The sequence below is a fragment of the Bacteroides pyogenes genome, from assembly GCF_014196225.1.
In the GTDB taxonomy this organism is placed as follows: domain Bacteria; phylum Bacteroidota; class Bacteroidia; order Bacteroidales; family Bacteroidaceae; genus Bacteroides; species Bacteroides pyogenes_A.
Genome location: NZ_JACIDI010000013.1, coordinates 1 through 57,671, shown reverse-complemented (window position 1 = coordinate 57,671; position 57,671 = coordinate 1). Strand labels below are relative to the sequence as shown.

Sequence of the window (57,671 nt, the reverse complement as noted above, 5' to 3'; positions counted from 1 at the left end):
GCTGCCTATCTCCGTTTACTTCCCCCAGAAGCATGGCAAATGCACCTATCTGGGCTTGGCTGTTGGTGATGCTTATTACTTGCAATTCAATCTTGTTCTCCATTTTCTATTTGTTTATTGACTGTTTTCCGGTTGATGTTTGTATCTGAATATGATTGCAAACAGGATAGCCACTGCCAATGCGTATCCGGCAAAAACGAACCATGCAGACGCCCAGCCTTCCGTTTGGGGAGCCGTGCTGTTAAAGTCGACAAAACGGTTTACAACAACTTGAGCTCCCAAAGTCCCGATTGTGGCTCCGAAACCGTTGGTCATGATGACAAATAGGCCTTGTGCGCTGGAACGGATGCTGATGTCTGTTTCTCTATCAACAAATAGGGAGCCTGAAATGTTGAAAAAATCAAACGCTACTCCGTATACAAGCATGGAAAGAATAAACATCCATACTCCACTTCCGGGGTTGCCGAAGCCGAATAAGGCGAACCGCAATACCCACGCCAGCATGGCTATCAGCATTACTCTCTTGATTCCGAATTTACTCAGAAAGAAAGGAATGAGCAGAATACACAATGTCTCGGACACTTGCGAGAGCGAAATAAGAATATTGGCGTGCTGTACTCCGAATGTGTCTGCATATTCGGGGATGGAACCGAAACTGCTGATGTATGGGTTGGCAAATCCGTTGGTAATCTGCAGCGATACTCCCAAAAGCATGGAGAAAATAAAGAAAATAGCCATCTTCTTGCTTTTGAACAAAGTGAAGGCACGTAAGCCCAAGGCTTCGACCAGCGATTTGCTTTGATTGTCGTGGCTGACAGGGCAATGAGGCAATGTCAATGCATATATGCCATAAATCAAACCGATGACGGCGCATGCATAAAACTGTCCGTAACTGGTTTGTAAGCCGAGAAGGTCGATAGCCCACATAGAGCAGATGAAGCCGATGGTTCCGAATATGCGGATTGGCGGAAAGTGCTTGATGGTATCCAGCCCAGCCTGATCGAGCGCCGTATAGGCCACCGAATTCGAGAGTGCGAGAGTAGGCATATAAAAAGCGACACTTAATGAATATAAGCTAAATAAAACCGGGAAACTGACTTGGGGTTCGGCGGTCATACCATAATACCCTGCAAATGCCATGAAGAGTGCTGCCAGAAAATGACTGATGCTTAGCAGCTTTTGTGCGGGTATCCATCGGTCGGCAATGATTCCTAATATGGCGGGCATGAATAAAGATACAATTCCCTGCATAGCATAGAAGAGACCGATGTTTTCTCCCATTCCGATGTTTGCCAGATAGCTTCCCATGGAAGTCAGATAAGAACCCCATACCGCAAATTGCAGGAAGTTCATAATGATCAAACGAACTTTGATACTCATAGTTTTCTTATTTGTGTTTCTCTATTTAGTGAATTAATGAGATGCAAATATAATATATTCATTCATTGGGTAGGCAAATAATCGGGAAAAAGCTTGTAAAGAGGTGCTCTTCTTTATGCTTTTTCTGATAAATCCGTATTATATTTAAGAATAAAATCATGTCGGGCTTGTCGGCAATGGAGATTTATGATGAAAGAGCTTTGTATTTTGTAGTAACTGCGTTTGTTAAAATTGAGATAATATTGGGCATCTCCGGTTTTCGTCTTCCGAAGAATTACTCTGAGCGGGGAATGGGTCTGAAAAGAGTTGTATCGGCAAAAGCTGTTTGCCTGAGAATAAAAAATGCGCTTGCCTAAAAAATATCTGCTTTTTCTAAACGCGAAAGTTTTTTAGGTAAGAGATATAATATATAGGAGGTTATATATAAGAATAGGTATATAAAAAAAGAAGGCTATCTATCCCAGACAGCCAATCTTTATTAACCTTAAATCTAATACCATGAAAAACACAGTGCAAATATAAGCGTTTTATGTTTTACAACATGAATAATTGCGTAAAAAGCACTATTTATTAACTTTAAATAACAATTTAATACTATTATTCCACATATAATACCAGTCCTTTCAAGTATTCTCCTTCAGGATGGTATATGTTTACCGGGTGGTCGGCAGGCTGTGTCAGCTGGTGCAGAATGCGGACACTGCGGCCCGACATGGCTGCCGCAGTAAATACGGCTGTGCGGAAATTGTCTTTCGTGACCACCTGCGAGCAGGAAAACGTAAACAAGATGCCGCCCGGCTTGATTTTCTCGAAAGCTTTGGCGTTTAATTTGCGATAGCCTTGCAGTGCGTTGCGCAAAGCGTCTTTATGTTTGGCGAAAGCGGGAGGGTCGAGTACGATCAAATCATATTGGTCGCCTATCCGGTCGAGGAACTTGAACGCGTCTTCTGCAAAAGACGCATGGCGAGAATCGCCGGGAAAATTCAATTCCACATTCTTGTTCGTCAAATCGATTGCTTTGGCCGAGCTGTCCACCGAGTGCACCAGTTTGGCGCCTCCCCGCATGGCATAGAATGAGAATCCGCCGGTATAGCAGAACATGTTCAATACCGAACGGTTCTTGGCATAGCGTTCCAACAGCGAGCGGTTCTCCCGTTGGTCGACAAAGAATCCCGTTTTTTGCCCCTTCAGCCAGTCTACATGAAACCTGAGTCCGTATTCTTGCGCGATATTGTCGTGGCTTCCTCCTTTCAGGAATCCGTTTTCGGGGAAAAGGTCGGCTTTGAAAGGCAACGTCGTTTCCGATTTGTAATAGATGTTCTCGATTTTATCGCCCATTACTTCCGAAAGAGCTTCGGCAATAGCCATGCGGTCTGCATGCATTCCTGCGGAGTGAGCCTGCATGACGGCGGTTTTTGCGTAGATATCGATTATCAATCCCGGCAGATTGTCGCCTTCGCCATGCACGAGCCGATATGTGTCGTTCTCCGGATTGGTGGCTATGCCGATACTGCAGCGCATGTTGTAAGCTATTTCCAGCTTCCGTCTCCAGAATTCCCGGTTCACCGGCTCTTGCCGGAACGAAAGCACACGTACGGCAATGCTGCCGATCTGGAAGTGACCTTCGGCTATAAATTCCTTTTTCGAAGTATATACTTCTACTAATTCGCCTTCTTCGGGTTCTCCGTCGATGCGGGAGATCGCGCCGGAGAATATCCAAGGGTGAAACCTTTTGAGCGACTCTTCTTTACCTGGCTTGAGGTATATTTTATACATGCTGGCTTATTTTTCGGTTTTTATGAGACGTTCTTTTTCTTCTTTCTCTTCTTTTTTTTCTTCGGGCTCAAGGGGTATCTTGTAGTTTCCGGTTTGCTTCAACTTTTGCAGCAAATTGTAGATGTTAAGACATGCCCAGGCGTCGACGGCAGCGTATTGTTTCTGACTGTCGCTCAACACGTCGGCTTCCCAGTTCGACAGCCGTTGTGATTTGGATATCTTTTCTTTGAATAAAATAGCGTAGATTTTTTGCAGACTTTTATCCTGTATTCCGAATGAACGCACATAATCCTGCAGATCTATGCAGCTTTGCTGGCAAAACGGCGCCCGCTTGTGCAACATCATAAAGTCGTCTTTGAGCGAAAGGCCTACTTTAATGATTTCCGGATTCTCCAGCAAGTCGATCAGGGGTTGAGACAAACCGATCATGTTGAGGCGAAACAGAAAGCAACACTCCTCGGAGGAGACTTGAAGAAGGGCCACTTTGTGCGACTGCCCCTTTTTAAAGCATGGGCGTGTTTCGCTGTCGATGCCCAGAACCGGTTTTGTCTGCAGAAAATTTACTGCCTTTTCGAGTTCCGCTTCCGACTGAATAACATGGATTCGTCCCGGAAAAACAGCTTTCGGCAGTTCTTTAACCTTATCTTTATTGATTGTTTTCTCTACTATCATGTATACTTTACTCTTCAATCTTGACAGTGGCAGTCACCGTCGTAACAATGATCTTCTTCTGTCTGACCGTACTTTGCGTCGTGAAGCGCCCGCAACGTGTTGACAAGCTTCTGTCCCCACAACATGCCGAAGTTTTCTTGGCAAATGGCCAAAGAATCGTTCATTGTTTCATTTAACCCTAATTGAAATACAAAAATGAAATCTTTGATGTCCTGATAGATGTCCGCCAAATCTTCCGATACGGATTTTTTGATAGGCTGATCGCTGTATACCATGTCTTCAACAAAAACATCGAGATAATCGTCCTTTTCTCCCATCAGTTCCGCCAAGTTCAGGCGGAGCACTTCGTATATTTCTTCCGTCACATACGATTCGGGAGTTTCATCACCTATTGCCTCGACTGTTGGAAGCATGGAAGCCTTAAGATAGAGCAGAGGCAGAATTTTAAGTGACGTGTCGATAAAAGTGCTTTGCTTCATTTCGCCGACACGCTCGAGGAATGCGCAAAATTCTGCGGCTACGGTAACGAATTCAATCACATTCTTGTCAAATATCGTTTGGCTCTCTTTTTCCATAATCAGCTTTGTTTTGAATTGCAAAGGTAACAAAAAAGGATTGAATGAGCGCAGCGCTCCGTATTTTTTTATTATTTTTGCTGCTTAATTAGATAGCAAAGTGCATTAAAGATAAAACAGAATATACTCATGGCAAAAAAGAAATCAGATAAAGAGGTGGACAAGAACGCCTCTTACTCCGGTAATAAAGTAGGGAATGCGTTGAAGAATGAAACCGCGCATTTTGTCATCGGACTGCTACTGGTCATTTTTTCGGTCTATCTGCTATTGGCGTTTTCTTCTTTCTTCTTTACCGGCGCCGCCGACCAAAGCATTATCGACAGCGAAAATCCTGCCGACCTGTCGGTGGTCGACAATCATGTGAAGAATTATGCGGGTTCGCGGGGAGCACAGCTGGCAAGCTATCTCATTAATGGCTGCTTCGGCATCTCTTCCTTTTTTATTCTTGTGTTTTTGGCAGTGGCCGGACTAAAACTTATGAAAGTGCGTAACGTACGTTTGTGGAAATGGTTTGTCGGGTGTTCGCTTTTATTAATCTGGTTTTCCGTTTTCTTCGGATTCGCTTTTATGGATCATTATCAGGACTCTTTCATTTATCTCGGTGGAATGCATGGATATAATGTAAGCCGGTGGCTGATTTCGCAGGTGGGAGTTCCCGGTGTGTGGATGCTTTTGCTGGTGACAGCCATTTGTTTCTTTATTTATCTCAGCAGGCGAACGATCATCTGGCTTCGCAAATTGTTCGGGTTGAGTTTCCTCAGGCGGAAACGGAAAGAACATCCTGTTCCGGAGCATGAAGAGACTCATGAGTTTACAACCTCTCAGCCGAAAGAAGTGGAATTTGATTTGAAGCACAATGCGGCGAAACCGTCTGCTCCTGCAATTGATATGCAAGTGGTTGGCGAAAACGATAAGCATACGAATACCGATAATCTCCGGTTGAAAGGAGATATTCCGGAACCTTCGAATGGAAACGGTATTCCCATGACTATCGGACAAGTGCCGACCGAAGCAGATTTCGCAGCAGCTCAGGAAGAACGGTTCGACGAAGCCGAACCCGGATTTGAGGTTGAAAGCGCCGCTGAAGAAGAAGAGTATCGCGGACCGGAACAGGAACCTTATAATCCGACCAAAGATTTGGAAAACTATCGTTTCCCGACTGTCGACTTGATGAAGCATTTTGATAATGACGAACCAACCATTGACATGGAAGAGCAAAATGCGAATAAGGACAGAATCATCAATACGTTGCGGAGCTTCGGCATCGAGATCAGTACCATTAAAGCAACCGTAGGGCCTACGGTGACCTTATATGAGATAACTCCGGAGCAGGGAGTGCGTATTTCTAAAATCAGGGGACTCGAAGATGATATCGCATTGAGTCTTTCGGCGGACGGAATCCGCATCATCGCTCCCATACCGGGAAAAGGAACAATCGGTATCGAGGTGCCGAACAAAAATCCGAAGATCGTTTCGGGACAAAGCGTGATTGGCAGCAAGAAGTTTCAGGAATCCAAGTTTGAACTGCCGGTTGTTCTCGGAAAAACAATCACGAACGAGGTTTTCATGTTCGATCTCTGTAAAATGCCTCACGTGCTGGTGGCGGGAGCGACGGGACAAGGTAAATCCGTGGGGCTGAATGCCATTATCACTTCTCTGCTTTACAAGAAGCATCCTGCCGAGCTGAAGTTTGTGCTGGTCGACCCCAAGAAGGTAGAGTTCAGCATCTATTCGGTGATTGAGAATCATTTCCTTGCCAAACTGCCCGATGAGGGAGAACCTATCATTACGGATGTGACCAAAGTGGTGCAGACGTTGAATTCGGTTTGTGTGGAAATGGATACCCGCTATGACCTGCTGAAAATGGCTCATGTACGTAATATCAGAGAATACAACGAGAAGTTCATCAATCGCCGTCTGAATCCGGAAAAAGGACATAAATTCATGCCGTACATCGTTGTCGTAATCGATGAGTTCGGCGACTTGATCATGACTGCCGGCAAGGAGGTGGAACTTCCGATTGCGCGCATCGCTCAATTGGCCCGTGCGGTGGGTATTCACATGATTATTGCCACCCAGCGTCCGACCACGAATATCATTACAGGAACCATTAAGGCGAATTTCCCCGCCCGTATTGCTTTCCGTGTATCCGCCATGATGGACTCCCGCACCATTCTCGACCGTCCCGGTGCCAACCGGCTGATAGGTAAAGGCGATATGCTTTTCTTGCAAGGAGCCGATCCGGTGCGTGTGCAATGTGCTTTTATCGATACGCCGGAAGTGGAGGAGATTACCAGATACATCGCTCGTCAGCAAGGATATCCCACTGCTTTCTTTCTGCCTGAATATGTGAATGAAGAGAGCGGAGGCGAACCGGGTGATGTCGATATGGGACGCCTCGATCCGTTGTTCGAAGATGCCGCCCGCTTGGTGGTTATTCACCAGCAAGGGTCTACCTCATTAATCCAGCGTAAATTCTCGATCGGGTACAACCGTGCAGGAAGAATTATGGACCAATTAGAGAGAGCCGGCATTGTCGGTCCGGCACAAGGCAGTAAAGCCCGTGATGTGATGTGCGTGGATGACAATGACTTGGAAATGCGTTTGAACAATTTACAATAACAGTCCGTTTATTCAAAAATGAGAAAATATATCTTTAGTATTATAGTAGCTTTATTGTCTTTACCTGTGGCTGCCCAGCAACGGCAGCCGCAGGCTAAAACTGTTTTGGACAATGCGGCGGAAGCCTTTCGCAAAGCGGGAGGAGTTCAGGCCGAATTTGCGGTTAAGACGTATAACAATGGGCAATTGGAGAGTTTTTCCGATGGCTTGATTCGGTTGAAAGGCGAGAAATTTCTGCTGAAAACTTCGGAAGCGACAACTTGGTTCGACGGAACAACGCAATGGAGCTATATGGACGGCAGCGATGAAGTGAATATCAGTAACCCTACGCAGGAAGAACTTCAGAGTATAAATCCGTACGCTTTATTATATAGTTACCGGAAAGGCTTCTCTTATGCTTTGGGGAAAGTTGCCGATTTTCATGGGAAGCCGGTTTTTGAAGTAATTCTGACGGCAACAGACCGGAAACAGAGTTTTTCGCGTATCGTTCTTTACGTAGCCCGGAATACTTATCAGCCGGTTTTTATTTCGCTTCAGCAGCCGGGAGCAAAAAACCGTTCCGAAATAACGGTTACCGCCTATCAAACCGGCAAGAAATATGCCGATACCGATTTCGTGTTCGACAAAAAGAAGTTTCCGAAAGCAGAAATCATTGATTTGAGATAGGGCCGTCCTGTTCGGGCTTTTGTGCTTGGATGGGCGTATGATGGAAAGTAAATATAAAAAAGAAATAACGTGATGGAAATAGAAAAAGTAAAGTGTTTGATTATCGGATCCGGACCGGCCGGTTACACTGCGGCGATTTATGCGGGACGCGCCAACCTGAATCCCGTGCTTTATGAAGGATTGCAACCGGGAGGCCAGTTGACAACGACCACAGATGTGGAGAATTTCCCCGGATATCCGGAAGGAATCAGCGGTCCGCAACTGATGGAAGACCTTCGCTCGCAGGCGGCTCGCTTCGGAGCGGATATCCGTTTCGGCGTAGCTACCGCTTCAGACTTGAGCAAGGCTCCTTATAAAGTAACCATCGATGAGGAGAAAGTGATCGAAACCGATACGCTTATCATCTCTACCGGCGCGACAGCCAAATATTTGGGCCTGGATGACGAGAAGAAATATGCGGGCATGGGTGTGAGCGCTTGTGCTACTTGCGACGGGTTCTTCTATCGTAAGAAAGTGGTTGCGGTAGTGGGCGGCGGTGATACGGCTTGCGAAGAAGCCATTTATCTGGCAGGTTTGGCCTCTAAAGTTTATCTGATTGTTCGCAAACCTTATTTGCGGGCTTCAAAGATTATGCAGGAACGTGTGATGGCTCATGAAAAGATCGAAATTCTTTTCGAACACAATGCCGTAGGTCTGTTCGGCGATGGAGGAGTGGAAGGCGTCAAGCTGGTGAAACGTTTGGGCGAGTCTGACGAAGAACGTTATGAATTGCCGATAGACGGCTTCTTCCTGGCAATAGGGCATAAGCCCAATTCGGATATATTCAAAGAATACCTCGATACCGACGAGGTGGGTTACATTCTTACGGAAGGAAACACACCGCGTACAAAGGTTCCGGGAGTTTTTGCGGCAGGCGATGTAGCCGACTCCCATTATCGTCAGGCAATTACTGCGGCAGGCAGCGGATGTAAGGCTGCGATTGAAGCCGAGCGCTATTTATCGGAAAAAGGGCTTCTTTAAGAAGAAACGCCGTAAGGCATAACGCCGATTGCTGTGAGTTACAGTTTGCTTGCTACAAACAGGCGATGTTTTAAGATTGAAGCAGTAAGCCTGCACCCGCTTGGTGAATGTATGATTGCAGTAAGCAGGGCGGTGTTTGGGATTGAAGCAGTAAGCCTGCACCCGCTTGGTGAATGTATGATTGCAGTAAGCAGGGCGGTGTTTAAGATTGAAGCAGTAAGCCTGCACCCGTTTGGTGAATGTATGATTGCAGTAAGCAGAGCGGTGTTTGGAATTGAAGCAGTAAGCCTGCACCTGTTTGGTGAATGTATGATGCAGTAAGCAAGGCGATGTTTGGAATTGAAGCATCAGGCCTGTGCCCGCTTGGTGGATGTATGATGCAGTAAGCAGGTCGGTGTTTGGATTTGAAGCAGTAAGCCTGTACCCGCTTGGTGAATGTATGATGCAGTAAGCAGGTCGATGTTTGGATTTGAAGCAGTAACCCCATGGCAATTCGATGAAGATAGAGTGTAATAAAGGCGGCGGTGCTTGAGAAAAAAGCCCGCCGCCTTTTTTTTCAAAGCCCGCCGTGTTTGGTTTCAAAGCCCGCCGCCTTTTTTTCAAAGCCCGCCGTGTTTGGTTTCAAAGCCCGCCGCCTTTTTTTTAAAGCCCGCGGGCTTTTTTTCAGAGGCGGCGGGCTTTTTTTCTCTTGCCCAACAGCTTGTTTTTTACGGACTCCCCGAAGCGTCCGAAACGCTTCTATGGCCGTTTTCCTACTGTGTGCCTCATTTAATATTCTGCCGTATCTTAGCCAGATATTTCTTCATACCTTCGGCATCTTTGTTGGTGATGATTTCCAATAGCCGCTTCAGCTCCAAACGAATATTCTCCACTTGTCCCGGTGTGCGGGGATTGAATAAAATCTCCTGCAGCAGATAATCGTCTTCGCTCATCAGCCCTTTGGCAATAGCCATGTGCTTTTTGAAAGTAGTTCCCGGCGCTTCCTGATGTTTCATCACGGCGGCAAACACCAAAGTGGAGACGAACGGGATGGAGAGCGAGTAGGCTACAGTCCGGTCGTGCTCGTCGAATGTGTATTCGAAGATGTTTAAGCGCAGGGTCTGATAGAGGTCTTTAAAGAAAATCTTGCCCAAGTGGTCGCCTTCGCTGATGATAATGGCGTTCTCATTGCCCAGATTGCTTAAGCTGGCGAAGGTGGGGCCGAACATGGGGTGAGTGGAAACATAACGAAAGCCGCTCTCTTCGTAAAACTTCTTCAGTCCGTTTTTCACGGAGGCGATGTCACTGATGATGCAGTCTTTGGGCAACACGGGAAGCACTGTGCGAAAGGCGTCCAGCGTGTACTTCACCGTGGCGGCGTTGATGACCAGCTCCGGCTCGAAATCCCTGATTTCTTCCAGTGTGGTGAACCGGTAGGTGTTGTAAACAAAGCGCAGTTGATGCGGATTGACGTCGAATACGGCCGTTTCGTGCCGGAAACTCAGTATGTCTGTAAAGAAGGAACCCATTTTCCCGGCTCCCAATATCAATATTCTCATATCTGTTGTTCAGTGTTTTACTAATGGATGCATCTGTTATTGGCCGTTGTTGATAATCTCCATCTGCTGGCGGACGGACTCCTCGTGAATGGCCTCGAATATACTCTTCATGAACTCGGCGTTCATTCCGCATTGTTCGCCCTGCGCTCCGCGCTTTTCGAGTATCTCGTTGTATCTTCCCGTTTGCAGCACGGTGATTCCGTGCTCCTTCTTGTATGTGCCTATCTCTCGTGCGATGCGCATTCTTTTGGCCAGCTCCTGAATGATGTTGTCGTCACATTCGTCTATCTGTTTGCGAAGTTCCGAGAGGTTTTCGGTAGACTGTGTTTCGGTGCGGATAACCAAGAGGTTGAGTATGTATTCGAGCACGTCGGGAGTCACCTGTTGTGCGGCATCGCTCCATGCTTCATCGGGGTTGCAGTGGCTTTCTACGATGAGCCCGTCGAAATTCAGGTCCATGGCTTGCTGGCAAAGCGGAGCTATTAGTTCGCGTTTCCCTCCGATATGGCTCGGATCGCAGAAGATGGGCAGCTCCGGAATGCGGCGGCGCAACTCGATAGGAATGTGCCATTGAGGCAGATTGCGGTATATCTTTTTATCGTAACTGCTGAATCCGCGGTGAATGGCTCCCAGACGTTTCAGCCCCGCGTTGTTGATTCGTTCCAATGCTCCGATCCAAAGTTCGAGATCAGGGTTTACGGGATTTTTTACGAATACGGGAATGTCGACGCCTTTTAAAGCGTCTGCTATTTCCTGAACGGCAAAGGGGTTGGCTGTGGTGCGCGCTCCCACCCAAAGCATATCTATTCCTGCTTTTAAACACTCGTATACGTGCTTGGCGGTCGCCACTTCGGTAGAGACATACATGCCTGTTTCTTTTTTGACCTCTTTCAACCAGACAAGTCCTTCGACTCCAATTCCCTCGAAACCACCCGGTTTGGTGCGAGGCTTCCATATTCCGGCGCGGAATATCTTTTGTCCTTTGGCAGCCAATTGCCTGGCTGTGTTCATCACTTGCTCTTCTGTCTCCGCACTGCACGGTCCGGCGATGACAATGGGCCTTTTTGCGTCGATGCCCGGTAATAGAATAGATTCCAGTTCCATATTTTTGTTTTTTTAGTTGACGAATGAATAAACCGACAAGCCGATACGCCTTCAGACCATGTAAGGCTGTAACCGAATCTTTGTCTCCAATATCTTACATCCGGCGGATTCGCCGGAGGGCTTCCTCCAGCTTCTCCTCCTTGCAGCAGAGTGAAATGCGTATATATCTGGCTCCGTTGCTTCCGAAGATGAACCCCGGAGTGATAAACACGCGGGCCTCGTGCAAAACCTTTTCGGTCAGTTCTTCCACATCGTGGCACGAGTCGGGGATTTTTCCCCATAGGAACATGCCGACTTGCTTTTCGTCGTACCTGCACCCCAATGCCTGCATAATTTCTCCGGCAAGGCGGCGGCGGTTGCGGTAACGGCTGTTGTTTCCTTCGTACCAGATGCGGTCGGACTCGAGGGCTGTCGCGGCAGCCAGTTGCATCGCACGGAACATTCCGCTGTCTATATTGCTTTTCACTTTCAGTATCCATTGCACAAAGGTTGCGTTCGATGCCAGCATACCGATGCGCCATCCGGGCATGTTGTGGCTTTTGCTCATGGAGTTGAACTCGATGCAGCACTCTTTGGCTCCCGGTACGCTGAGAATGCTGACGGGATTTTCGTTCAGGATAAAGCTGTATGGATTGTCGTTCACAATCACAATCCCCTTCCGGCGCGCGAAGCTTACCAAGCGTTCGTACAGCTCGGGCGTGGCATTCGTGCCGGTGGGCATGTTCGGATAGTTCGTCCACATCAGCTTCACACGGCTCAGATCCATTTGTTCCAGAGATTCGAAATCGGGCAACCACCCGTTCTCTTCTTTCAGGTCGTAATAAACCACTTCGGCGCCCAGCAGTTTGCTCAAGGAACTGTATGTGGGATAGCCGGGATTAGGTACCAATACCTGCTCGCCGGGGTTGACAAATGCCAGCGTGACGTGGAGGATACCTTCTTTCGAACCGATCAGCGGTTGAATCTCCGTAGCCGGATCTAAGTCTACTCCGTACCAGCGGCTGTACCAATCGGCAAAACCTTTGCGAAGTTCGGGAATGCCCGTGTAAGGCTGGTAGCCGTGCCCGGCAGGGTCGTGCGCATTTCTGCACAGCGTCTCTATCGCCCTCTCCGAAGGCGGCATGTCGGGGCTGCCGACGCCCAGGCTGATTACATCTTTCCCCTCCGCGTTCATTTGCGCCACTTCTTTCAGTTTTTTCGAGAAGTAGTATTCGCTCACGCCGTCCAACCGGCTCGCCGGAGCGATGTTATATGTTTGATTTTCCTTCTGCATATTCTCCTAAAATTTTAAGTTCTTTGGTTAATGGAGTAATTGCCGCAATGGCTTGTTTGTATCTCAGGTAATCGCCGAAAGCGATGTCCACATAAAATTGATATTCCCACTCCCGTCCGATGATGGGGAGAGACTGTATCTTGGTGAGGTTGATGTTGTAGAAAGAGAGGATGGAAAGAACCTGCGACAGGCTTCCTTCGGTGTGAGGCAGCATGAATACGATGCTTGCTTTGTCGGGCTTGGGGGTGCCATGCCCGCGAAGTTCGTCCGCCTGCCACGGGTCTGCCACGACAAGAAAGCGGGTGAAGTTGTGTTTGTTCGTTTCTATTCCCTCCTGAAGCACTTTCATTCCGTAGCGTTCCGCCGCTACTTTGGAGCAAATGGCCGCACGTCCTTTCAGGTTTTCGCGGCTGATGATTTCCGCGCTGCGGGCGGTGTCTTCACTCTCCACCACTTTCAGTTGCGGATGTCGGTTCAGAAACTCGCGGCATTGCATCAGAGCGATGGGGTGGGAGTTGACTTCCGTCAGGTCTTCCCAATCTTCATCGGGCAGGCAGACAAAGCTGTGCGAAATTCGCAGCTTATATTCGCCGATAATCTGCGTCCCGCTCTGTCGCAGCAACTCGTTGTTGTAGAGCAGGCTTCCGGCAATCGTGTTTTCGATGGCCAGCATCCCGATGGTCCGGCTGTCTTTGCGAACCGAAGCGAACACTTCTTCGAAAGTGGGACAACAGATAATTTCCAACTCTTCTCCTTCGAAGTAGTTGTGCGCCGCTATGTCGTGATAAGAACCGGTTGTTCCTTGAATGGCTATCTTTTTCATTGGTATACGATATGATATAAAAAAATCCCGCGTCCATAATCGGAGCGGGATTTATATGATTTATTCTTTCCTTTGGTCTTTAAGTATCACTGTCACTTGATACATACAAACTCCCGCTCTACTTTGTGATAAAAGTAAAAGTAAAAAAAGAAGTAATATGCATAAGTAAACGATTTCATCCGAATTTCAATTAGTGTTTCGATTTCTGAGGCAAAAGTAATAAAAAAACATTATATACAAGTAAAAAACAAAGTTTTTTTATTCTTTTCGGTTATTTAGAGTAAAAAAGGCAGATTGTGGAGGATTCGTAAGGGAAAGGAGCCTCGGAGCGCACCGGCGCTAGCTCCGTCATCGGTAAGGCGATGGTTCCGGGAACAGTGATGAGATAGCTTGAGATCGATGATGCCATGGCTCCGTGGCGGATGATGCGATGGTTCCGGGAACAGTGATGCGATAGCCTGAGATCGATGATACGATGGTTTTGTAATCGGGAAGAGATTGGATTCCGGTCTTGTTTTCAACATTCATGCTACTACCAAAGGTCTTTCGCCCGCTTCGGTGTTGTCGTCAGTCGGAACATCTTCACCTGCCGTAACGGTCGGTTCGTCTTTCGTCTGCTCCGGTGTTATCGTCAGTCGGGATCGGGTTTTGTATCCATTATTCTTTGGAGGTATCGTTCTCTTACTTTCGGATCTTCTGCGGGGTTGCCTATATCCACAATCTTATTCTCGCTGTTCACCAGAAAAGTTCGAAAAAGCGTGTCGGCAGGAAAACGGTTTAGCTTGTAGAACACATTGTCTTCATCTATGCAAACCGGAAAGTTGAATGCCGATTGCCGAAGTTTGGCAATCATTTGCTCCCTGTTTTCGGGATGGAGATAGAAAAGGCAAGTGATTCTTCCTTTCGCTGCCGGACGCAAAGCTTGCAGGAACGATTTCCATTCTTCGAGCCGTAACCGGTTTGAGGCGCATTGCAACGAGTCGATGTAGGTGACCACGGTATATTCGGTGCGCTTCAAGGAATATTTGCGTACGGAGTCGGCTTCGAACGATTCGAACACGCTGTCTGCCGGATAGTAGACGGTCTTCCCTGTCCATGCTTCCGTAAGCCGTGCTATCCGATGTTTGTCGGACTCCTTACATGAGAGCAGGAGTAGGGCGAAGATGAAGTAAAGAAGGCTTCTCATAAGGCACAGATTTATTTCTTGTTTCTTTGGATTACCAAGGTAGGGGAGACGTGTCTTCGCGTAAAGCGGGCAGGGCGCTTATTCAGAATATTCCCGGCAACGTTTCGGTGTTGGAGCCGATGTTTTTAAACTCTCCGCTCAACCGGGTCTCCTCCTTAGGACTCAGTTCCAATGATTTTTTCATATCTTCTACAGAACCTTCCTTGTCTCCGTTCAGCAGTTTGGCACGTCCGCGTTCTTTATACGCTTCGGCGGAGTCGGGATTCAGGTCGATGGCTTCGTCGAATACGCGGATGGCTTCGGCCGGATCCTTTCGGCTGATGAGCAACTGTCCGAGATAAAGGTATCCCTGTTCGTTGAAAGGATTCATTTCCGTAACCAGCCGGTAGTCCGCTTCGGCTTCCTGTTCCAATCCGGTCGCCTCTTTGAGTTTTCCGCGCAGGAGAATGGCCGATTCTTCTTCCGGATTTTGAGAAAGCACGGCATCGATATCTTCTTCCGCTTCTTTGTATTGATTCATTTGCAGCAATGATTCCGCGCGCATCAGCCGGGCTTCTGTAAAGTCGTCTTTTAAAACAATGGCTTTAGTCAGATGCCCGATAGCCATAAGGTCGTCGTTCTGACTTTTGCGGGCTTTCCCCAGAAGGAAGTGAGCGACTGCGTTCGCCTCTTCGATGCCGATTGCCCGGTTGGCTGCTTCTTCCATTCCCCGATAATCTTCCTGCATGTAGCAGACATTGGCGAGTGTAAGAAACGTATCCGCGAAATGAGGTTCCATTTTCCCCATCTTCTCGAGCAAAGTACGGGCTTTCTCCATTTCGCCCATCCCGATGTAAAGACGGCTGAGGTAACTCATCGTTTCGAACTCTTCTTCGATGGCAAGAGCTTCGGTAAAGCATTTCACTGCGTAATCGGGACGTCCCATGCGCTGAGCGCGCAAGCCGTCGAATTTGAATATCTCGAATTTCTTTCGGTCGTTCTTTTTCTTTTCACTTTCCGGAGTTTCCGACTTTCCGGAAAAGAAAGATTTAAAAAAGTTAGGCATGCTGTATCGTTTTTTAGGTTTCTCTGCAAAAATAGCAACTTATTTCGAAATATGTATCATTCCGTCTTGCATCTTCAGTTCTCCTTCTTCCAATAAGTAACGAACCACTTCGCTGATTCTCTCTTTTTCCGCTTCCATTGCATTGCTTATCTCTGCGGGAGTAAGAGGGTGTCGGGACAATTGATGAAGAATCCGGCGCTTCAGGTCTTCGAACGACGACTCTGTGAGCCGGTTTGTATTCCCCCTGTCGAGACAGACATCGCATTGTCCGCAATTGTGGTCGTTCTTCTCTCCGAAGTAACGCAGCAACATGCGGCTGCGGCATGCATGTTCGGAGACGACATACTCTTCCATCGCGCGGATCCGGGCTTCGTATCTTTCTTTCCGTTCTTCATATACGGAAGGAGGAATATGCATGTGCCTCAATTCCATCCGTTCGCGGGTGTATATTATATATGGTGTCTTTTTGCGGGGGATATAGTCTACGATACGTCGCCGGGTGAGCATGACCAATATGTTGTACACCTGTTGGCGGGTCAGCCCGGTACGTACCATGAGCGTTTCTTCGCTGATGTATGTGTAATCGGTGAAGACGCCGGTGTACGAACGGAGGATGGCCTGTATAAGTCCTTCTGTTTCCGCTCCTGTTTCCCGCAATTTGTACAGCTCGTCCCGTTGGATGGTGAAAAGAATGCGCGAAGCATTGTCTTGTTCGTCGGTGTATTCGAGATATCCTGCCTGTGTGAGAATCTTGAGCGCATTGTGTACCGGTACGGGGAAGTATTTGAACTTCCGGCAAAACTCTTCGAGGTTGAACTCGCGGACACATTGGAAACCGTCGCCCATTGCCATCTGATAGTAGTATTGCAGGTGTTCGTACACGTCGAGTATGTACTCTTTCGTCGGGAAACTGTCGGCTACTCGTTTGTGAAGCGTCGTTCTGTCCGCCGGGGTGTAGAGGATGACGGCATGGGCTTTCTCCCCGTCCCTTCCGGCGCGTCCCGCCTCCTGAAAGTAAGCTTCGGGAGAATCGGGCAAATCGAGGTGCAACACGATGCGTACATCGGGCTTGTCGATACCCATTCCGAAAGCGTTTGTAGCTACCATTACACGTACTTCCCCGTTTTGCCAGCGTTTCTGGCGGAGGTCTTTCACGGCATTGTCCAACCCCGCATGATAGAAATCGGCGGTAATGCCTTCGTTTACCAAAAGCCCGGTGATTTCTTTCGTCCGCCGTCTGTTGCGCACATAGATAATGGCGCTGCCTTGTATCTTTCGCAGAATGCGCAGCATCTCTCCGGTCTTATCATCTGTTTTCCGCACCGAATAAGCCAGATTTTTGCGTTCGAAGCTCATGCGGAACACATTCGTCGCGGCAAACTTCAACCGTGTTTGAATATCTTTCACCACTTCGGGAGTAGCGGTGGCGGTGAGCGCCAAAACGGGAACACCGGGCAGCATGTCTCTTATTTCCGCTATTTTCAGGTAAGCAGGCCGGAAGTCGTATCCCCATTGCGAGATGCAGTGGCTTTCGTCTACTGTAATCATGGAGACTTTCATTGCCCGCAGCTTGATGCGGAATATCTCCGTGTCCAACCGTTCGGGCGATATGTAGAGAAACTTGTAATCGCCGAAGATGCAGTTCTCCAGCGCGGTGATAATCTCTTGCCGTGTCATTCCGGAATATACGGCAACCGCCTTGATGCCCCGTTTGCGCAGATTCTGCACCTGGTCTTTCATCAAGGCGATAAGAGGCGTGATGACGATGCACAATCCTGCTTTCGCAAGGGCGGGTACCTGGAATGTGATGGACTTACCGCCTCCGGTAGGCATCAATCCCAATGTGTCTTTGCCTTCGCCGATACTGTCGATGATTTCTTCCTGCAGGTGGCGGAAAGAGTCGTATCCCCAATATTGCTTTAATATTTCCCGGTATTTATTCAATCGGCTTTATATCCTCAATCTGCAGTTGGACTTCGCCCCGCTTGTGGGTGTTTTCTTCGATGGTGTAGCAGATGTCGAACGAGCGTTTCGTCTTGATGTAGCGCACGTGCGAACTTTGTCCGAAAGCGATGCCGTTCATTACGTTGTTCGATTTGTTGTCCACCAGTTCGAGTTTGATATGTTCTTGTTCGCGTCCCACCACCTTGCTCGTTCCGTAGTCGTACACATGATGCGTGCAGAATATCGGTTTGCTGTTTTCGGGTCCGAACGGATTGAATTTCTTCAGGTCGCTGAAGAATTTGGGAGTGATATCCTTGAAATCTATCTCTGCATCGATATCTATCACCGGGCTCGTCTGCTCCGGCAAGATGTTCTGCGACACATACTCTTCGAACCGTCGGACGAAGGCTTCCACATTCTCCACCTTCATCGACAACCCTGCCGCATAAGTGTGCCCGCCGAAGTTATCCAGAAGATCGCGGCAATATTCGATGGCTTTATAAACATCGAATCCGGATACGGAACGCGCGGAACCTGTCGCCGTATCGTCGGTACGTGTCAATACCACCGCCGGGCGATAGTAAACTTCCGTAAGCCGTGAGGCGACGATACCTATGACCCCCTTGTGCCACTCCTCGTTGAAGAGCACGATAGACCGCCGGTCGGCAAGTCCGTCTAAGTGGCTGACAATACGGTTCGCCTCCTCCGTCATGCTTTTGTCGAGGTCTTTGCGTGTTTCGTTATACTGGTTGATTTGTCCGGCTTTCTCCAGCGCTGTCGAGAAGTCCTTTTCCGTCAGCAGGTCGACAGCCTCTTTCCCGCTTTGTATACGTCCGGAAGCATTGATGCGCGGTCCGATTTTGAATACAATGTCGCTGATCGTGATTTCCCGTTCCGACAATCCGCACACATCGATGATTGCCTTAATGCCGATGCTGGGATTGCTGTTGAGCTGTTTCAGTCCGTGGAAAGCCAAGATACGGTTCTCGCCCATGATAGGCACAATGTCTGAGGCGATGCTCACTGCTACCAGATCGAGCAGGGGAATGAGGTGGTGAAATTCGATGCCGTTGTTCATGGCGAATGCCTGCATGAACTTGAAACCCACTCCGCACCCCGAAAGATGTGTGTAGGGATACGTGTTGTCCGGGCGTTTGGCGTTCAGTATCGCTACGGCAGGCGGCAGAACATCGTCCGGCACATGGTGGTCGCAGATGATAAAGTCGATGCCTTTCTCTTTGGCATACGTAATCTCTTCCACTGCTTTGATTCCGCAGTCGAGCACAATAATCAGCCCTACGCCGGTTTCGGCGGCATAGTCTATCCCTTGTCTGGAAACTCCATATCCTTCACTATAGCGGTCGGGTATGTAGTAGTCAATGTTCGAATAGAACTGTTGGATGAACTTGTAAACCAAAGCTACAGCAGTAGTTCCGTCTACGTCGTAGTCTCCGTAAACCAGAATACGCTCTTTCTTTCCCATCGCCTTGTTGAGGCGCTCCACTGCAATATCCATATCTTTCATCAGAAACGGATTGTGCAAGTCGGGCAACTGCGGGCGGAAAAACTTCCGGGCATCTGCCGCTTCCGTTATTCTGCGTTGCACCAGAAGTTGTCCAAGTATAGGGCTAATCCCTAACTCTTGAGCTAATTTCCGGCTTTTCTCCGCCTGTTCGGGTGTAATGGGTCGATAATTCCATTTGTGATTCATTTTTATATATTGTTTTTTCTTTCTCTGTTCTCAGGGTTGGAAAAAGCATAATTTCCCAACGAGGGGTAAAAGTACAAAAAAAAACCGCACGTCCGGATTAGATGTATTGAAAATATTTCAGAAAGAAATGAAATAAGCGTGTAACGGAAGAACTCATTAACCTTCAGGAATACTTGAATATTGTTCTCTGCGGCTTACTGAACTTACCATACATAGCTCTATTTCTTTCGGGTGCCTGAATAGATTATTCATGTTCTCTTCGGTTGGGAGGTAAATGATTGCGAAGATATTTACTTCTCGCCGGATGTCTATGTGTTTTTATCTTCAACTCGATGTGGCTCTGCTTCACTTTTGCGGAAAGGAGTAAACAAAATAATTGTTTTTCGGAAAATATATCATTCTGTTTTCTTCTGCCTGTATACTTTTTTATACTTTTGTGCCCAATTTAAAAAAAACAGCAACTACATGAAGACAAGCGAATCTTTATTGTCCGTTACCAAATTTATTGCAGAATATTCGGCTCATTTGATGGGAGCCGGCGTGCATACTTCGCGCGTGGTACGAAACTCCAAACGCATCGGAAAAGCCTTTGATGTAGAGGTCACATTGGCCGTGTTCCACAAAAATATTATATTGACGATTATTGATGTCGAAACCCGTGAATCTTGCCATGAAGTGGTCGATATTACTCCCCATCCCATCAGCTTCGAGCACAACTCCGAATTGAGCGCGTTGAGTTGGGAAGCTTTAGACAAGCGCCTGTCGTTGGAAGAGTTGCGTGAAAAGTACCGGAAGATTGTCTCGGCGCCGATGATACACCCACTCTTTGTACTGATATTGGTAGGTTTTGCCAACGCCTCGTTCTGTAAATTATTCGGTGGCGACCTTATTTCAATGAGCATTGTCTTTTCGGCTACCGTTACCGGCATGTTTTTAAAGCAGCAGATGCAAAAGAAGAAAATCAACCATTACATTGTTTTCATCGTTTCGGCATTCGTCGCTTCCCTCTGCGCCTCCACCTCTTTGATATTCAATACCACTTCCGGAATAGCCATGGCTACGAGTGTTCTCTATTTAGTTCCTGGAGTGCCGCTCATTAACGGAGTGATCGATGTCGTAGAAGGTTATGTGCTGACCGGCTTTTCGCGCCTCACGGAAGCTTCGTTGCTCATCATCAGCATTGCCATCGGGCTTTCCCTCACTTTATTAATGGTAAAAAACAGTTTGATTTGAATATGATTTATTGAACGACAACATCTGTACATCGTGAGCCGTCATTGCGAATGCGGGATCAAAAGCCCATTGAACTATCGGGTTTCTGATGTAGAAGTGTGGGGCAAAACATTTATAACCATGAAAGAATCGACCTTATTCCACACTCTGATGTTGATAATTTATACAAATGTAAAACGATTAATTAATATACAATGATAGTATTAGACATTCTTACCGACGGATTCTTTGCGGCGGTAGCGGGTATCGGTTTTGGAGCCATATCCGACCCTCCTTTGAGAGCGTTTAAAATGATTGCGGTGTTGGCCGCGTTGGGGCATGCCTGCCGTTTTTGTCTCATGACCTACTTAGGCGTCGACATTGCCACAGCTTCTTTGTTTGCAGGGCTTGTCATTGGTTTCGGGAGTTTGTGGTTGGGAAAGAAAGTGTATTGCCCGATGACAGTGCTGTATATTCCGGCTTTGCTTCCTATGATTCCGGGCAAATTTGCCTACAACATGGTGTTTTCGCTCATCATGTGTTTGCAGACCGTGCACGAACCTGAAAAGCTTCATAAGTATATGGAAATGTTTTTCTCGAATGGCCTTATAGCCAGTACGGTGATTTTTATGCTGGCCGTGGGAGCTTCATTCCCGATGTTTTTGTTTCCCGGCAGAGCTTTTTCATTGACCAGACATCGGTAGTGGTGCCGAACATGCTTCGGATTGAATGAAGTAAAAGGAAGTAAAAGGAAGGGCGGATTTTTTGGCATTGACGTCATGCCCACCGGTTGCTTGGATTCAAAGAAACTCAAAGGCATACCTGTTTACTTTTGCATTAACGTTATGTCGAATGGGGGCTTGGGTGCCTCGGCTTTGAGGAACTGAACCTCGATCGCTTTTTTCTTATTCCGTATAAACTCTATTGAATAATAAAACAACTTTATGGAAATTTTTTGGAAAACAATAGCTTATTATAATTCAGCTACTTGGATTTTGCAGACACTGATCGTTTTAATAGGGCTGGTATGTACGGTTATGCTTGTTCGCAAACCGCTTCCTTGGGCAAAAACAGTAATGAAACTGTATATGATTGTCCTTTATTCATGGATTGCCGTCGTATACTATTCCATTTATTGCCAAGAGCGGAGCTACAATGGAGTAATGGCCATGTTTTGGGGTGTGATGGCAGTAATATGGATATGGGACCTTATTACTGGTTATACAACGTTTGAGCGCATGCATAAGTACGACGGTTTGTCGTATTTCTTGCTGGTGATGCCTTTTGTATATCCTTTGGTCTCTTTGGCGCGCGGCCTTGAGTTTCCCGAAATGACTTCTCCGGTGATGCCTTGCTCAGTAGTCGTATTCACCATCGGACTATTATTATTGTTTGGCCGGAAAGTGAATATGTTTCTGGTACTTTTCCTTTGTCATTGGTCGCTCATCGGTCTGTCGAAGACTTACTTTTTCCGCATACCGGAGGACTTCTTACTGGCAAGTGCCACTATTCCCGGACTTTATCTGTTTTTCAGGGAATACTTTCTGAACGATTTGCATGCGGACACCAAACCAAAGTCGAAATATATCAATTGGCTGTTGCTTTTCGTTTGTGTAGGACTCGCTGTTTTGCTCACTGCTACGCTTTTTCTGGAGTTGACAACGAAGAGCTGATGGTGCGGAACTCATTTTCCGGAGGATAGGCGTGCATTGTTCTCCCGGACAACGGCTTCGAGGTAAACATTGTAGGTATCTGTCCGCGAATGAATCCGGTCGTTTTCGTTAAGGGATACGTATCGCTCATCCCGAAAAAGATTGGGTTGAGATATTTCCTTGCGATAAAATATGAAGATTCTTATTTGAGATATAAAAAATATAATTACCTTTGTGCTACAATTTTTGCAAGGTATTGCAGAAAGGTTATGAATGCGCGGTAATAGCTCAGTTGGTAGAGCACTAGCTTCCCAAGCTGGGGGTCGCGAGTTCGAGTCTCGTTTACCGCTCCATTTGAAGATCAGGCAGTTACAATTCTTTGTGGCTGCTTTTTTTGTGTCGCTTTTTACAAATTAATTCCTGTCTTGGATAGTTTTGCCGGCTTTTACCTACACTTGTAGTGCAAATCTGGTGCAAATAATATTTTAAGTTAGATATATTGATTATTAGTTTATTTATTAGCTTCAAAAGAACTTCCCAAGTTGGGAACCGGGAGTCTGATCTCGTTTACTGCTCAATATTGATACAAAGGTAGTTATCTATGCTTTTTTCATTTTTGATATCGAAACGCTAATCCGGCATCGATAACTGAAAGTTATATCGCATAAATAGAAACGATTGGTATACTTAGGGCGTTTGTTGTATCTTTGCGCTTCGGAAATAATAAAAAATACCCTTATGATTTCAACCGTAACAAAAACGCTGCAAGCAAACAACAAAGCGATTTACGTCGCCCTTCTTTCCTCATTGAGTTTCTTTCTGTTTTTAGATTATATTCCTGGCATGCAGGCATGGTCTGCATGGGTGACACCTCCGGTAGCCCTGTTTCTCGGGCTGGTTTTCGCATTGGTTTGCTGCCGGGCGCACCCGAAGTTTAATAAGAAAACCTCTAAATATCTGCTGCAATATTCCGTTGTCGGACTGGGCTTCGGCATGAACCTCCACGATGCTTTGGCTTCGGGCAGGGAAGGGATGGAGTTTACCATCCTCTCTGTAGCAGGCACGCTGCTGATCGGTTGGTTTATCGGGCGGAAAATCTTCAAAGTCGACCGTAACACTTCTTATCTTATCAGTTCCGGAACCGCCATTTGCGGCGGTAGCGCCATTGCGGCGGTAGGGCCTGTGTTGAAAGCGAAAGACAGTGAAATGTCCGTCGCGTTGGGAACGGTTTTCATTCTCAATGCCATTGCCCTGTTTATCTTTCCTCTGATAGGACATGCCCTGAATATGACTCAACATGAGTTCGGTACATGGGCGGCAATTGCCATTCACGACACCAGTTCGGTGGTAGGAGCGGGAGCCGCCTATGGCGAAGAAGCGCTAAAGGTAGCCACAACCATAAAATTGACTCGTGCTCTTTGGATTATTCCCGTAGCGTTTGCTACGTCTTTCATCTTTAAGAGCAAAGGACAAAAGGTAAGTATCCCTTGGTTTATTTTCTTTTTCGTTCTGGCGATGGTTGCGAATACGTATCTGCTGGCGCATGTTCCTGCACTGGGAGAGGCTATTAATAGGTTTGCACGAAAGACGCTTACCATTACGATGTTCTTCATCGGAGCTTCGCTTTCCGTCGATGTGCTTAGGTCTGTAGGAGTGAGGCCGCTCGTTCAGGGTGTGTTGCTTTGGATTGTCATCAGCCTGGGTACGCTGGCTTATATTTACTTTTTTGTATAAGCCGGATCCTACTTTTTAACTTTTCGGCATTTGCAGCCATCTGCATTTTGACACAGAGGCGCGCGGTTGTAATATAAAAGTTGGGTGAAGCGGACTTGTTGTACCGACCGCTTCACCCAACTTGATAAAACACTAATTCCGACAGGCGTTCTGTTTTCAGACAAAATCCGTTCCGTTTTCGCAAATTACTTTTGTTGTTCGAACTTGGCGATATACAGGAAACGTGTGAACTATTCCGTTCTCACGGATCACTTTCTTTGTCTGAGGGCACTCCGGCCCTTCTTTTTATTTTCCCGGAAAAGGAGACCGGATCGAAATGCACGGTATATGAGGTCTTCTCTATTCATAATAAAGAAAACGATTCCAATTTACCATTGTGCGTGATCCGGTTTTCTTGTATGAACCATCCGGCTTTTCAGACTTACTTCGGAAAAGCCGGAAACAACTGCCGGATTTTCGTAATGCGGTTTTTATTTCTTCTTCAGTTCCTCGAAGATCAACCCTTCCAATTCTTCTGAGAGTTCCGGATTGTCGGCGATACATTGTTTGGCGGCATCGCGTCCCTGTCCCAGTTTCGTGTCGTTGTAGCTGTACCACGAACCGCTCTTTTTAATGATACCCATGTCCGTACCCAAGTCGATGATTTCTCCGGAGTGGGAGATCCCCTCGCCGAACATGATGTCGAATTCCGCCTTGCGGAAAGGAGGAGCCACTTTGTTCTTCACCACTTTTACTTTCGTCAGTTTTCCAAGCACCTCTTCCCCATCTTTGATAGGACTTCCCGGACGGATATCCAGGCGAACCGAAGCATAGAACTTCAGCGCGTTACCTCCGGTTGTCGTTTCCGGATTGCCGAACATGACACCGATTTTCTCGCGAAGCTGGTTGATGAAGATACAAGTCGTACGTGTCTTGCTGACGGTTGCAGTCAGTTTGCGCAAAGCCTGAGACATCAAGCGTGCCTGGAGCCCGACTTTGTTTTCGCCCATATCGCCTTCGATCTCCGATTTCGGAGTCAATGCGGCAACAGAGTCGATAACGATAATGTCGATAGCCGACGAGCGAATCAACTGCTCGGCAATTTCCAACGCTTGTTCTCCGTTGTCGGGTTGAGATATCCATAAATTGTCGATATCCACGCCGAGCTTGGCTGCGTAAAAGCGGTCGAACGCATGCTCCGCATCGATGAAAGCAGCGATCCCTCCGGCTTTTTGCGCTTCGGCGATGGCATGAATGGCGAGTGTCGTTTTACCCGAAGACTCCGGTCCGTATATCTCGATGATTCTGCCACGGGGATATCCGCCTACGCCTAATGCCACATTCAAGCCGATAGACCCGGTAGGTATCACCTCTACTTGTTCCACACTTTCGTCTCCCATTTTCATGATAGAGCCTTTGCCGAAATTCTTTTCTATTTTTTCCATTGCAGCCTGCAAGGCTTTGAGCTTTTCGCTCGAACCTTTTTTGTTGTCTGCTTCAAAGTTCAGTTCGTCTTTTTTTGCCATCTGTTCTTTTGTTTTTAAGTTCTTGGTCGGGGCAGTTCCTTTTTTTGCGAAACTATCCCAATATCTGTGAAGCGTGTTCTTTGGTCTTCACCTCTTTAGAAGTAATGATTCGTTCCACAACGCCTTTTTCATCGATAACGAAAGTGGTGCGGAAAGTTCCCATGTAAGTGCGTCCGTACATTTTCTTTTCTCCCCATACTCCAAACTGTTCCACCAGTTTCTTATCGGTATCGGCTATAAGTGTAAAGGGAAGGTTGTTCTTCTCTATGAATTTCCGGTGCGACTTTTCGTCGTCCACGCTTACGCCGATCACTTCATAGCCTGCTTTGCGAAGCTCGGCATAATTGTCGCGCAGATTGCAAGCTTGTGCGGTGCAACCCGATGTGCTGTCTTTGGGATAAAAATACAATACTACCTTCTTTCCTTTGTATGCGCTCAGGCAAATCTCTTTGCCGTTTTCGTCGATGCCTAAGATTTCGGGCGCTTTATCTCCTACATTCATCATGACTTCTTTTTTAATGGTTATATAAATACCGATGCATCCACGGAGAATGTAGCACATATATTCCGTCTCCTGGGTGCATCGGCCGGTTTGTTTATTTATGCGGGCTGTTACAGTTCAAGATCCTTGTCGAATTCTTCGTGCCAGGGCAATCCTTGCTTGTTGAGCTGTTCCATAAACGGATCGGGGTTGAACTCTTCCACATTGTTCACGCCCGGGCGTTTCCATTCGCCTTTGAAGAACATCATGGCTCCGATCATGGCAGGAACCCCTGTCGTATAGCTTACTCCCTGCATGCCTGTTTCCTTGTATGCTTCCTGATGGCTGCAATTATTGTACACGTAATACGTGCGTTCTTTGCCGTCTTTGATTCCGCGGATACGGCAGCCGATGGAAGTTTCTCCTTCATAGTTTTCACCTAAGTCTTGCGGATTGGGCAATACGGCTTTCAGGAATTGCAACGGAACGATCTTCATGCCATTGTAGTCTACTTCGTCGATACGCGCCATGCCGATGTTCTGTATGACGCGAAGGTGAGTCAGATACTCCTGTCCGAAAGTCATCCAGAAACGGGCGCGCTTGATGGTCGGGAAGTTTTTTACCAACGATTCCAGTTCTTCGTGATAAAGTAGGTATGAGTCGCGCGGTCCGATATTCGGATATGTGAGGTCTTTATGAATCTCCAACGGTTGGGTGGTCACCCATTTGCCGTTTTCATAGTAACGACCGTTCTGAGTGATTTCACGAATATTGATTTCGGGATTGAAATTGGTGGCGAATGCTTTGTGATGGTTTCCCGCATTACAGTCCACAATATCCAGATAGTGAATTTCGTCGAAATAATGCTTGGCGGCATAGGCTGTGAATATTCCGCTTACACCCGGGTCGAAGCCGCATCCTAATATCGCAGTCAGTCCGGCTTCTTTGAAACGCTCGTGATAAGCCCATTGCCAACTGTATTCGAAATGAGCTTCGTCTTTCGGCTCGTAATTGGCGGTATCGAGATAGTTGACTCCGGCTTTCAGGCAGGCTTCCATGATTGTAAGGTCCTGATAAGGGAGCGCTACGTTGATCACCATCTCCGGTTTGAAGTCGTTGAACAACGCTACCAGTTCGTCTACATTGTCGGCATCTACCTTGGCGGTTTTGATGTTCGGATTCCCTATTGCTTCGACAATCTTGTCGCACTTTTCTTTCGTACGGCTGGCAATCATGATGTCTGTGAATACATCGGCATTTTGTGCCACTTTGTGTGCAACGACAGTACCCACACCGCCTGCACCGATAATAAGAACTCTACCCATTTTTATGAATTATGATTTATAGTTTGTTTTTTATGATTTTCGAGCTGCGCAGCCGTGTGTGTAACCGATGTGACTCATAGTCGGCTGTTTACAACTTTCAAATCATTGCAAATATACATTTTTATTTTTAGATAGCTGCGGCGGGCTCTCCTTTTTTATCCTTTATTGTGCGCAATGATCCAAACGATGACGGGCGCTCCGAATAATGCTGTGACCGCATTGATGGGCAGCGTGCCTTGCATGCCCGGAAGTTGCGAGATGATGTCGCATATCAATAGTGTGACAGAACCGCAAAGAAGTGAAGCGGGAAGGATGACGCGGTGGTTTAATGTGTGGAACAATCCCCTTGCGATATGTGGCATGGTGATACCGATGAAAGCGATCGGTCCGGTAAAGGCAGTGGATGTGCCTGCCAATATGGCTGTTGCGAGAATGATCCATAGCCGCAGGCGGGGGACCGAAATGCCTAATCCGCCGGCATAATTCTTACCCAGCAGCAAGATGTTGAGAGGCTTTTGTAAGAATAAGGCAACCATTGTTCCGATGATGATTACGGGCGCCATGATTCCCATTTGTTGCCATCCCACCGCCGAAAGACTGCCGAATGTCCAGGAAATGAAAAGTTTCAAGGCGTCGGGATTGCTTACGCTTTGTAAGATACTTACAATGGCTCCGGTGAAATAGCCGAACATCATGCCTACGATGAGCAATGAAACTGTCTGCCGGATTTTGACGGACGCGATGATGATGAGCAGCAGTACGCCGATAGCGCCCAAGAATGCGGCTGTGACCTGTCCCCATCCGCTAATGAACCATGCAGGAAGAGCAGATGTACCCAAGGTGAGCAACGCCACTCCGAGACTCGAACCGGAAGTGACGCCTAATACGTCGGGGCCTGCCAGCGGATTGCTGAACAAAGTTTGCATCAGTACTCCCGCAATAGATAAAGCCGCACCGGTGAGAATTGCGGTGAGTGCTTTGGGAAGCCTGTGGTTGAAAATGATTTCCCTGTAAATGAGGTTGTCGCTTGTTCCTGTAAGCGTTTTCCACACTTCGCCGACCGGAAGATTTACACTGCCGAAGGCGATGTCGGCAAGGAAAGCCGCTATGAGGGCCATGAAAAGCAGTAAGAATAGATGTACCCGACTCATGAAAATGTTTACTTTAATTGTTCGAAGTATGTCGACTCATATTCTTCCGTCTGTTGCGGATGGCAGATTTTGATCATATCTTTCAAGAGCAGGTCGGGTCGGGCCACTCCGCTTTCCCAATAATCGTTTCCTCCGGTTGCATTCATACGTTTGCCCATGTTGTATACCTGTCCTGTTTTGAAAGCTTTGAACAGTTTGTATTTACTGTTTGTCTTTTTGAGTTCGTCCAGCGAACGGGCTTTGACTCCTACCCAGATGTCTGCTTCACTGAAGTCGATAAGCGCTTTTTCGATGTTCAGCGGGATACTGGCGGAAACACTGTCGCGGCTATATAGGTACGTGGCGCCTGCGTCTCTGAACAATTGAGCGAGATAGCTTTTCCCTCCGGGCATACTCCACGTTCCCCGGTAATCTTCTCCGGAGAAGATGGCGGGTTCTCCGGAGAATGCCGCGGCTTTCTCTTTCAGCCGGTTATACTTTTCCGTTACCTCTTCGAAAATGCTGTCGGCTTCCGCTTCCTTATCGAAAAAAGCGGCTACGTATTTTATCCATTCCGCCCTTCCGAGTATTGACGGTTCCTGCCATTCTATATTATACAGGATGGGTATGCCGGTTTGCTTCATTTTCCGGCTGTTCTCATCATCGGCGTTGTATGCTGATGTCATGACCGCCTGCGGACGCAGGAGCAACAGGTTTTCGATGTCGAGGTTGAAAGCGTCTCCGAGATCTTTAACACGTCCTTCCTCGACTCCTTGCAAGATGGAGGGATTGTAAATGTATTGCGTACTACAGATGCCGGTCACTTTATCCAGTTCGTCCAGTAACTCGAGAAATCCCAAGTGTGTCGCCGAGTTGGCCATAAGGGTTTTAAGCGGAACGACAATTTTTTGCCCGTCTGCCGGAACATCGATCTCCTGCTTTTTTACCAGATAATATTTGTCGTATATCTCCCCACTTTTCCAAGGATTGTAAACGGTGACTGCGGTATACGTTTCCGTATGTGCAATATCGAATCCTTTGGCATACGAAAGGCTGACTTTTGTTTCATTCGCTTTGTTTTTCGCTGCATCCGGCCTTCTGTGGCATCCCGCCAATAAAAGAATAAGCAGCGTGAGAGATAGCAATCGTTTCATCATCGGTGGTTATTTAGTTTTCATTTCCTGCAAAGATAAAAAAAAGATTTGCATTTGAAGGCATAAGAATACATTGGTTGCGATAATGAACGCATATCGAAATTGGGGGCAAACTATTGATTCGACATTGCTTTACGCGAAAGAGTGTCTTTTCTTTAGGCAGAGACGTTTTGTCCGAACGTGATTTTGTCGTTCTTTTGAGATCGGTCATCGGGAGAATCATTGTTAAGATCTTATCGGGCACTGATGCAAAGTCTTTTGCATTTCTGGAAGGCTGGCTTGAAATAAGATTGTGTGAATAACACAGACTTGGATTAATGGAACGTGAGGTGGAACAACAGAAGCGAATCTTAGCTCTCAAACACATTCGAAAGTAGACGGCTTAATGGAGCGAGGGAAGGAGTAGAAGTAAACTCCAGAACTTTTCGATTATAGGTAGAATAATGTTTTTGTCCGGTGGAAGTGTTTTTATAGATTCTGTCTTTTTGGCAGATTTCGTGTCAGTCTTCTGTGTTCTCCCCTTTTTGGCACATCGTTTGTTTTTAAATGGTCGAATGATTTTGGACTTAATTTAAAACAACCTGAATAATAACAATAAATAACATAACAATCATGGGAAAAATTATTGGAATTGACTTAGGAACTACAAACTCTTGCGTTTCTGTATTTGAAGGAAACGAACCTGTAGTAATCACAAATGCTGAAGGAAAGCGTACCACGCCTTCTATTGTGGCATTTGTAGATGGCGGCGAACGTAAAGTCGGTGATCCGGCAAAACGACAGGCCATCACGAATCCGCAACGTACAGTATTCTCTATCAAACGTTTCATGGGTGAGAATTGGGATCAAGTGCAAAAAGAAATTTCGCGCGTACCATATAAAGTAGTAAAAGGCGATAATAACATGCCGCGTGTGGATATAGACGGACGTCTGTATACTCCACAAGAAATTTCAGCAATGATTCTTCAGAAAATGAAGAAAACAGCCGAAGACTATTTGGGACAGGAAGTTACTGAAGCGGTAATCACCGTTCCTGCATACTTCTCCGACTCTCAGCGTCAGGCAACGAAAGAAGCCGGACAGATTGCGGGACTCGAAGTGAAGCGTATCGTGAACGAACCGACAGCCGCAGCGCTTGCTTATGGCCTCGACAAGGCCCATAAAGATATGAAGATCGCCGTATTCGACTTGGGTGGAGGTACATTCGATATTTCTATTCTTGAATTTGGAGGCGGTGTGTTTGAGGTTCTTTCTACCAATGGCGACACTCACCTCGGTGGTGACGACTTCGACCAAGTGATTATCAATTGGCTGGTGGAAGAATTCAAGAATGACGAAGGCGCCGACTTGACACAAGATCCGATGGCTTTGCAACGTTTGAAAGAAGCTGCCGAGAAGGCGAAAATTGAATTGTCTTCTTCTACAACCACCGAAATTAATTTACCTTATATTATGCCGGTAGGTGGTGTGCCCAAACACTTGGTTAAGACGCTGACACGTGCTAAATTCGAATCTTTGGCACATAGCCTCATTCAGGCTTGTCTCGAACCTTGCAAGAAAGCGATGAGTGATGCCGGATTGTCTAATTCGGATATCGATGAAGTAATCCTTGTAGGTGGTTCTTCACGTATTCCGGCTGTTCAGAAGTTGGTAGAGGACTTTTTCGGTAAGGTTCCTTCGAAAGGAGTGAATCCGGATGAAGTGGTAGCTGTGGGTGCTGCTGTGCAAGGAGCGGTGTTGACCGATGAAATCAAGGGTGTGGTATTGCTCGACGTTACCCCTTTGTCGATGGGTATCGAAACGTTGGGTGGCGTAATGACTAAACTGATCGACGCCAATACGACAATTCCATGCAAGAAGAGTGAAACTTTCTCAACGGCTGCCGACAACCAGACAGAAGTGACTATCCATGTATTGCAAGGTGAACGTCCAATGGCCGCACAGAATAAGTCTATCGGTCAGTTCAACCTGACAGGTATCGCTCCTGCACGTCGTGGAGTCCCTCAGATTGAAGTGACATTCGATATCGATGCCAATGGTATTCTGAAAGTATCTGCTAAGGATAAAGCAACCGGTAAAGAACAGGCCATCCGCATCGAAGCGTCAAGCGGTTTGAGTAAGGAAGAAATCGAACGTATGAAAGCCGAAGCCGAGGCCAATGCCGAAGCCGACAAGAAAGAACGTGAAAAGATCGATAAGTTGAATCAGGCTGATAGCTTGATCTTCTCTACCGAGAATCAGTTGAAAGAATTGGGTGATAAGTTGCCTGCTGACAAGAAAGCTCCGATCGAAACCGCTTTACAGAAGTTGAAAGATGCTCATAAAGCGCAGGATTTGTCAGCTATCGACACGGCTATGGCAGAAATCAATACAGCCTTTCAAGCTGCAAGTGCAGAGATGTACGCTCAAAGTGGCGCACAAACCGATCCGAATATGAACGACGCTCAAGGTAATGTTGAAGGAGCGGATAGTAAGCATGGTGATAATGTACAAGATGCTGACTTTGAGGAAGTCAAATGATTCCGATAAGGATACAGATAATAAACAATAAGCAAAAGCGTGCAGCTCAATGAGTTGCACGCTTTTTGCGTTTATGGGGTTCATGGTTGCTATGTGTTTTCTATGGGCTTTTTTATCTCTTATTTGCGACATGTTTGCGACACGTCTTATTTGGCGATAAGGTACAACTTAAATTGATATAAACCATTTAAAACGAGAAGAATATGCCAAGAGAAAATTACACCATTCAAAGAAGTTGCGAGGAGTGTGGTAAAATCTTTACTCCTCCCACATTAGTGTCGAAGTATTGTTGCCCTGCTTGTTCCAAGAGAGCATATAAGAAAAGACAAATCGCAAAAGAGAAAGAAGCGATACGCCAAGCACTGATTAGACGAATACCATCCTGCAAGGGGTATCTAACCGTAAAGGAAGCTATGCTGATTTACGGAATTAGTAAAGACGTTCTTTATCGTATGATACGGCAAGGCTTGATACCGTCATACAATTTTGGTCAGCGTCTGATATGCCTTAGTCGGCAGTATATGGATGAACACTTCAAAACAAAGGTAGAGAGTAGAAAGAGAAAAAAGGAAGCATTGTCCTTTGAACCCAAAGATTGTTACACCATCGGAGAGATTGCAAAGAAGTTCCATATCAATGACAGCAGTGTATTTAAGCACATACGCCGTCATTCTATTCCTACACGCCAAATCGGTAACTATGTTTATGTTCCCAAATCTGAAATTGATAAATTATATAAGTCGTTATGAAGAAAGCATTACCTAATACCAAAGTGACCGTCAAGCTCAGAAGGTCGAATTATAAAGAAGAGTGGTATCTGATTATAGAGTCATACCCAGTTTATAAGCGAGGTTCTAAACGGGCAAGCCGTGTGGTGGAATCCATTAACCGGACTATATCCACACCCATTTGGGACAAATCGTCCATAGCACGTATCTTACCGGATGGAACATTCAACTATAAGCCTAAACGTGATTTGAATGGAATTATCCAATGTCGTTCAACGATAGACCAAGAGGCTTGTATTTATGCCGACAATGTGCGGAAGCTACGACAGCATGAATACGATAGTGCCATCCTTTACACTGATAAGGAAAACGAAATCGCTGCACAGAATGAGCGGAGCGAACAGGATTTTATCAAGTATTTCAATCGTATTATAAGCACACGTCATCCTAATAGTTCCGATTCGATAATAGTCAACTGGAGGCGTGTAGGCGAATTATTGAAAATGTATTCACAAGGGCAACCAATTCCATTCAAGGCGATTTCCGTAAAACTGCTTGAAGATATAAAGATGTTCCTTCTCCGTGCTCCAATGGGAGGGAATAAGAAAGGTACTATCTCACAAAACACGGCATCGACTTATTTCTCTATACTCAAAGCCGGATTGAAACAGGCATTCATTGATGAATATCTGACCGTTGATATAAGCGCGAAAGTAAAGGGAATAACAAACATTGAGAAACCTCGTGTTGCGCTTACCATGAATGAAGTGCAAATGTTGGTTGATACGCCGTGCAAGGATGATGTTTTGAAACGTGCGTTCTTCTTTTCTATTCTCACTGGATTGCGGCATAGTGATATTCAAACTTTGAAATGGAAACAAATTCAGCAAACAAGCAAGGGTACATGGCAAGCAGTCGTAATTCAGCAAAAGACAAAAAGGCCCGATTAAAGCCAGTCATTCAACAGGCACTTCAACTATGCGGCATACGTCCAGACGATGATGAAGCACTTGTTTTTGAAGGATTGACTGATGCCTCTTGGATTTCTCGCCCGTTGAAAGTCTGGATAGAAGCATCCGGTATCAAGAAGCACATCACCTTCCATTGTGCCCGTCATAGCTACGCTTCGCTGTTGCTGGAAAATGGCGTTGACATATACACCATCAAGTCTTTGATGGGACATACTAATGTCAAAACCACGCAGATTTATACGCACATCGTAAACGAACAAAAAGAGAAAGCCGCCAATACGCTGCATATAGACAATTTGGATTTATAGGTTGTGGTGGAGGCTCCCACCTCTGAGCACCAACGACTTATGTGATACCTATCATGTATTTACCACCGTTTACCCCTCATGAAGCATCGGCTTTTTGAGGGGGATTTTGTAGTATTGAGGCTTTCGGTAAGGAATGTGTTAGTCCCAATAGTGGTTTATTCTCCTTTTATTATGGCTTCCAATAAATTCTCGTATTAATGAAACTTAAATCTGTCAGTGGTAAATGAGCGGTTGATTGGTGGCGGTCAAGCACCTATTTAGCACCTATAAGCATCCCTATACTTTTGCGGCATAAACTTTAATACGAAGAAAAAATGGCTTATAAAGTAAATTCATTGGAGGAAATGCCGAATGCGTTGTCTTACCTGATTGAGTCCGTAGAAGCACTGCAATCTAAAGTAAATGCCTTGCAGCATAAGCAGGCAAGTAGCTCACCTAAGTGGATGGATATAGACGCTTTGCGCTTATCTTCCATCACATCCAGCCAAGCAAACGGTTTATGGATGGGTATCAACCAAACAGATTCCCGTACATAAAATAAATAAGGCATTGGCTTTCTTGCAATCGGAAATTGACGATTGGCTGAAGAACAAATCGCATAAGACACAAGATGACTTAATGGAAGAAGCCAAACGATTTGTCGAATCTAAAAAGATTATCAGATGATGGAAACGATAGACTATTGTTTTTCATTCTTTCGCAAGCCCATTCAAAACATCGAACCGATAAGGGCGGTAGGTATTGTGGATGTGTATCGTTATATCATCGGGCATTATGCCCAACCACAAACCGAAAACCTGCGGCAGATGCAGTCTTATCCCGAAGCCAAAAAGTACAAGGCCACCCATTTTGACTATTGTACCTTTTCGGGATTATTTCGCAAGCGTAATGAGAAGGAACTGATAATGCACTCAGGATTGATGTGTTTGGATTTCGATCATGTGGAGAATATTGAGGAGTTAAAGCGACAATTACTCAACCATGAGTATTTTGATACGGAACTGTTATTTGTCAGTCCATCCGGTAATGGATTGAAGTGGATAATACCTGTTGACTTGAAAGGCTGGGAACATTCTCGGTACTTCAAGGCTGTTGCTAACTGCATCAAAGCAACAGGTTTGCCATTAGTGGATATGTCCGGCAGTGATGTGGCTCGTTCATGCTTCTTACCCTACGACCCACAAGCATATATTAACCATAAATACAAAGATGATGTCGAAGAAAATCTTTTCTGCCCAAGATTGGGAGAATGTCCCTTCTGAAATACAGCAAATACATACGCCAAGTATTTCCCCTATATATAATTAAGGTGGAGGAAGATGTGGAATGTGTTGCTCGGGAGATAGAACGGCGTGCCATTGATATAGCCCCTCATTATAAAGATTGGGTGGAGTTGGGCTTTGCACTTGTGGATGGATTGGGAGAGAACGGACGGGAGTATTATCACCGCATCAGCAGGTTTTACCCTACCTATCAAAGGGAAGAAACGGATAAACAATATACGCATTGTCTGCACTCCAAAGGGCAAGGCATTACTATCCGTTCTTTTTTCCATTTGGCAAATCAGGCCGGAATCTCATTGGCTTCGTTCAGTAAAGAGCATTTATCCATTTTACCAAATATCCAAAATGGTAAAACGGGTAAATGGATAAAATCAGAAGAAGAACTTCCTGTATTTCCTGAATGTGTGTTTGAGCATCTTCCTCCTTTTCTAAATGAGGTTGTCAATAATTCCATTTCAACAGATGACCGTGATACGATACTGATTGGGGCTATTGTGTGTTTGTCGGTATGCTTTCATAATGTTTGTGGTGTGTACGATGAACGTATTGTTTATCCGAATCTATATCTGTTCGTTGTGGCAGATGCAGGTATGGGAAAAGGAGCATTGACCTTATGCCGGGAATTGGTAGCCCCCATTAACCGTAATTTGCATGAACTTTCAAAGCGGATGGAACAGGAATACAAAGAAGCGATGAGCACTTATATCAAAGGTAAGAAAACTGAAGGAATGACTATGCCAACAGAACCGCCCATGCGTATGCTCGTCATTCCTGCCAATAGTAGCGCAAGTTCTTTCTTGAAGATATTGGGGGATAATGACGGAATCGGGCTGTTGTTTGAATCGGAAGGTGACACGTTAAGCCAGACTTTGAAGTCTGACTATGGTAACTATTCCGATGTGTTGCGAAAGGCGTTTCACCACGAGCTGGTAAGTTTGAGTCGGCGCAAGGACAGGGAGTATTGCGAAGTAGCTAATCCGAGAGTTTCGGTAGCTTTGGCTGGAACTCCAGAACAGGTAAGAAGATTGATACCTGATGCAGAGAACGGATTGATGAGTCGCTTTTGTTTCTATATTATCCACTTCAAACGAGGTATAAGAAATGTGTTTGCCACAAGCGACATTTCCCAATCCAAGAATGCCATGTTCAAACTGTTGGGAGATAAATTCTGCCATTTACATGAGAATTTTGTACGACAGGGTAATTATTCCTTTTCTCTTCCCTCTGATTTACAGGAACACTTTATTGAATATCTCAGTAGGGTGAATGAGGAATGTTGTGACGAAGTGGATAACAAGATGCAAGGAGTAGTCAGACGGATGGGACTGATTGCTTATCGTATAATGATGGTGTTGACTGCTGTCCGACATTTGGATAATGTGATTCACAAATCTTCTTCTGACGAGACTGTACAATTGGTTTGCCATAAGTTTGACTATTCCATAGCTATGAGTATTTGCGACACCCTGCTTTATCATGCCGTATTCATTTATCAGAATTTGTCGGGAAATCAGTCTAAGCGATTCAATACCGCTTCGCAAGAGACGGGCGTTTATGCACGAAGGAACACTCTTTATAATATGTTGCCTGACACTTTTACAAAGAAAGATTATGATGCGGCGGTTTTAACTTTGAGTGAGAATGGAAGTACGGCAAACAAGTGGATAGAAGCCTTTATTAAAGATGGCAAGCTATGCCGGATAGAGCAGGGGAAATATAGGAAGATTTTTTGAGTGGCAAGTTTGTGTTTTAGTGCCACTAAAACCTATGCGGCAAGCGATAGAACTGCCACTCTCAAAAAAGCAATTAATCAATATCGAAAATCAATATGAGTATAAAGGAAAAGAAACTTGGTGGCCGCCCAAAGTTGGCGAGCTATCAGAAACGTACCAAATGTTTTCGGGTAATGTTTACCGAGAACGACTACATTTATATCCAATCCAAAGCGGAACAGGCAGGATTGTCTGTCAATGAATTTTGCCATCAGGCTGCAATGGATTGTCAAGTCTGTCAACGCATCAGTCCGGAAATGGTATCGGCAATTCGTGACCTTTCCGGTATCGCCAATAACGTCAATCAGATTGCCCATCAGATGCACATCTATGGATTGGAAACAGTCAAACAACAGTGTTTTTCGATTGTCTCGGAAGTTAGTAGAATTATCACCCAAGTAAAGAATACCTGTCATGATAGCGAAGATTAAAACAAGAGTTGATTTCGGAGGTATTGTAAACTATGCCAACGACCAAAAGAACAAGAAGAAATGCGCTACACTTTTAGCGCACGAAGGAGTATGTGCCATTAGCAATAAGTTGATTGCCGATTCTTTTTGCCTTCAAGCGTCCATACGCCTGAAAGTAAAGAGTCCTGTGAAGCACGTATCACTTGCTTTCTCTTCGCAAGATATTAACCATTTCCCTGATAATGAAGAAGGGAATGCACTTATGGTGGAGATTGCCAAGAAATGGATGGAACAAATGAGGATTCGCAATACTCAATATATCATAGCTCGGCATCACGACACGAAACATCCTCATTGTCATTTGGTATTCAATCGGATAGACAATGAAGGCAATCTCATTTCTGACAGCAATGAAAGAATACGCAATGCAAAAATCTGTCGTGCTTTGACTAAAGAGTATGGACTTTACTTTGCCCCTAAAAATAGCAAAGCCAGAAATAAGAGCCGTTTGCGTCCTCATCAACTACGGAAGTATAATCTTCGTTCCTCTGTGCTTGATGCACGAGCAAATTCTCATTCGTGGAATGACTTTTTTAGCATTCTCAAAGGCTTGGGTATAGATATGCGTTTTAATCACGCTGAGAATGCTGATAAAATTCGTGGTATATCATTCTGTCAGGATGAGTATAGCACATGGCTGGTTCTAAACTTGACCGTGATTTGAGTTTTAACAGCCTTTGTGCTACATTGGGTAATGTGGTAGCGGAACTGATTATTCAACCCCATCAAGCCATAACTCCCAGTGGAGGTGGAGGAAACAACAATGAACAAGGATGGCGAAACGATAAAAACAGAGACAACGAAAGAAACGAACCTTTTTATAAAACCTCAAAACGTAGAAGATAATGAAAGAAGATGTAGTAGCTGCAAATCTTGCGAATTTGCGCCAAAGTATCAACGAACTGAAAGAGTGTATTAAAAAACAGAATACCACTGTTCCTAAAGTGGAACAATCTGTAAAAGCGGATTCCAATGAAAAGGCCATTTATACTGGAATTGCCAAAAGTTTCTGTACTTGCTGGAATGAAGCCTTGTCTGTGATCAAGAAACATATCTGGCAACAGCAGCCTAACACATTGCCGTTTTCGCTATGGTTTCCAAAACTCATTGATTTATTCAAGCAGAAGTCCAGACTTCTTGAATATCTTTATCGGCACGTTTGCGATTACAATCAGAATCGTATGACTATCGAAACTAATACCCGATGTATATTGAAACGGCAGGATGAGATATTGGAAAAAATCAATGAATTGAAAAGTCCTGTAACCGTTATTCCATCTAGTATCAGTGGGTTGTTTATATATGGCTATCATATAAAACTTCGATATGTCATGGTATTTATTGTTGCTATTGTTACGTGGGCTGTTGTTGCTTCTGCTAGTAGCATGAAGTATAAAGAAGAGAGCTTTGCGTATTATTCGATGTATCGAGCGGTGAAAGAGCAGTCTGGATTCATATTACAAAGAATGGAGGAACTCACAACAAAGAAATAGCATCTATCGTGTGTAAAATCACTGCTTATTAAGAATTTATCCTTTTATATTCTTATTGAATATCTAAAAGGATTTTCTTATGACCATGAGATATTTCATAAGGTATAAACAATAATAATTTAAGAATTATGATTTACGGATATATTAGAGTCAGCAGTGATAAACAGACAGTAGAGAATCAGCGTTTTGAAATTAATAATTTTTGTGAACGCAATAACCTTGTAATTGATGGTTGGATAGAGGAAACCATTAGTGGTATGAAATCATATAATAAACGTGAGTTGGGCAGACTTTTGGAACAGATTCAAAAAGACGATCTTATTATTTGTGCAGAACTATCACGTTTGGGTAGAAATCTATTTATGATTATGGAAATATTAAATATTTGCATGACCAAAGAATGTCGTGTATGGACTATAAAAGATAATTATCGACTTGGTGATGATATCCAAAGTAAAGTACTCGCTTTTGCTTTTGGACTATCTGCAGAGATTGAGCGTAATCTTATTAGTCAAAGGACAAAGGAAGCACTGGCTCGTAAGAAGGCGGACGGAGTTGTATTAGGTCGCCCCAGAGGAAAGAAGAGTTCTCCTGAAAAATACAAGCTACATGAAAAATGTGTGCTTATAGAAGAATTACTGAAAGCCGAAGTTTCTCAACGTAAAATCGCCAAGATATGCAAAGTTGATAGAAATACATTATCTCGGTTCATCAAGACTTTTATTGCTGCACAATAATGAGCGTTTTTGTACAGCAACAGGGTGTGGAGTGTGATTTTACTTGCTCTGACTCATGGGTGATATTGTCTCCCATAGAACAGATCATTAAACAGAAGATAGAGGCAGTAGGTACTCCACTCAAGGATTGGGACATTCAAATCAACTATGGTATAAAGACAGGCTTCAATGACGCTTTTATCATAAATACAGAAAAGCGTAATGAAATATTAGCAAACTGTCTAACGGAAGAAGAGCATGCAAGAACAGCTGAACTTATACGACCGATTCTTCGTGGCAGGGACATCAAGAGATATGGATATGAATGGGCCAATCTGTGGCTGATTTACATTCCATGGCATTTCCCGTACCAGTTTGACGAATCCATTCAAGGTGCATCGGACAAAGCTGAACAAGCATTCCAAGAACAATATCCAGCTGTGTATTTACATATGCTGCAGTATAAAGAACCATTATCAAAGCGCAATAAAGCTGAAACAGGTATCCGCTATGAATGGTATGCTATGCAAAGATGGGGCGCAAAGTATTGGGAGGATTTTAATAAGCCAAAAATTGTATGGAAAAGAGTCGGTTCTATCCTTCGATTTTGTTATGACAATAATAAAGCATTAGGTCTTGACAGCACCTGTTTTGCGACAGGTAACAACATTGAATTTATATGCTGCGTATTAAATTCCCCCATGGGTCATTATCTTCTTAAAGATGCACCTAAAACTGGAACTGGTGATTTACTTATAAGTGTACAAGCAGTTGATCCTATAAAAATTCCAATAATAACTGCTGAACAAAATTTAGAGTTTGAAAAAGCTCTTAAGAAACTACTTTATTGCAAGGAGATAAATAATGAAAAAGAAATAAGTTGTAAGATTTTTGATCTATACAACTTATCTCCTGAAGAACAAAAGTATATAGAGGATAATTTTAGTTAATCTCTATATAACCAACTACCTTACGCTCCTCTATGGTTAGATTATACAAATCAAACAATAGATTATCAATAGCTATTGCTTGTTCTTTGCTATAATCTAATTGTAGTTGGGTTATAGCTTCTTTAAATATATTATCAATTTTGTCTGATACTTCAAGAACTGGTATCTTATCAAAGAATATTTTTCTTAGTTCTCTTGTACCACCTAGTAATTCAGGAAAATTATCACGAAAACAAAATTTGAATAATGAAGAGTTTAGAAATGCTGTTAAATATGAGACATGTTTTCCTGTTATCATAAACGATTTGTCGTTTTGATAAAATGCTTTTTCATCATAATAAAATGGCATATATTTTGTCATATTAGGATACATGATTTTTGGCTTATTAAAATCCTCCCAATAACTGATGCTGTCTTGTGTTTCAAACCATTTGTTATTAGTTTTCTTGCGAGCCTTGACCTTTTTACCATCGACGGTATAGGTCTTACCAGTTTGTTCCAGTCTTTCTTTGCCGAACGAAAGAAGATGTTGTTTTACGGCAGGGTACTGCTCTATATCATAGTGATGTGATGGAAAGGTAGCTATGAGATATTTATTAGCCCATTCATATCCATATCTCTTGATGTCTCTGCCACGAAGAATCGGTCGTATAAGTTCAGCCGTTCTTACACGCTCTTCTTCCGATTGACAACGAGCGAGAATTTCATTACGCTTTTCTGTATTTATGATAAAAGCGTCATTGAAGCCTGTCTTTATACCATAGTTGATTTGAATGTCCCAATCCTTGAGTGGAGTACCTACTGCCTCTATCCTCTGTTTAATGATCTGTTCTATGGGAGACAATATCACCCATGAGTCAGAGCAAGTAAAATCACACTCCACACCCTGTTGCTGTACAAAAACGCTCAAATTATTTAAGCAACTTTTTCCTTGCTTATCAGTTATGGCACAAATGGTATTATGCTTGTTTTGCCCCTTCTCAAAGAGTAGAATATTTGTATCAACAGTAGCAGCATCAAAGATTTTCGTTCCAGCAAAGTCTATCAATAGTTTTGGATTCGTTTTAGTCGAAAAAAACAAACGTGTCTTTTCTCCATATCCAGCGCGCATCCATTTATTGGACGTGATAAAACACAAATGTCCATTCTGCTTAAGCATTTGCCATCCTTTTTCATAGAATAAGCAATAAATATCACCTGTACGGGTAAATGTTTCAAAATTGCAATTTCCTAATAGTTTTGCAAGCTCTCCCTCATTATTCTGTAACTGAATGTATGGTGGATTACCAATTACAATATCAAAACCATTATCTTCAGAAGAGAGATTGAACACATCTCTAAACCATGTGTGCCACAAAAAGAACTGGGAATTTGCCGCAAGATTAATTTTTTTAAGTTCTGCGAGTATCTCAGGATTTATGAATTGTACTTCTAATTGTTGGTTGATAGCATCTGAAATCTCTTGTTGCAGTTTTACCTTTTTATCGTGGTCGTAACAAAAGTAGTATGTTGATAACAGATGTGAAACTGTCTTTTGCAAACGGTTCTTCTCATCATCAAAAAGAGAGAAGTCCCCTTTGTCATTCTTGTACTCTTTTTCGTATGTAAGTTTGCTTAAATCCACACCTGTAAAATTTTCAACAAGCGAATTACCTTGCATAATTTTATAGTCAAGGTTAGGCAATGGCGATGGTGTTTCCTCATCAACTACGATTGAAAGCCAGAAACGCAAACGGGCAATATCAACAGCACCTTTCTCAATATCTACACCATAGATGTTGTTTTGGATAATACTCTTCTTAATTTCGGCACGGTCATAACACTCGCCGCTCAACACTTCACGACAATGCAACAATTCATTAAGCAAACCCATAGGGAATGCACCAGAACCGATGGCAGGGTCGCAAATCTTCACCTCTTCAAGTGCTGTAAGTAGTTTTGGCTTCTTATTATCAGGAATGTCAGCTACACCATCTTCGGGAGAAAGAACGAATTTGCGAATCTTATCTTTTGCCACGCTTGTATTGGTTTCAAGATAGGCAATAAGCGATTCCTGGCACATATAGCGTACAATCTCCTTCGGAGTGTAGAACGCTCCTTTATCTTTGTTGTCTTCAAGCAAGTTTTCGAAGATTTTACCCAACATTTCGGGGTCAACACCGACCTCGGCATCATTAGGGTCGTTCTCATCAATGGTAAAATTATACTCGCTGAAGAATTGGAACAAGCGTTTGAAGTATTCAGAAGGGAAACGGCTCTCTGGCTCATCTTCCGTATCACGTTCAAACAAACCACCATTGAGATATGGAATATCTTTCCACTCGGCAAGCAAAGACTTATCCCAGCCGTAATTAGCAAATAGAGCTTCACGTTCCGCAGGTTTAGTATTCAATATACCGAAGAACAGAGGTTCAAGAACAGAATCAAGATAATCGTTTTTGTATGCCGAGTTCTCAAACATATTCTGCATGTAGTTGAGGTCGCCACACATCCAGCCTTTGCGCTGCAAGAAGTGTAGGAAGGTGATTCGTCCCATCATCTTCTTTACATAATCACGAATTTTCTTTTCGTTGTGGTCAAATGCTTGCATCAATGCAGCATTAGGCTCGCCAAGCACCTTTTCTTCCCACTTGCTACCTACTTTAACGAACCGCTTGCCTGTAATGTATTGAATGAAATCAGCGTATTGTTCACGGTATTTATTAAAGAACTCATCAGAGAGAGCTTCAACGGAGAAGGCTATTTTCAAATTCTCAAATGATACACCTTTCTTTTTCAAGAAGTTGAAACGCTCAATAGGTGTTCGGTATAGCAGATTATCACTACCGAAAACATACGTATATCGTTTGGGTGATGTCGCTTCGCCCTTAATATCACAAATGAATGACAAACGCCAATGGTCGCCACTGTCGAACACCACCAATGCTGCATCAAACTCACCCCAAGTAGGATTGATAAATGATTTTACAAGATTGCGAAGCCCCACACGCTTGTTAGCAACTGAACCTTTTGAGATGTTATATTGAAACAAACCGATACGGTAACTATCGGTAGTATTTATGTTGCCTAAATAGTAGCCCTCATCCGAAGTGTTCTCAATAATTCTTTCAGGTTTCTTCTTCAATTCACTTACATTGAAAAAGTGTTGCGAAAAGCTATACCATTGTGTCAAGTTGAATGACGATCGGAACAGGTTTCTTAAACTATCTGTAGTATATATAGTTGCCATAGTAATATTGGTTTATAGTGAGTGATTTATTTGAAACTCTCTGAAATAATGATTTGAGGATTGGAAATATCTTGTGCATCGTGGCGTTGCTCCTTGTTCATCGTCTGATACTCACCAAGTAGTTCCGATATTTTGTTTTGTAAACAATACTCATCTTGCTTCATCTTTGCACGGTCGCTCTTGTATTCACGAGACAAAGCTTTCAAGTAACGAGGTAGCTGGGCGTAGATACCTTCATTGATATATCCCATCAACACATCGCATTGTGATTTCAATTCATTATCGGTTGTTATCTGCTTGATGGTGCGCAAGAACTTGTTGGCTTCAAGCGAAGTCTTGCCAAGGTCAGTGCGGTTGATGGATGATGTATCGGCAGCCTCCACATATTCGGTCGTATATTGAGCTAATGCACTATTTACATGTTTGTAGTGTTGCTCTTCTTTAGAAAATGGCACAGGCTGTTCTTCTGGCTTCGCTTTGAGATATTTTACTGCTTCAAGGAAGTCAATAACCTCCGCACTAGTTGCTGATGCCAAATAGAACTCTGTTTTAACATTGGAAGAAACAAATATTATAGACTTACCGCTATGCTTTCCTGTATCACGCATTACACGGCTCTTCATTGGCAGTGCCTTGATTTTGTGATACAGTTTGCGGTCGCTATTATAGAGTTCACGCACCTCACGCAATAGGGCAATTTTCTTGTCAATGCTATCCTTTACATTGCTATCGAACATCTGGAACTCCTTTACAATCTCCTCTTTGGAGTAGATTTGTGCATCTTCGCCAAATGCCGAATGGAAACCTTGCAACTTGACAAGGGCATTCTTATATAACTGAATTTCTTTATCTCCTTGTTGAGATGGGTAGAACATATAGTTGTAGATGTTGGTAGCAACTGATCCGATACGGTTTACACGACCAATGCGCTGCATCAATCGGGTAGCGTTCCAAGGCGAATCATAATTGACAATCACATTAGAACGATGCAAGTTCACACCTTCCGCTAACACATCAGAGGTAATGATAATGTTGTACCTCATAGAATCGCTGTCAAAGTTTGCATCAAAATTTTCCTTGATGGTCTGCCCCAAACGATTGCGGTTGGCTGCTGTAGCCATTAAGACATCGGAACGACCAATTTCCTTTGTAAGTCTATCGTACAAATAGTTCAGTGTATCTACACTTTCGGAGAACAATACCAATTTGCCCGATGGATTTCTCTCTTTATCGAAGAAGTTATGAGTAAGGTTTTCTTGGAACTTATCGAATTTTGGGTCGTCATTTTCTTTCTCCCAATCTGCATTGAGTTGTTCCAATATCTCACGGTCGTGATGGAGCATTTCAATAAAGTCGGAACTGAAAGCATCTGCGGTAAAGAGTATATCTTCTGTGGCATATCCTTTTGTAATAGCATACTCTATAATCTCGTCAAGTTCCATATTCTTTGCTTGAAGATCTTTTACTTTCAAGTCAGGAGCAATGATAACCTTGTCCTCTTCAAACATCTTAATCATATCGGTTGTGATACGAAGAAGTGTGCGGAGCGACTTCTTGAAAGCATAGAAACTACTCTCCAATCGCTTTACCATATGGACACGATAGATAGCTGCCAATGTCTGACCGATATGTACAGCATTCTTGTACTTGTTACGATATTCAAGCTTCAAAAACTCTACTGCACGATAACGAGCATAAGTTAGTCCCTTGCCCTCTGGATTCTCATCTGTTTTCCCATCGGTTAATTGTTTCAATGTTTCGTAGAAACGATTACTTGTGTCGGAGTCCATCACGTACTCCAATTCGTTAGGTGGCAGAATATTGGGGAATATGATGCCCTGAGACTTGATGTCTGCTCTATAATCAGGGTCATTTAGAATGTTGTTGCGTGTACGACGAACTGTTACTTTGTCGATAACCTTACTACGGATTTGCTCATATATTTTATCCACTTCGGATGTAACATCACGCTGGTCACGTTCACGCATCAATCGCTTGTAGTCCAATATGTGTTCTGAGAAGAAACCTTTGAGGTTTGGAACTCCATCAATGGTACAACTCTGACTGTTTTGGAACAGCAATAATTGATTCTGCAAATCATCGGGACGGTTGTTGAGCGGAGTTGCTGAAAGAAGCATCACTTTCTTCTGTGAACTCTTCAATAAGCCCATATTTATGCAAGGAGACTTGCATATCTTCTGCAACTCGTCATACTTGCCCGAACTATCGCTACGGAAACCGTGTGCTTCATCGACAATGATTAGGTCAAACTCCTCTTTATCCTTGTAGTTGTCTTTACCGTCAAGAACTTTGGATAGGCTACCATTAGTGATAAACTGAGCTTTTTTGTAGATGCCGAACAACTTGAATGTATTTCTCCAGTTGTCTTCCAGAGCAGGAGGATAAACAACAAGGATATTGGTGTTTTTACCGTTAGCCTCTACAAATCGCTTGGCTATCATTGTAGCAATCATAGTCTTTCCCAAACCTACAACATCAGCAAGGAACAAGCCGTTATGCTGCATCAGCATCTGATAGCCTTGAATAACGGCATCTTTCTGATATTTCAAATCCTTGACACCATCGGGCAACTGAATGGAAAAATCATCTTCCACTTGGTCGCCAAAAGTATCGATAAGCACTTTTATGTATAGTTCGTATGGCGTTGGCTGATAACCCAAATATGTTTTCTTCTTGTACTCTTCAATATCTTCTACAGTCAATGGCACAGCTTCATTCCACAAAGCCCAAAACTCATCAGAGCAATACTTCACATCGTCAAAGTCTTTCATCGCTACATTAAGTTCGTATTGTGGTGGTTGCTTAATGCCTAAACCCGAATCAGAGATATTTGACGATCCCATAATAACCCAACCATCGCTATGTTCGCTATGATTTTGTGGCAAACAGAGATAGAATTTAGCGTGCAGGTTTTTAGTAGCGTGGATACGCATTTGTAAGCGTCCTGAAACAAGGTCTTTACACATCTGTAAAATACCCTCTTCTACTTCAGGAGAATATTGGGCATTAATAATGTCCTCTTTGAAGCCGTTGTGATAGATTTCTTTCGCTTTATCTTCGTCTGCTAACATCAATAGAGCTTTATTGTGTTTGCGAAAAATATCATCAATATTAATGCCTACCAATATTTTAATTTCTGATACATTACCCAACTCTTTTCGTAATTTAAAATAACCAGATGAGCGAAAAAATCCAACAACTGCTAAAAAACTATCGAAATTTATCATATCAGCAGCAATACCTTTGAATTTATCAAACAAGGTGTTTCCTGTGCTGTTTGTGAAAAATTTTGTACTCATTATTATTCGTATTAAAATTTAATTAGAAATAAGTGACGCTAATAATACTAATTGTTATTGAGCATTTTCTTTTTCTCTCCTTTCCTTAACTTTCTCCAATCCCGGCATCTTTTTAGCCAATGCACTTTCTCCAGCAGGAAAATAGAGAGGAAAAACTTTATATAAGAAACCCACAACTTCACTACGACTTTTATCCATATTGTAAAAAGCAGAGCAGACAAAGTACATTAGTTCTTGCTGACTACATGTTTCTTTGGGCTGTATACTTATTGAGGGAGCAACTATCAAGTCATGTTCAGCAAATGATAGAGCACTGGAAAGAATAGCTTCCTGTTCTTCTTCGGTAAACATCTTTATTTTCCCAGCTAACCATTCAAACTCTCTTTGCTGAAGTGCTTGTTGTTTTTCGTTTTGATGCTCCAATAGGATTGCTACATTTTCTTGTTGCTTTTCTGTCAAGGCATTTTCTAATGCTTGGTTCTTTCGTTTAAGAACATTGAATTTCAGCAAAGCAGCAATGTACATACAGAAATACCCTACTGCAATATCGAATATCAGAACAAGCAGGTAATTGTTGTTTGAATTTTTGGTGTCCTCAGCCATATACTCACTGATAGGAATAACGGCTAATAACATGATGATGGCTATTGCATAAAGTACCCTGTATCGCGTCTTGTGGTTTACCTGCGGTAAGGAAGCAAACAGAAAGGCGATAATCAAAGCGGCAATTATTGCACCGAGTGGTATGAAAGGTGTTCCCATAGGTTTATTGCTCAGTTTGAGGGTTAACAATAATGCGCCAATAGCCGGATTTATCAGAACCTTCGTGTGTAAGAATACCTCTTCCACGGAGATTTTTAATCTGTTTCTTGACACCATCTAAAGAGATACCCAATTCTTCTGCCATTTTCTCACGAGTTATCATCGGGTTAGATATAACCATATCTATAATACGTTGAGCCGTTCTACCAACAGGTTTGTTGATGTTTCGATTTACAGGGTACTTTTCGAGGGTACTATTTCCGTTTACAGGGTACTTTTTCTCCGAACCTTCTTCATTTACAGGGTACTTTTCGAGGGTACTATTTACCCTATTGGCTACTTCTTCCACAGGTATTCTTCCGTTTTCGCCCCAGTTCAGATTATAGAATGTGGTGTAGAAGGAGGTCGCTTCCGTTTGATATTGTGGTTCTTTTCCTTGCAAGAAATTAGGTAATTTCTCTGTAAGCTCTCGCATTTTGCGTAAACCGGAACCACGTTTCTCCATATAATCCAACTGTGTGAACACATCTGCAATGACAGGATTACGACGCATGGACGGCACTTTGTATATGTCACGGTCTTGAATTTGTGTACCGTCAAGCATAGCACCGGGTGATACCAGTTCTACGCGGTCATCATAAATGTCGATATGTACTTCACCGCCCATTACAGTATAATCTCTATGGATAAGGTGGTTTACCACTCCTTCAAAGATGGCACGGTCGGAATAGTCGGGAAGATTTAGGCGATAATTGGGCATCTTTACCCATCCGCTCATAGTGTAGTTCTTGATGAAGTCCATGCCATATTTCAATAGCAATACAAGGTTATCCCGATGCTCTACGGAACTGATAGCATCATCCTTATAGAGTCCAGTCCAACGAGTGCAGAAAATACGCGATTGAAATATCGTGCAATTATCAACAAACAGCAATCCGGCATTGGTCAGTTTTCCATCAGGAGTTACTAGTCCGAATGATTCCAAATACTTATCGTTCCATTCCTGATGGGTTTGCTCACGGAAAGTATTGGCAAGGATGATGAAAGAATGTTTGCTGGCATCCACTTGGGTAGGCAGTGAATCCCAAGTCATGTGCGTGCCTTTTAATACCAACGAAAGTAATTGTTGGGAGTTGCATTCTACACTTTCATTGCCAACTCGTACATATGCGGTACGTGTCCCATCCTGATAATAGTAATAAGGTGTAAGCATTCCTGCCTTTACTTTCACTTCAAGCAGGGTATGCCCTTCATGTTCTATCGGAATAAGTTGAACTTCCGGCACAGGGTCAAGTCTTGCCTTTATCATTTCACTGATAAAATCAGCATCGGCTTGTGGATTCTCCAACCCTACAATTATGCCGTCATCATTCACTCCATAGAACAAACTGCCACCATCCGTATTAGCGAAAGCCGACACGGATTTAAGCCACGATTTTACTTTCTTACGTTCCAACATTTCCTTGAAATCGTAAGCCGAGCATTCTGCTATCAATGTATTGTTATGTATCTGCATCGTTTCCTTATTGTTATTTGGGTGTAACACCCCAATATCATACACAAAGGTAAGGATAAAACCGAAGAATCTGTTAAAAACATCGCTTTCTTTTGATTTTTATGCGTTTACATCTCGTTATTTATGAATAAAAATCGTACTTTTGTGAGCAAGAGCGTGTGTTGCTTATGGATGCTTATTTTCGGGTTTGCGTTATATTTGCAACACGTGTACGCAAGTCGCTGATAGATATATCACGTTGATTTTGAAGAAGTAATACAGCTTGGGCTCCGCATAAACTCCGAGAGACGGTATAATCCGGTATTGAAATCCTATGCCGAAATTTGCAGACCACTGCAAAGACGGATATATGTTACCTCTTGTTTGAGAGGTAATTTGTCCACTTTCATCAAATACGGATTTTTCAGAAGTAGCTCTTAGGGGAATGTCCATAGTTACTCCGGCAGATATGTAGATGGACCACCTCCGCCCGTTCCGAATATTGAATATTCCTTTTATGGGGATTCCTATATAGTCTATTTTTTGTGCCTCATTTAGAGAGTAATTGGTGACAGTTGTAAAATCTGAACGTAAATGTGTATATTGAAGGCCTGTTTCTATTCCCTTGCGTTCATCGAATTTCTTGCATAATGAAAGGGATAAGGTTATAGAAAGATGGTAGTGTAACTCCTTGATTACTTCTTGCGGCTTATCGGACGCGATACTGCCGGGAATCATTGTTCTTCGGGTATCTGTACGCTTTTCTCCTCCCGAATAGGATAAAGCCAACGACCAATCCTTTTTATCATTGGATAAATGTCTGGAAGTAATGGCGGGATGGTACTCTTCGTCTTGTCTTATTCTTTGTTTTTTTATCATTTGAAGATCAGGTGATTGAACACTGTCTTTTCTTTCAACGGAACTGTCTTGCCGGATGCTTTCTTGCTTAGCCTTCTCTTCTCTTGCAAATTCAGAGAGGGTATGCTTCCGGGCAGTACAGGTATGCATAGGGGTAATATTCATTGTATCTTGAGGCGAAGCCTTATGAGGCCTTTGTTTTTCCTCTTTGCGCTCGAATTCCGTTTCTTGTGCCGTATTGGCGTTTTTTTATGTGTATACAGCAATAGATGTAAGGAAATGACGGATGACAATATGAGTAGCCCTATCATAGCGCGGTATCGGGACAGGAGTTTACGCAACATTCCCTTGGCTCTGGATAATTGTGATGAAGAAGAGTGTGGGGCTATATTTAACAATTGCCCGATTTCCTTGTGAGATAATCCCTCCAATACCGCCAATTTGAAGATTTCACAATAGCCTTTTGGCAATGATTCTATCATCTCAAGCAGTATGGCATATGATGGGAAATCATTTGAATAAGATGGAGTCGGCGACTCTTCATATCCTTCTTCTTCTATACTGTCTAAAGAAACCGTGGTAATTGAACGACACTGTTCCAAATATCTTAATGAAATGTTTTTCATTATCTTTCCCATCCAGCTTTCTTTTTTTTCAGTGGAGCGTAATGTTCCGATAGATGTGAAAATTACAATAAATCCATCATGTAGAAGGTCATTTACTATTTGCTTGTCAGAAACATATTGGTTGCATATCCTTCTCATTCTATCCGCATAAGTTTTATAGAGCAGGCTTAAAGCCTGCCCGTCTCCTTTTTTGCATAGATTTAGCAACTCTTCTTTAGTCATGCTTTTCTTGTATATTTGTATATGATGAGAAAAGAATGGATGACTACATGCCTGTCTTCTGTTTTAATGTTTATTATAAGGTTCTCGTTTTTTACTTGTTGTTTTTTACAAGTGTATCAGGGGGAGGGCATCTGTTGTTTATAGTAAGTACAGTTTCCTTGTGTTTACAGAAAAACGACCAAGCGGACATAATTTCATTTCTCCAAAATCAAGACCTGAATTCGGTAACGCTATTAAGTCGTCCCTTAAAAACTATATTTCAGCGTGAAGTTCGCTTTTACAAACTTCACGCTGATTTTTTTATAAGCCACAAAAGAACTCTCATAGCTCTTTTGAAGTTATATGCGGCCGCAGCTAATAAGACATTGATAGCATCTCCTCTCACACCTTTATAAAAGTTGCGAGATAATCTGTAGTCTTCTTTAAGATGTCCTATCGTTGGCTCTATGCCTGCTCGTTTACAAAATAGTTTGTGTCTCTTTCTCTTTTGGTAGTAGGTGTCTTTTGCTTTAGGAACGTCTGGGATGAGTATCTTTGTATCCCCAATCTGTTTCACACCTCTATACCCTCTATCTGCTGCTAGGTTATTAATATGTTTCCCGGTCATCCTTTGGGTTTGTTCCAACGTCTTTTGTATGGTATGCCCATCGTATTCATTCCTAAAAGAGCATGCACCAAGAATAAGTCCTGACCATGAGCGAAGAATGGATACCTTATTACCAAACTCGTATTTCTTATGTTCCTTGCCTTTACTGATACAAACCACGTCTGGTTCATGCAGAGAATATACTTTATTTTTTGACTTACGGTTCTGAGAAAGAACCCTGTAGTATAACTCAAACATCTTCTCATAGCCATTCCTTCCCCCCTCTAGATTACGCTGGAGTTCTCTGACCAATTGATCTGCTATGGTTTTTAGTTGCCTGTCTGCCTTAAGGGCTTTCTTACGATTCTTGGGATGGTTACCAAAGCGCTGGGCACGGTAAATTCCTTTCAAGGTGCGTGTATAACTCTGCCGTAGAGGAAAAGACTTATCATGAACTATCTTCAAAACGTTTTTGATTATCTTTTTATGCAACTTCGCATCTGTAGGATAAGTTATATTCTTCTGCTGTACAGTAGAATCTATGAAAGCCGTATCAAAATGGTCTTCATCATCCTTATCCGTATTGACACGGATGCTCTCTGCCAATATTATTTCCATACCTTTCTCACCGATACGTTTTCTGAAGTGAACTAAGTCAGATGCATCACAGGGCTCTTTGGGAGTAAATTCAAGTTGTCCGCAAAAGTATTGGTAGTAAGCATTCTCACTCCATTGTAAAACCACAGTTTCATCAGACACATTACGCAAATGTTTTAAGATTAAAAGGCCACACATCAAGCGAATAGGATGAGCCGGGCGACCGTTCGTACTACAATACAAAGGCGAAAAAGCATCATCAAAACTCTGCCAATTAATCTTATGGCTAAGTTGGAAAAGGGGATGTTGATGATTAAGCATATCCTCCAAAGAAGAGAATAAAGAGAGCTGTTTAGATGTACGTTTTAACATAAATATCTGCAAGATTTGTACTGTAAAGGTACGAAATCTTGCAGATATAAGCAAATAATTTGCATTGTAATAAGCTATAAATCAGGCGAGTATGGAGTATTTAAGGAACGGCTATTAAGTTTCGTAAAACGTAAATATTGGATCATTCTTCGGCCATGCTGAAGTCTTTATCCGCAAATAAAGCCGCCAATCCCGATATTTGTTTGAGACGCAGCAATTCATCTTTGTCCATTCCGAGATTCCGCCGTATCCAGGCATCGGACATACCCAAACGAACCAATTCTCCGACAAGGTTGGTCATAAGTTCGATTTTATGCGTGCCACGCGCCCGGTTGTGGCGGATGGTAGAAGCCATACGGTTGGCAATGTCTTTGTCTATTACGGTGACAGGAAGCAATCCGTTCTCCCTTTCATAAATCCGGCGGGAGGAAAGCATCACTTTGTAGCGATGAAAACCGTCCACCAATTCATAGACGTCTTCTTCCTCTATATAGTAGCATACGCATGGCATCGTATAGCCGTCTTCCCAAATGGAAAGTTCCAGCAGCTCCATCTCGGGAGGCATTGTCACATTAGGGTTATATGCATTGGCACGCACTTTTTCCACGGGTACGGCAATCACCCTGTAAACGGGGCTGATATAAGGCTGTTTTTCTTTCATGGCTCTTTTTTACGTTTTCGAGTTTCCAGATAAGAGGAATATTCGTCCATTATCCTTTTACGACGTTCTTGTTCCTTTTTGCCGGGAGCAAAGCCCATGTATTTGCAGTAATGGTCATTCTTGAGCACGCAGATGCACATGCGTTTGTAAGTAGGCAGTTCCCTGAATTCCGGCAGGTCGATATCGTCCATATAGTCCATCATGACAGGAAACTTGCAGGTATTGTAGTTGCTCGTAGTCATTACTTGTAATTCAATACCTCTTTCCTTGAGTTTCCCTATTGTCTCGATGCTCAGACAGCCTCCTTTAGTCTTCCAGAAACGTTTGCTGACGGAGAGTACTCGCAGGTAATTCTCACGTGTCTCTTCCGGCAAGGTGTCGAGCAAGAAGTACAGATACTGTTTCCATGTCGTTCCTTCCGGCAATCCGGCACTCCGCCATCCCATGGCTGAAGTGTGGCCGTAGATACCGGCAAAGTTGACTCCGTTGACACGGCACAGCATCTTGCCCCACATGTCGGGGTCTATCGCACGGTAAAGGTGCAAGGAAGAGATCGCTTGCGAGATGAACGGACTAGCCACCCGCTGTTTATTCAAGGGGACGCCAGCTTGGTAATAAAGGTCATACAAACGATTGTAATCCCATCCGAATCGCCCGTTGGCGATCCAGATGTCGGTCGTTTTCCAGTCGTATATCGGATAAATATTGTATATGCCTTCCCCTACATTGTGAATCCATTGTGCGCGCCAGAAAGGGTTATAGCCGTCTTTGGGGTGATAAATCAGTCTCCACCTGTTATAGCTTTCCTGGGTACGGATGCCTATCAGACAGGCTACACGGCGGACATTTTTCTTCAAGCGGAGCCAGTGGGCAAAACTCTGCTGAAACTCGTAATCCCACATTTGCACTGTGTAATAGTCAAAATCCTCCATGCGGAAACATTCTTTGGGCATCGGTCTGACCCATTCGGATACTTCGGGGTCCCACGGTCTCCAGAAATGCTGATACATTGAGGTCGAAGAAGGTACTTTGACAGGAACACAACAGCGATAGACCTCGAGCAAATCACGATTAGAGGATAAGGTGCGATCGATGTATTCAGTTGTCAGCGTATATTGTATTTCATAATCGAGATGGAACACGCCCAGTTTCGTGCCCGGTTTGTACCGGCGCAGGTATTCGATACAAGCATTCAGAACGACGCTACTGTCTTTCCCACCCGAAAAAGCCACATAGACATAGTCGTATGCGGAAAAAACAGTCGCAATTCTTGCCTGAAGCGCTTGATATACATTCTTTCGTGTCTCAATCGGCCCCATTGTCGCTTCCTCCGGTCTGCATCAATTCCATTTTGACATAGATTTTCATTTGGCGAATAACCGAAAAGCCGGCCTTCTCAAAAATCTCCTGATCCCTCTTTTGTACAATGGCGTACACGCGCCCTTGGGAATCGTATTCTGGCAATATCCTCTCCAGTAATTCACGGAGCAGTTCCCCGCGCTCCGTTCCGGAAGGGGCATAATAATTGTCTATTTTGAAAGAGGCCGAGTCTTTCTTTTCCAAAGGGATGAACGCCCTCAACTGTTTATGCTCCAACAGGATATACCAGCAATGACGGCATGAAGTCTTATAAGGATAGTTATTGTTCTGACGCAGGGCGGAAACGCTCATAGCCAATGGCGCTACGAGCGTATATAATTCGGGGGATTGCCCTTTGAGTTTCATGACCTGACGCATCTTTTCCATATGTTTTAAGGTAAACTCCAACTACGCCTCTGTCCGCTTTATTCAAACATGCATCTGAAACAACCCGCAACTTCGGAAAGAAGCCGTTGTTCTATAACAATCGTCACAAAGGTATTTTTAAAGCTGCAAAAATGCAAATAAAAAAGTTTGTTTTTGGTGTTCTGTCATTCCAGATCCGATGACCGACAGGTATGAAATCACCATTAATAGGGATTGTTTTAATGTGGAGAATCACCGAACATTGCAATTCTTAAATATGTAGATATGGCACCTCTGCTGATGAATATAGTTGTTATCTGTATGCGTCACGGCCAAATTCGCAGCACGCAGTAAGGTCGTATGTCTCACCCCTTTGCATCCACATCTTTAAAAAGCATTCATCCTGTCAGTATCGGTAGCCTTTCAAAGGAATTTCGTCCGTATTTATTAACAATTTTACGTTCGATTTTACAGCTTCAGCCGTTAATGATGTATTAAGCCAGTCGGGACAAAGTATATTTTCTGAAAGGACAAGACAGAACCGTGAGAGGAAATCAAGTACGGTTAGTATCATACCGTAGAGTGGCGAAGCTGGATAGTATAGTTAGCGCAAGCGAACTGTTAGTAAACTTCGTAATGCCGCAAAAGAGTGGAAGATACTTATACACTCTCCCTCAAATGGGATGCGGTCGATTAATCCTTTCCATGGTAGGATTACACGGATATAAGCACCGCCGGAGGATGAGACAGAACCTAGCCGTTAGTTATCTATGTGGAACATAGTAAGCCTGTATATCTATCTCCTGTCATGTAAAAAATAGCAGGTAAGCTGACAGCAATGAAAGCCGCATAGTGTGCAGGTATAAGATAACAGAAAAAACGGATTGACGAGAGCCTTGAGGGGAACAGGCTGGAACAGGAAGAGACGGAAACGGACACAGTTCCGATGCTTGATAGGAAAGCCACCAATTACGCTGTCTGACCTACGACATAATATCTGACTCTCCATCTGCTTGGTTGTGATAACCGGGCAGGGGGATTTCCTTTCTGCATGAAACAGAAGGCATTGGATGTTCCCAAATTCACGCTCTGGCATGCCTCTTATGTATGTCTGTCAGCGGATGCCCTGCTATAACCCGAACTGCCAGCCAGCCTTATTTTATACTGTGGAGAATCTACCAAGAATTTTCCCTCCGGGCAAAAATGCCTTTTGTATATAAAAGTTCCTGTTATACCAATCTCCATTAGAGACTATTTTTTCAGAAGACCGCCCGATCGAGGTTTACGGCGCGAAGTTCGGCATCCGGGAGCGATGGACAAGGTCATGCTCTGTTTCGGCGAGATTTTGCAGCATGGATGAAAAATCATCTTGAAAACCTTGCCTTCCGCCTCTTGACGATGCCACTGTAATGCGCAGATAACCCCCTCGCGGACTGTTCCGAAAAAGGAGATTCCAGGATAGGGAAATAAAAATTAAACAAATTTTCAGATATGCGAACAAAAAGAATGACAGCAGAACAAGGCAGGAGATGTGACATTAGCCGCTTCCCCAATTTCCACCGCACAGGCTCTATAAGGGGCATGAAGAAACTCTATTACGACAATGACGCACTTCTCGTAAGATGCGGCCAGTATGTTTATAATGTGACAAGCGAACCGTCAATATACAATCAGGCAACAATATAACCCATGCGGACATGAAACAGATAATATGGTCAAGCGAAGATTTATTTGATGACAAGGCGAGGGAGGAATACGAAAGCTCGCAGCGTAACATACTCGATGACGAAGACTACAATGTCAGTGACACAGAATGGGCAAAGGTCATCAACGACAATCTGTCGGACGAGCGCATGAACCTTGACAAACTAATTGACGGCGTTGTTATGGCATTTGCCGACCTCGGTTTCTGGAACGGCAGACGGCAGGGCCACACGATACTGGGACATAACATCAATGGCATATTCAGCGTGTCGGAAGATGAGAACGAATGGTACAGCGATGGCTTCAATATCCGTGGCAGCCTCTCACACCATGACGGCACTCACTATGTACTTTATCGTGTGGCGAAAGACATTGACGAGGCGAAACGCATAGGTGAACTGATTTACAACCGTGAAATAGACGAAGTCGGCTTCCGCAAAAAGACCCGTTCGCTCTATCCGTATGTAGCTGAGATTTACGGATGGAAAACGGGGCGGTTCGGAACGGCTTTCAATAAAGCGGTACCACCGATGAAAAGCTTCGGTATGGACTGACCTCACAGCCTATGTTTCCATGAGGAATTACGAAATCCCTCATGGGAGCCTTGCGTTGTCTCTTCCTTTTATAACCGGAATATCCGTCCTGTTATACGGAATACTCCCTTTTATGACATAGGCTTCTTTGTAAGCCTCCGGTAAACCACGTATTTTCTGCAATCTCTTCGACCAGTATCTTTGTGCCCAAAAATAAAACTTATGATGACACGAGAAGAAGT

General features: G+C 44.1%; 43 protein-coding genes, 1 tRNA gene and 7 pseudogenes (1 of these 51 running past the window's edge). 23 read left to right on the top strand and 28 right to left on the bottom strand.

Features of this window, described 5'->3' with window-relative positions:
* The 5 genes from GGR07_RS09565 to GGR07_RS09545 all read right to left on the bottom strand — a co-directional run.
* A protein-coding gene (locus tag GGR07_RS09565) for a bifunctional nuclease family protein (RefSeq protein ID WP_021646579.1) crosses the window boundary here: on the bottom strand, positions 1-103 show its 5' end (the start). Its footprint begins 476 nt before the window's first position; the window shows 103 of its 579 coding nt (coding positions 1-103); its start codon is at positions 101-103; the stop codon falls past the left edge of the window.
* An 11-nt stretch (positions 104-114) separates the two neighbouring features.
* On the bottom strand, positions 115-1,380 hold the full coding sequence (locus GGR07_RS09560; RefSeq protein ID WP_021646580.1) for a nucleoside permease: 1,266 nt from the start codon (positions 1,378-1,380) through the stop codon (positions 115-117).
* A 597-nt stretch (positions 1,381-1,977) separates the two neighbouring features.
* Positions 1,978-3,156, bottom strand: coding sequence for a class I SAM-dependent rRNA methyltransferase (locus GGR07_RS09555; protein ID WP_021646582.1), 1,179 nt, complete (start codon positions 3,154-3,156; stop codon positions 1,978-1,980).
* Positions 3,157-3,162: 6 nt separating this feature from the next.
* Positions 3,163-3,828, bottom strand: a complete 666-nt coding sequence (locus GGR07_RS09550; RefSeq protein WP_021646583.1) for a 3'-5' exonuclease — start codon at positions 3,826-3,828, stop codon at positions 3,163-3,165.
* Positions 3,829-3,842: 14 nt separating this feature from the next.
* Entirely contained in the window at positions 3,843-4,403 is a 561-nt protein-coding gene (locus GGR07_RS09545) for a DUF5063 domain-containing protein (RefSeq protein ID WP_021646584.1), read from the bottom strand.
* Positions 4,404-4,532: 129 nt separating this feature from the next.
* On the opposite strand from GGR07_RS09545, the pseudogene GGR07_RS14180 reads away from it, so the two are divergent.
* The 5 genes and pseudogenes from GGR07_RS14180 to GGR07_RS09525 form a co-directional block, all read left to right on the top strand.
* Positions 4,533-5,256 (top strand): annotated as a pseudogene (locus tag GGR07_RS14180) (DNA translocase FtsK 4TM domain-containing protein); the annotation flags it as partial.
* 191 nt (positions 5,257-5,447) lie between these two features.
* Positions 5,448-7,025, top strand: a pseudogene (locus tag GGR07_RS14175) (DNA translocase FtsK); the annotation flags it as partial.
* Between the two features lie 18 nt (positions 7,026-7,043).
* Complete coding sequence (locus tag GGR07_RS09535; RefSeq protein WP_021646586.1) at positions 7,044-7,691, top strand: LolA-like putative outer membrane lipoprotein chaperone; 648 nt, start codon at positions 7,044-7,046, stop codon at positions 7,689-7,691.
* Between the two features lie 72 nt (positions 7,692-7,763).
* Positions 7,764-8,711 carry a thioredoxin-disulfide reductase gene (gene trxB, locus GGR07_RS09530; RefSeq protein ID WP_021646587.1) on the top strand — a complete coding sequence of 316 codons (948 nt, stop codon included), beginning with the start codon at positions 7,764-7,766 and terminating at the stop codon, positions 8,709-8,711.
* Positions 8,712-8,744: 33 nt separating this feature from the next.
* Positions 8,745-9,032 (top strand): hypothetical protein, encoded by a 288-nt coding sequence (locus GGR07_RS09525; protein WP_183200496.1) that lies wholly within the window; start codon positions 8,745-8,747, stop codon positions 9,030-9,032.
* Positions 9,033-9,475: 443 nt separating this feature from the next.
* Here the strand turns inward: GGR07_RS09525 and GGR07_RS09520 are convergent, their stop codons facing one another.
* From GGR07_RS09520 to recJ, 8 genes are all read right to left on the bottom strand, one after another.
* Complete coding sequence (locus GGR07_RS09520) at positions 9,476-10,249, bottom strand: prephenate dehydrogenase/arogenate dehydrogenase family protein (protein WP_021646589.1); 774 nt, start codon at positions 10,247-10,249, stop codon at positions 9,476-9,478.
* A 36-nt stretch (positions 10,250-10,285) separates the two neighbouring features.
* Complete coding sequence (locus GGR07_RS09515; RefSeq protein ID WP_021646590.1) at positions 10,286-11,353, bottom strand: bifunctional 3-deoxy-7-phosphoheptulonate synthase/chorismate mutase type II; 1,068 nt, start codon at positions 11,351-11,353, stop codon at positions 10,286-10,288.
* A 94-nt stretch (positions 11,354-11,447) separates the two neighbouring features.
* On the bottom strand, positions 11,448-12,626 hold the full coding sequence (locus GGR07_RS09510; RefSeq protein ID WP_021646591.1) for a pyridoxal phosphate-dependent aminotransferase: 1,179 nt from the start codon (positions 12,624-12,626) through the stop codon (positions 11,448-11,450).
* Positions 12,601-13,449, bottom strand: a complete 849-nt coding sequence (locus GGR07_RS09505) for a prephenate dehydratase (protein ID WP_021646592.1) — start codon at positions 13,447-13,449, stop codon at positions 12,601-12,603. The genes GGR07_RS09510 and GGR07_RS09505 overlap by 26 nt, the downstream gene beginning before the upstream one ends.
* 631 nt (positions 13,450-14,080) lie before the next feature.
* Complete coding sequence (locus tag GGR07_RS09500) at positions 14,081-14,635, bottom strand: hypothetical protein (RefSeq protein WP_021646593.1); 555 nt, start codon at positions 14,633-14,635, stop codon at positions 14,081-14,083.
* A gap of 82 nt (positions 14,636-14,717) precedes the next feature.
* Positions 14,718-15,680 (bottom strand): tetratricopeptide repeat protein, encoded by a 963-nt coding sequence (locus tag GGR07_RS09495; protein WP_021646594.1) that lies wholly within the window; start codon positions 15,678-15,680, stop codon positions 14,718-14,720.
* A 39-nt stretch (positions 15,681-15,719) separates the two neighbouring features.
* Positions 15,720-17,624, bottom strand: coding sequence for a RecQ family ATP-dependent DNA helicase (locus GGR07_RS09490; RefSeq protein ID WP_021646595.1), 1,905 nt, complete (start codon positions 17,622-17,624; stop codon positions 15,720-15,722).
* Positions 17,617-19,335, bottom strand: coding sequence for a single-stranded-DNA-specific exonuclease RecJ (recJ, locus tag GGR07_RS09485; protein ID WP_021646596.1), 1,719 nt, complete (start codon positions 19,333-19,335; stop codon positions 17,617-17,619). The genes GGR07_RS09490 and recJ overlap by 8 nt, the downstream gene beginning before the upstream one ends.
* 465 nt (positions 19,336-19,800) lie before the next feature.
* Here recJ and GGR07_RS09480 point away from each other — a divergent pair, with 465 nt between their 5' ends.
* From GGR07_RS09480 to GGR07_RS09460, 5 genes are all read left to right on the top strand, one after another.
* Entirely contained in the window at positions 19,801-20,568 is a 768-nt protein-coding gene (locus tag GGR07_RS09480) for a threonine/serine exporter family protein (protein ID WP_021646597.1), read from the top strand.
* Positions 20,569-20,762: 194 nt separating this feature from the next.
* Positions 20,763-21,251, top strand: coding sequence for a threonine/serine exporter family protein (locus tag GGR07_RS09475; RefSeq protein WP_021646598.1), 489 nt, complete (start codon positions 20,763-20,765; stop codon positions 21,249-21,251).
* Positions 21,252-21,491: 240 nt separating this feature from the next.
* The gene (locus tag GGR07_RS09470; protein ID WP_021646600.1) at positions 21,492-22,220 is read left to right on the top strand and encodes a DUF6064 family protein; all 729 of its coding nucleotides are present in this window, start codon (positions 21,492-21,494) and stop codon (positions 22,218-22,220) included.
* 256 nt (positions 22,221-22,476) lie between these two features.
* Positions 22,477-22,552: transfer RNA gene (locus GGR07_RS09465), tRNA-Gly, on the top strand.
* 385 nt (positions 22,553-22,937) lie between these two features.
* Complete coding sequence (locus GGR07_RS09460; RefSeq protein WP_021646602.1) at positions 22,938-23,933, top strand: YeiH family protein; 996 nt, start codon at positions 22,938-22,940, stop codon at positions 23,931-23,933.
* A 470-nt stretch (positions 23,934-24,403) separates the two neighbouring features.
* On the opposite strand, the gene recA is transcribed toward GGR07_RS09460, so the two are convergent.
* From recA to GGR07_RS09435, 5 genes are all read right to left on the bottom strand, one after another.
* Positions 24,404-25,438: a recombinase RecA gene (gene recA, locus GGR07_RS09455; protein WP_021646603.1), complete on the bottom strand. Its 1,035-nt coding sequence runs from the start codon at positions 25,436-25,438 to the stop codon at positions 24,404-24,406.
* A 52-nt stretch (positions 25,439-25,490) separates the two neighbouring features.
* On the bottom strand, positions 25,491-25,943 hold the full coding sequence (gene bcp, locus GGR07_RS09450) for a thioredoxin-dependent thiol peroxidase (protein WP_172545180.1): 453 nt from the start codon (positions 25,941-25,943) through the stop codon (positions 25,491-25,493).
* 107 nt (positions 25,944-26,050) lie between these two features.
* Positions 26,051-27,244 (bottom strand): saccharopine dehydrogenase family protein, encoded by a 1,194-nt coding sequence (locus tag GGR07_RS09445; protein ID WP_021646605.1) that lies wholly within the window; start codon positions 27,242-27,244, stop codon positions 26,051-26,053.
* A 155-nt stretch (positions 27,245-27,399) separates the two neighbouring features.
* Positions 27,400-28,395 (bottom strand): FecCD family ABC transporter permease, encoded by a 996-nt coding sequence (locus GGR07_RS09440; RefSeq protein ID WP_021646606.1) that lies wholly within the window; start codon positions 28,393-28,395, stop codon positions 27,400-27,402.
* 8 nt (positions 28,396-28,403) lie between these two features.
* On the bottom strand, positions 28,404-29,531 hold the full coding sequence (locus GGR07_RS09435; RefSeq protein WP_021646607.1) for an ABC transporter substrate-binding protein: 1,128 nt from the start codon (positions 29,529-29,531) through the stop codon (positions 28,404-28,406).
* Positions 29,532-30,140: 609 nt separating this feature from the next.
* On the opposite strand from GGR07_RS09435, the gene dnaK reads away from it, so the two are divergent.
* The 11 genes and pseudogenes from dnaK to GGR07_RS09380 all read left to right on the top strand — a co-directional run bounded on the left by dnaK (position 30,141) and on the right by GGR07_RS09380 (position 40,739).
* Entirely contained in the window at positions 30,141-32,048 is a 1,908-nt protein-coding gene (gene dnaK / locus GGR07_RS09430) for a molecular chaperone DnaK (RefSeq protein ID WP_021646609.1), read from the top strand.
* Positions 32,049-32,251: 203 nt separating this feature from the next.
* Positions 32,252-32,797 (top strand): helix-turn-helix domain-containing protein, encoded by a 546-nt coding sequence (locus GGR07_RS09425; protein ID WP_021646610.1) that lies wholly within the window; start codon positions 32,252-32,254, stop codon positions 32,795-32,797.
* Positions 32,794-34,055 (top strand): annotated as a pseudogene (locus GGR07_RS09420) (site-specific integrase). The gene GGR07_RS09425 and the pseudogene GGR07_RS09420 overlap by 4 nt, the downstream one beginning before the upstream one ends.
* Positions 34,056-34,369: 314 nt before the next feature.
* Positions 34,370-34,721 (top strand): annotated as a pseudogene (locus GGR07_RS09415) (helix-turn-helix domain-containing protein).
* A complete protein-coding gene (locus GGR07_RS09410) occupies positions 34,718-35,317 on the top strand; it encodes a BT4734/BF3469 family protein (protein ID WP_021646615.1) in 600 nt (199 codons plus the stop codon). The pseudogene GGR07_RS09415 and the gene GGR07_RS09410 overlap by 4 nt, the downstream one beginning before the upstream one ends.
* Positions 35,268-37,071: pseudogene (locus GGR07_RS09405) on the top strand (DUF3987 domain-containing protein). The gene GGR07_RS09410 and the pseudogene GGR07_RS09405 overlap by 50 nt, the downstream one beginning before the upstream one ends.
* Positions 37,072-37,166: 95 nt before the next feature.
* The gene (locus tag GGR07_RS09400; RefSeq protein ID WP_021646617.1) at positions 37,167-37,541 is read left to right on the top strand and encodes a MobC family plasmid mobilization relaxosome protein; all 375 of its coding nucleotides are present in this window, start codon (positions 37,167-37,169) and stop codon (positions 37,539-37,541) included.
* Positions 37,525-38,426: pseudogene (locus GGR07_RS09395) on the top strand (relaxase/mobilization nuclease domain-containing protein). Before GGR07_RS09400 ends, GGR07_RS09395 begins: the two are co-directional and overlap by 17 nt.
* A complete protein-coding gene (locus GGR07_RS09390) occupies positions 38,426-39,073 on the top strand; it encodes a hypothetical protein (protein WP_021646620.1) in 648 nt (215 codons plus the stop codon). The pseudogene GGR07_RS09395 and the gene GGR07_RS09390 overlap by 1 nt, the downstream one beginning before the upstream one ends.
* A 128-nt stretch (positions 39,074-39,201) precedes the next feature.
* On the top strand, positions 39,202-39,810 hold the full coding sequence (locus GGR07_RS09385; protein ID WP_021646621.1) for a master DNA invertase Mpi family serine-type recombinase: 609 nt from the start codon (positions 39,202-39,204) through the stop codon (positions 39,808-39,810).
* The gene (locus GGR07_RS09380) at positions 39,810-40,739 is read left to right on the top strand and encodes a TaqI-like C-terminal specificity domain-containing protein (RefSeq protein WP_183200494.1); all 930 of its coding nucleotides are present in this window, start codon (positions 39,810-39,812) and stop codon (positions 40,737-40,739) included. Before GGR07_RS09385 ends, GGR07_RS09380 begins: the two co-directional genes overlap by 1 nt.
* On the opposite strand, the gene GGR07_RS09375 is transcribed toward GGR07_RS09380, so the two are convergent.
* From GGR07_RS09375 to GGR07_RS09330, 10 genes and pseudogenes are all read right to left on the bottom strand, one after another.
* Positions 40,732-43,968 carry an Eco57I restriction-modification methylase domain-containing protein gene (locus GGR07_RS09375; RefSeq protein ID WP_183200492.1) on the bottom strand — a complete coding sequence of 1,079 codons (3,237 nt, stop codon included), beginning with the start codon at positions 43,966-43,968 and terminating at the stop codon, positions 40,732-40,734. The two genes, GGR07_RS09380 and GGR07_RS09375, sit on opposite strands and share 8 nt — an antisense overlap.
* 26 nt (positions 43,969-43,994) lie before the next feature.
* Positions 43,995-47,288, bottom strand: a complete 3,294-nt coding sequence (locus GGR07_RS09370; protein WP_021646624.1) for a helicase-related protein — start codon at positions 47,286-47,288, stop codon at positions 43,995-43,997.
* A 54-nt stretch (positions 47,289-47,342) separates the two neighbouring features.
* Entirely contained in the window at positions 47,343-48,050 is a 708-nt protein-coding gene (locus tag GGR07_RS09365) for a hypothetical protein (protein WP_021646625.1), read from the bottom strand.
* A gap of 4 nt (positions 48,051-48,054) precedes the next feature.
* Positions 48,055-49,566: an ATP-binding protein gene (locus tag GGR07_RS09360; RefSeq protein WP_034543930.1), complete on the bottom strand. Its 1,512-nt coding sequence runs from the start codon at positions 49,564-49,566 to the stop codon at positions 48,055-48,057.
* 192 nt (positions 49,567-49,758) lie between these two features.
* On the bottom strand, positions 49,759-50,424 hold the full coding sequence (locus GGR07_RS09355) for an outer membrane beta-barrel protein (protein WP_172545181.1): 666 nt from the start codon (positions 50,422-50,424) through the stop codon (positions 49,759-49,761).
* Positions 50,425-50,564: 140 nt separating this feature from the next.
* On the bottom strand, positions 50,565-51,251 hold the full coding sequence (locus tag GGR07_RS09350; RefSeq protein ID WP_021646628.1) for an RNA polymerase sigma factor: 687 nt from the start codon (positions 51,249-51,251) through the stop codon (positions 50,565-50,567).
* 245 nt (positions 51,252-51,496) lie between these two features.
* Positions 51,497-52,806, bottom strand: a pseudogene (locus GGR07_RS09345) (IS5 family transposase).
* Positions 52,807-52,948: 142 nt separating this feature from the next.
* Positions 52,949-53,467 (bottom strand): IbrB-like domain-containing protein, encoded by a 519-nt coding sequence (locus GGR07_RS09340; RefSeq protein ID WP_021645177.1) that lies wholly within the window; start codon positions 53,465-53,467, stop codon positions 52,949-52,951.
* Entirely contained in the window at positions 53,464-54,786 is a 1,323-nt protein-coding gene (locus tag GGR07_RS09335) for a DUF3440 domain-containing protein (RefSeq protein WP_034543933.1), read from the bottom strand. Before GGR07_RS09335 ends, GGR07_RS09340 begins: the two co-directional genes overlap by 4 nt.
* Complete coding sequence (locus tag GGR07_RS09330; RefSeq protein ID WP_051990680.1) at positions 54,773-55,213, bottom strand: hypothetical protein; 441 nt, start codon at positions 55,211-55,213, stop codon at positions 54,773-54,775. Before GGR07_RS09330 ends, GGR07_RS09335 begins: the two co-directional genes overlap by 14 nt.
* A gap of 1,470 nt (positions 55,214-56,683) precedes the next feature.
* Between GGR07_RS09330 and GGR07_RS13915 the strand changes: the two genes are divergently transcribed.
* Both GGR07_RS13915 and GGR07_RS09325 read left to right on the top strand, forming a co-directional pair.
* Entirely contained in the window at positions 56,684-56,878 is a 195-nt protein-coding gene (locus GGR07_RS13915; RefSeq protein WP_081724063.1) for a hypothetical protein, read from the top strand.
* 11 nt (positions 56,879-56,889) lie between these two features.
* On the top strand, positions 56,890-57,450 hold the full coding sequence (locus tag GGR07_RS09325; protein WP_051990681.1) for a hypothetical protein: 561 nt from the start codon (positions 56,890-56,892) through the stop codon (positions 57,448-57,450).
* Positions 57,451-57,671: the final 221 nt, after the last annotated feature.

Coding starts and splice junctions, on each gene's coding strand:
- GGR07_RS09555 (WP_021646582.1), bottom strand. CDS start 3,156: ATGTATAAAATATACCTCAAGCCAGGTAAAGAAGAGTCGCTCAAAAGG.
- GGR07_RS09400 (WP_021646617.1), top strand. CDS start 37,167: ATGAGTATAAAGGAAAAGAAACTTGGTGGCCGCCCAAAGTTGGCGAGC.
- GGR07_RS09535 (WP_021646586.1), top strand. CDS start 7,044: ATGAGAAAATATATCTTTAGTATTATAGTAGCTTTATTGTCTTTACCT.
- GGR07_RS09340 (WP_021645177.1), bottom strand. CDS start 53,467: ATGAAAGAAAAACAGCCTTATATCAGCCCCGTTTACAGGGTGATTGCC.
- GGR07_RS09425 (WP_021646610.1), top strand. CDS start 32,252: ATGCCAAGAGAAAATTACACCATTCAAAGAAGTTGCGAGGAGTGTGGT.
- dnaK (WP_021646609.1), top strand. CDS start 30,141: ATGGGAAAAATTATTGGAATTGACTTAGGAACTACAAACTCTTGCGTT.
- GGR07_RS09385 (WP_021646621.1), top strand. CDS start 39,202: ATGATTTACGGATATATTAGAGTCAGCAGTGATAAACAGACAGTAGAG.
- GGR07_RS09370 (WP_021646624.1), bottom strand. CDS start 47,288: ATGAGTACAAAATTTTTCACAAACAGCACAGGAAACACCTTGTTTGAT.
- GGR07_RS09480 (WP_021646597.1), top strand. CDS start 19,801: ATGAAGACAAGCGAATCTTTATTGTCCGTTACCAAATTTATTGCAGAA.
- recJ (WP_021646596.1), bottom strand. CDS start 19,335: ATGAATCACAAATGGAATTATCGACCCATTACACCCGAACAGGCGGAG.
- GGR07_RS13915 (WP_081724063.1), top strand. CDS start 56,684: ATGCGAACAAAAAGAATGACAGCAGAACAAGGCAGGAGATGTGACATT.
- GGR07_RS09390 (WP_021646620.1), top strand. CDS start 38,426: ATGAAAGAAGATGTAGTAGCTGCAAATCTTGCGAATTTGCGCCAAAGT.
- recA (WP_021646603.1), bottom strand. CDS start 25,438: ATGGCAAAAAAAGACGAACTGAACTTTGAAGCAGACAACAAAAAAGGT.
- GGR07_RS09470 (WP_021646600.1), top strand. CDS start 21,492: ATGGAAATTTTTTGGAAAACAATAGCTTATTATAATTCAGCTACTTGG.
- GGR07_RS09410 (WP_021646615.1), top strand. CDS start 34,718: ATGATGGAAACGATAGACTATTGTTTTTCATTCTTTCGCAAGCCCATT.
- GGR07_RS09500 (WP_021646593.1), bottom strand. CDS start 14,635: ATGAGAAGCCTTCTTTACTTCATCTTCGCCCTACTCCTGCTCTCATGT.
- GGR07_RS09515 (WP_021646590.1), bottom strand. CDS start 11,353: ATGGAACTGGAATCTATTCTATTACCGGGCATCGACGCAAAAAGGCCC.
- GGR07_RS09460 (WP_021646602.1), top strand. CDS start 22,938: ATGATTTCAACCGTAACAAAAACGCTGCAAGCAAACAACAAAGCGATT.
- GGR07_RS09520 (WP_021646589.1), bottom strand. CDS start 10,249: ATGAGAATATTGATATTGGGAGCCGGGAAAATGGGTTCCTTCTTTACA.
- GGR07_RS09545 (WP_021646584.1), bottom strand. CDS start 4,403: ATGGAAAAAGAGAGCCAAACGATATTTGACAAGAATGTGATTGAATTC.
- GGR07_RS09335 (WP_034543933.1), bottom strand. CDS start 54,786: ATGGGGCCGATTGAGACACGAAAGAATGTATATCAAGCGCTTCAGGCA.
- GGR07_RS09360 (WP_034543930.1), bottom strand. CDS start 49,566: ATGCAGATACATAACAATACATTGATAGCAGAATGCTCGGCTTACGAT.
- GGR07_RS09560 (WP_021646580.1), bottom strand. CDS start 1,380: ATGAGTATCAAAGTTCGTTTGATCATTATGAACTTCCTGCAATTTGCG.
- GGR07_RS09330 (WP_051990680.1), bottom strand. CDS start 55,213: ATGGAAAAGATGCGTCAGGTCATGAAACTCAAAGGGCAATCCCCCGAA.
- GGR07_RS09380 (WP_183200494.1), top strand. CDS start 39,810: ATGAGCGTTTTTGTACAGCAACAGGGTGTGGAGTGTGATTTTACTTGC.
- GGR07_RS09505 (WP_021646592.1), bottom strand. CDS start 13,449: ATGAAAAAGATAGCCATTCAAGGAACAACCGGTTCTTATCACGACATA.
- GGR07_RS09325 (WP_051990681.1), top strand. CDS start 56,890: ATGAAACAGATAATATGGTCAAGCGAAGATTTATTTGATGACAAGGCG.
- GGR07_RS09435 (WP_021646607.1), bottom strand. CDS start 29,531: ATGATGAAACGATTGCTATCTCTCACGCTGCTTATTCTTTTATTGGCG.
- GGR07_RS09445 (WP_021646605.1), bottom strand. CDS start 27,244: ATGGGTAGAGTTCTTATTATCGGTGCAGGCGGTGTGGGTACTGTCGTT.
- GGR07_RS09475 (WP_021646598.1), top strand. CDS start 20,763: ATGATAGTATTAGACATTCTTACCGACGGATTCTTTGCGGCGGTAGCG.
- GGR07_RS09550 (WP_021646583.1), bottom strand. CDS start 3,828: ATGATAGTAGAGAAAACAATCAATAAAGATAAGGTTAAAGAACTGCCG.
- GGR07_RS09350 (WP_021646628.1), bottom strand. CDS start 51,251: ATGACTAAAGAAGAGTTGCTAAATCTATGCAAAAAAGGAGACGGGCAG.
- GGR07_RS09510 (WP_021646591.1), bottom strand. CDS start 12,626: ATGCAGAAGGAAAATCAAACATATAACATCGCTCCGGCGAGCCGGTTG.
- GGR07_RS09495 (WP_021646594.1), bottom strand. CDS start 15,680: ATGCCTAACTTTTTTAAATCTTTCTTTTCCGGAAAGTCGGAAACTCCG.
- GGR07_RS09355 (WP_172545181.1), bottom strand. CDS start 50,424: ATGATAAAAAAACAAAGAATAAGACAAGACGAAGAGTACCATCCCGCC.
- GGR07_RS09375 (WP_183200492.1), bottom strand. CDS start 43,968: ATGGCAACTATATATACTACAGATAGTTTAAGAAACCTGTTCCGATCG.
- bcp (WP_172545180.1), bottom strand. CDS start 25,943: ATGATGAATGTAGGAGATAAAGCGCCCGAAATCTTAGGCATCGACGAA.
- GGR07_RS09440 (WP_021646606.1), bottom strand. CDS start 28,395: ATGAGTCGGGTACATCTATTCTTACTGCTTTTCATGGCCCTCATAGCG.
- trxB (WP_021646587.1), top strand. CDS start 7,764: ATGGAAATAGAAAAAGTAAAGTGTTTGATTATCGGATCCGGACCGGCC.
- GGR07_RS09365 (WP_021646625.1), bottom strand. CDS start 48,050: ATGGGAACACCTTTCATACCACTCGGTGCAATAATTGCCGCTTTGATT.